43 protein-coding genes and 1 pseudogene (1 of these 44 running past the window's edge) are annotated in these 53,890 nt (G+C 69.0%); 34 read left to right on the top strand and 10 right to left on the bottom strand.

What is annotated here, in order from left to right; translation table 11 throughout:
• From BCD48_RS42035 to BCD48_RS42005, 7 genes are all read left to right on the top strand, one after another.
• Nucleotides 1–597 (top strand): ABC transporter ATP-binding protein (locus tag BCD48_RS42035; protein WP_116271836.1); only part of this gene is annotated, 597 nt, incomplete at its 5' end.
• 6 nt (nt 598–603) lie between these two features.
• Nucleotides 604–3,471, top strand: a complete 2,868-nt coding sequence (locus BCD48_RS42030) for a branched-chain amino acid ABC transporter permease/ATP-binding protein (RefSeq protein WP_071053977.1) — start codon at nt 604–606, stop codon at nt 3,469–3,471.
• 77 nt (nt 3,472–3,548) lie between these two features.
• On the top strand, nt 3,549–4,868 hold the full coding sequence (locus BCD48_RS42025; protein ID WP_071053976.1) for an ABC transporter substrate-binding protein: 1,320 nt from the start codon (nt 3,549–3,551) through the stop codon (nt 4,866–4,868).
• 109 nt (nt 4,869–4,977) lie between these two features.
• The gene (locus BCD48_RS42020; protein ID WP_083420028.1) at nt 4,978–6,096 is read left to right on the top strand and encodes a Gfo/Idh/MocA family protein; all 1,119 of its coding nucleotides are present in this window, start codon (nt 4,978–4,980) and stop codon (nt 6,094–6,096) included.
• The gene (locus tag BCD48_RS42015) at nt 6,093–8,483 is read left to right on the top strand and encodes a glycoside hydrolase family 3 N-terminal domain-containing protein (RefSeq protein WP_071053975.1); all 2,391 of its coding nucleotides are present in this window, start codon (nt 6,093–6,095) and stop codon (nt 8,481–8,483) included. The genes BCD48_RS42020 and BCD48_RS42015 overlap by 4 nt, the downstream gene beginning before the upstream one ends.
• A 352-nt stretch (nt 8,484–8,835) precedes the next feature.
• Nucleotides 8,836–10,080, top strand: coding sequence for a glycoside hydrolase family 1 protein (locus BCD48_RS42010; RefSeq protein WP_071053974.1), 1,245 nt, complete (start codon nt 8,836–8,838; stop codon nt 10,078–10,080).
• Between the two features lie 121 nt (nt 10,081–10,201).
• Nucleotides 10,202–11,419, top strand: a complete 1,218-nt coding sequence (locus tag BCD48_RS42005; protein ID WP_071053973.1) for an ABC transporter substrate-binding protein — start codon at nt 10,202–10,204, stop codon at nt 11,417–11,419.
• Nucleotides 11,420–11,453: 34 nt separating this feature from the next.
• Here BCD48_RS42005 and BCD48_RS42000 read toward each other — a convergent pair whose 3' ends face one another.
• Together BCD48_RS42000 and BCD48_RS41995 are read right to left on the bottom strand one after the other, a co-directional pair.
• Complete coding sequence (locus BCD48_RS42000; protein ID WP_071053972.1) at nt 11,454–12,137, bottom strand: SDR family NAD(P)-dependent oxidoreductase; 684 nt, start codon at nt 12,135–12,137, stop codon at nt 11,454–11,456.
• A gap of 42 nt (nt 12,138–12,179) precedes the next feature.
• On the bottom strand, nt 12,180–13,895 hold the full coding sequence (locus tag BCD48_RS41995; RefSeq protein WP_071053971.1) for an IlvD/Edd family dehydratase: 1,716 nt from the start codon (nt 13,893–13,895) through the stop codon (nt 12,180–12,182).
• A 138-nt stretch (nt 13,896–14,033) separates the two neighbouring features.
• Here BCD48_RS41995 and BCD48_RS41990 point away from each other — a divergent pair, with 138 nt between their 5' ends.
• From BCD48_RS41990 to BCD48_RS41970, 5 genes are read left to right on the top strand one after another with little or no spacing between them, the layout of a single operon-like run.
• On the top strand, nt 14,034–14,846 hold the full coding sequence (locus tag BCD48_RS41990; protein ID WP_083420027.1) for an IclR family transcriptional regulator: 813 nt from the start codon (nt 14,034–14,036) through the stop codon (nt 14,844–14,846).
• A complete protein-coding gene (locus BCD48_RS41985) occupies nt 14,843–15,751 on the top strand; it encodes an SMP-30/gluconolactonase/LRE family protein (RefSeq protein WP_071053970.1) in 909 nt (302 codons plus the stop codon). The genes BCD48_RS41990 and BCD48_RS41985 overlap by 4 nt, the downstream gene beginning before the upstream one ends.
• Nucleotides 15,752–15,783: 32 nt before the next feature.
• Nucleotides 15,784–16,635, top strand: a complete 852-nt coding sequence (locus BCD48_RS41980) for a fumarylacetoacetate hydrolase family protein (protein ID WP_241842398.1) — start codon at nt 15,784–15,786, stop codon at nt 16,633–16,635.
• A gap of 9 nt (nt 16,636–16,644) precedes the next feature.
• Nucleotides 16,645–17,658 carry a zinc-dependent alcohol dehydrogenase gene (locus tag BCD48_RS41975; protein ID WP_071053968.1) on the top strand — a complete coding sequence of 338 codons (1,014 nt, stop codon included), beginning with the start codon at nt 16,645–16,647 and terminating at the stop codon, nt 17,656–17,658.
• A gap of 42 nt (nt 17,659–17,700) precedes the next feature.
• A complete protein-coding gene (locus tag BCD48_RS41970; RefSeq protein WP_071053967.1) occupies nt 17,701–20,568 on the top strand; it encodes an FAD-binding and (Fe-S)-binding domain-containing protein in 2,868 nt (955 codons plus the stop codon).
• On the opposite strand, the gene BCD48_RS41965 is transcribed toward BCD48_RS41970, so the two are convergent.
• Nucleotides 20,523–21,224, bottom strand: a complete 702-nt coding sequence (locus BCD48_RS41965) for a TetR family transcriptional regulator (protein WP_071053993.1) — start codon at nt 21,222–21,224, stop codon at nt 20,523–20,525. The genes BCD48_RS41970 and BCD48_RS41965 overlap by 46 nt on opposite strands.
• A gap of 334 nt (nt 21,225–21,558) precedes the next feature.
• Here BCD48_RS41965 and BCD48_RS41960 point away from each other — a divergent pair, with 334 nt between their 5' ends.
• From BCD48_RS41960 to BCD48_RS41920, 9 genes are all read left to right on the top strand, one after another.
• Nucleotides 21,559–22,833: a cytochrome P450 gene (locus BCD48_RS41960; protein WP_071053966.1), complete on the top strand. Its 1,275-nt coding sequence runs from the start codon at nt 21,559–21,561 to the stop codon at nt 22,831–22,833.
• Between the two features lie 88 nt (nt 22,834–22,921).
• Nucleotides 22,922–23,650 (top strand): SDR family NAD(P)-dependent oxidoreductase, encoded by a 729-nt coding sequence (locus tag BCD48_RS41955; RefSeq protein WP_241842396.1) that lies wholly within the window; start codon nt 22,922–22,924, stop codon nt 23,648–23,650.
• Entirely contained in the window at nt 23,647–24,438 is a 792-nt protein-coding gene (locus BCD48_RS41950) for an SDR family NAD(P)-dependent oxidoreductase (protein WP_083420026.1), read from the top strand. Before BCD48_RS41955 ends, BCD48_RS41950 begins: the two co-directional genes overlap by 4 nt.
• Before the next feature lies 1 nt (nt 24,439).
• Nucleotides 24,440–25,042 (top strand): carboxymuconolactone decarboxylase family protein, encoded by a 603-nt coding sequence (locus BCD48_RS41945; RefSeq protein ID WP_071053964.1) that lies wholly within the window; start codon nt 24,440–24,442, stop codon nt 25,040–25,042.
• Nucleotides 25,039–25,872 (top strand): TauD/TfdA dioxygenase family protein, encoded by an 834-nt coding sequence (locus BCD48_RS41940; protein ID WP_071053963.1) that lies wholly within the window; start codon nt 25,039–25,041, stop codon nt 25,870–25,872. The genes BCD48_RS41945 and BCD48_RS41940 overlap by 4 nt, the downstream gene beginning before the upstream one ends.
• Before the next feature lie 125 nt (nt 25,873–25,997).
• Nucleotides 25,998–26,981, top strand: coding sequence for a TIGR03564 family F420-dependent LLM class oxidoreductase (locus BCD48_RS41935; protein ID WP_071053962.1), 984 nt, complete (start codon nt 25,998–26,000; stop codon nt 26,979–26,981).
• A complete protein-coding gene (locus BCD48_RS41930; RefSeq protein ID WP_071053961.1) occupies nt 26,978–27,172 on the top strand; it encodes a ferredoxin in 195 nt (64 codons plus the stop codon). Before BCD48_RS41935 ends, BCD48_RS41930 begins: the two co-directional genes overlap by 4 nt.
• A gap of 272 nt (nt 27,173–27,444) precedes the next feature.
• On the top strand, nt 27,445–28,530 hold the full coding sequence (locus BCD48_RS41925; protein ID WP_071053960.1) for an NAD(P)H-dependent amine dehydrogenase family protein: 1,086 nt from the start codon (nt 27,445–27,447) through the stop codon (nt 28,528–28,530).
• A 471-nt stretch (nt 28,531–29,001) separates the two neighbouring features.
• On the top strand, nt 29,002–30,345 hold the full coding sequence (locus tag BCD48_RS41920) for an ABC transporter substrate-binding protein (protein ID WP_071053959.1): 1,344 nt from the start codon (nt 29,002–29,004) through the stop codon (nt 30,343–30,345).
• Nucleotides 30,346–30,666: 321 nt separating this feature from the next.
• Here BCD48_RS41920 and BCD48_RS41915 read toward each other — a convergent pair whose 3' ends face one another.
• Entirely contained in the window at nt 30,667–31,224 is a 558-nt protein-coding gene (locus tag BCD48_RS41915) for a nuclear transport factor 2 family protein (protein ID WP_071053958.1), read from the bottom strand.
• A gap of 400 nt (nt 31,225–31,624) precedes the next feature.
• Here BCD48_RS41915 and BCD48_RS41910 point away from each other — a divergent pair, with 400 nt between their 5' ends.
• Nucleotides 31,625–32,620, top strand: coding sequence for a LacI family DNA-binding transcriptional regulator (locus BCD48_RS41910; protein ID WP_071053991.1), 996 nt, complete (start codon nt 31,625–31,627; stop codon nt 32,618–32,620).
• Between the two features lie 449 nt (nt 32,621–33,069).
• The gene (locus BCD48_RS41905; RefSeq protein ID WP_071053957.1) at nt 33,070–37,977 is read left to right on the top strand and encodes a diguanylate cyclase domain-containing protein; all 4,908 of its coding nucleotides are present in this window, start codon (nt 33,070–33,072) and stop codon (nt 37,975–37,977) included.
• 661 nt (nt 37,978–38,638) lie between these two features.
• Here the strand turns inward: BCD48_RS41905 and BCD48_RS51800 are convergent.
• On the bottom strand, nt 38,639–38,848 hold the full coding sequence (locus BCD48_RS51800) for a hypothetical protein (protein ID WP_157910633.1): 210 nt from the start codon (nt 38,846–38,848) through the stop codon (nt 38,639–38,641).
• A gap of 244 nt (nt 38,849–39,092) precedes the next feature.
• Between BCD48_RS51800 and BCD48_RS41895 the strand changes: the two genes are divergently transcribed.
• Together BCD48_RS41895 and BCD48_RS41890 are read left to right on the top strand one after the other, a co-directional pair.
• Nucleotides 39,093–39,941: an alpha/beta fold hydrolase gene (locus tag BCD48_RS41895; protein ID WP_198543617.1), complete on the top strand. Its 849-nt coding sequence runs from the start codon at nt 39,093–39,095 to the stop codon at nt 39,939–39,941.
• 299 nt (nt 39,942–40,240) lie between these two features.
• The gene (locus tag BCD48_RS41890) at nt 40,241–41,245 is read left to right on the top strand and encodes an NADP-dependent oxidoreductase (RefSeq protein ID WP_071053955.1); all 1,005 of its coding nucleotides are present in this window, start codon (nt 40,241–40,243) and stop codon (nt 41,243–41,245) included.
• Nucleotides 41,246–41,914: 669 nt separating this feature from the next.
• Here the strand turns inward: BCD48_RS41890 and BCD48_RS51795 are convergent.
• Complete coding sequence (locus tag BCD48_RS51795; protein WP_157910632.1) at nt 41,915–42,052, bottom strand: hypothetical protein; 138 nt, start codon at nt 42,050–42,052, stop codon at nt 41,915–41,917.
• 191 nt (nt 42,053–42,243) lie between these two features.
• On the opposite strand from BCD48_RS51795, the gene BCD48_RS41885 reads away from it, so the two are divergent.
• From BCD48_RS41885 to BCD48_RS57090, 4 genes and pseudogenes are all read left to right on the top strand, one after another.
• Entirely contained in the window at nt 42,244–42,951 is a 708-nt protein-coding gene (locus tag BCD48_RS41885) for an SDR family oxidoreductase (protein WP_071053954.1), read from the top strand.
• A gap of 61 nt (nt 42,952–43,012) precedes the next feature.
• Nucleotides 43,013–43,614 (top strand): annotated as a pseudogene (locus BCD48_RS41880) (superoxide dismutase).
• 406 nt (nt 43,615–44,020) lie between these two features.
• Entirely contained in the window at nt 44,021–44,425 is a 405-nt protein-coding gene (locus BCD48_RS41875) for a nuclear transport factor 2 family protein (RefSeq protein WP_241842397.1), read from the top strand.
• Between the two features lie 348 nt (nt 44,426–44,773).
• Nucleotides 44,774–46,525 carry a nuclear transport factor 2 family protein gene (locus BCD48_RS57090; RefSeq protein WP_198543616.1) on the top strand — a complete coding sequence of 584 codons (1,752 nt, stop codon included), beginning with the start codon at nt 44,774–44,776 and terminating at the stop codon, nt 46,523–46,525.
• 73 nt (nt 46,526–46,598) lie between these two features.
• Here BCD48_RS57090 and BCD48_RS41865 read toward each other — a convergent pair whose 3' ends face one another.
• Nucleotides 46,599–47,450, bottom strand: coding sequence for a site-specific integrase (locus BCD48_RS41865; RefSeq protein WP_241842395.1), 852 nt, complete (start codon nt 47,448–47,450; stop codon nt 46,599–46,601).
• A gap of 85 nt (nt 47,451–47,535) precedes the next feature.
• Between BCD48_RS41865 and BCD48_RS41860 the strand changes: the two genes are divergently transcribed.
• Both BCD48_RS41860 and BCD48_RS57085 read left to right on the top strand, forming a co-directional pair.
• Nucleotides 47,536–47,958, top strand: coding sequence for an NUDIX domain-containing protein (locus BCD48_RS41860; RefSeq protein ID WP_349308088.1), 423 nt, complete (start codon nt 47,536–47,538; stop codon nt 47,956–47,958).
• A gap of 51 nt (nt 47,959–48,009) precedes the next feature.
• Nucleotides 48,010–48,399, top strand: a complete 390-nt coding sequence (locus BCD48_RS57085) for a hypothetical protein (RefSeq protein ID WP_083420022.1) — start codon at nt 48,010–48,012, stop codon at nt 48,397–48,399.
• Between the two features lie 65 nt (nt 48,400–48,464).
• Here the strand turns inward: BCD48_RS57085 and BCD48_RS41850 are convergent, their stop codons facing one another.
• The 3 genes from BCD48_RS41850 to BCD48_RS41845 all read right to left on the bottom strand — a co-directional run bounded on the left by BCD48_RS41850 (nt 48,465) and on the right by BCD48_RS41845 (nt 50,548).
• Nucleotides 48,465–49,037, bottom strand: coding sequence for a TetR/AcrR family transcriptional regulator (locus tag BCD48_RS41850; protein WP_071053950.1), 573 nt, complete (start codon nt 49,035–49,037; stop codon nt 48,465–48,467).
• A 370-nt stretch (nt 49,038–49,407) separates the two neighbouring features.
• Complete coding sequence (locus BCD48_RS55230) at nt 49,408–49,530, bottom strand: hypothetical protein (protein WP_274536634.1); 123 nt, start codon at nt 49,528–49,530, stop codon at nt 49,408–49,410.
• A gap of 67 nt (nt 49,531–49,597) precedes the next feature.
• The gene (locus BCD48_RS41845) at nt 49,598–50,548 is read right to left on the bottom strand and encodes a GlxA family transcriptional regulator (RefSeq protein WP_071053949.1); all 951 of its coding nucleotides are present in this window, start codon (nt 50,546–50,548) and stop codon (nt 49,598–49,600) included.
• Between the two features lie 69 nt (nt 50,549–50,617).
• Here BCD48_RS41845 and BCD48_RS57080 point away from each other — a divergent pair, with 69 nt between their 5' ends.
• The 3 genes from BCD48_RS57080 to BCD48_RS41835 all read left to right on the top strand — a co-directional run.
• Entirely contained in the window at nt 50,618–50,785 is a 168-nt protein-coding gene (locus BCD48_RS57080) for a hypothetical protein (RefSeq protein WP_241842393.1), read from the top strand.
• The gene (locus BCD48_RS57075; RefSeq protein WP_241842392.1) at nt 50,779–52,359 is read left to right on the top strand and encodes a nuclear transport factor 2 family protein; all 1,581 of its coding nucleotides are present in this window, start codon (nt 50,779–50,781) and stop codon (nt 52,357–52,359) included. The genes BCD48_RS57080 and BCD48_RS57075 overlap by 7 nt, the downstream gene beginning before the upstream one ends.
• A gap of 656 nt (nt 52,360–53,015) precedes the next feature.
• A protein-coding gene (locus BCD48_RS41835) for a nuclear transport factor 2 family protein (RefSeq protein WP_198543614.1) crosses the window boundary here: on the top strand, nt 53,016–53,890 show its 5' portion. 85 nt of this gene lie beyond the right edge of the window; 875 of the gene's 960 nt are visible here — the first part of the coding sequence; it begins with the start codon at nt 53,016–53,018; its stop codon lies beyond the right edge, outside the window.

The raw sequence follows: 53,890 nt of genomic DNA, 5'->3' as shown, positions 1-53,890 counted from the left end.
ACGATCCTGAAGGTCATCTGCGGGCTCGGCACGCCGTCGCGGGGTGTGGTGCGGCTCAACGGCCGGACGATCACCTATGTCGCGCCGGAGCAGCGCGGGAAGTACGGCGTGCACCTGCTCCCGGGTGGCAAGGGCGTGTTCCCGGACATGAGCATCCGGGAGAACCTGGAGATGGCGGCGTTCCGGATCCGCCGCGACCGGGTCGACCGCGACCGCCGGTTCGCCTACGTCCTGGACCTGTTCCCGGACCTGGCGGGCCGGCAGTCGCAGCTCGCCGGGTCGTTGTCCGGTGGGCAGCAGCAGATGCTGGCGCTGGCGATGGTGCTGCTGCACGACCCCGAGGTGCTGCTGATCGACGAGTTGTCTCTTGGGCTGGCGCCGGCGGTGGTGCAGGACCTGCTGGCGATCGTGGAGCGGCTCAAGGCGGACGGGCTGACGATCGTCGTCGTCGAGCAGTCGCTGAACATCGCCCTCGCGGTCGCTGACCGGGCGGTGTTCCTGGAGAAGGGGCAGGTCCGGTTCACCGGGCCGGCCCGCGCGCTGGTCGAACGTGACGACCTGGCCCGCGCGGTGTTCCTCGGCCGGGAAGGTGGCTGACTCGTCATGCAGATGCCCACTACCCAGCTGCTGTTCGATGGCGGTGTCAGCGGCCTGGTCATCGGCCTGCTCGCGATCGGCATCGTGCTGGTCCACCGGTCGACCCGGGTCATCAACTTCGCCGTCGCGAACATGGGCCTCGTCGGCTCGGTCCTGTTCGCGCTGCTCGTGGTGCGGTGGAACGTGCCGTACTGGATCGCCCTGGTCATCGCGCTCGTCGTCGGCACGCTGTTCGGCGCGCTCGTCGATCTCGCCGTGGTCCGCCGGCTTTTCCGGGCGCCGCGAGTGATCCTGCTGGTCGCGACGATTGGTGTCGCGCAGCTGGCGCTCACCATCGTCACGGGCCTTCCCGACCTGGACGACTACGCGAGTGAGTCGTATCCGGTGCCGTGGGGTGGGGCATGGTCGCCGGTCGACGGCCTGCGGATCACCGGAGCGCAGCTGAGCGTCCTGGTCACGGTTCCCCTCGTCGCGCTCCTGCTCGGCCTGTTCCTGAGCCGCACCGTGCTCGGCCGCACCGTGCGGGCGTCGGCCAGCAACCCAGAGCTGGCGAGGCTGCAGGGCATCAGCCCGAAGCTCGTCTCTACCGCCATGTGGGCGTTGGCCGGGCTGATCGGAACGATCTGCCTGATCCTGATCTCGGCGCAGAACAAGTCCCTCACCCAGATCACCACCCTCGGCCCGACCACGCTGGTGCGGGCGTTGGCCGCGGCGGTGCTCGCTCGGATGGCGTCCATGCGCGTCGCGCTGCTCGCGGGCGTCGTGCTTGGGCTGCTGCAGTCGTTCATCCAGTTCAACTGGCTCACCCAGCCGGGCCTGACCGACTTCGTCATCTTCCTGCTGGTGTTGGCGGCGGTGTTCCTCGTCAGCCGCGGCCGCGACACCGAGACCTCGTCGTTCTCGTTCGCGCCGAAGGCCGCGCCGATCCCCGAACGACTGCGCGACCTGTGGTGGGTCCGCCAGCTGGAGCGCGCCCCGCTGCTCGCGCTCGGCGCGCTCGCGATCGTCCTGCCGCTGCTCGTTCCCCAAGCGTCGCGGCAGCTGCTCTACACGGTCATCCTCGGCTACGCGATCTGCGCCGCGTCGGTCACCATCCTCACCGGCTGGGCCGGGCAGCTCTCATTGGGCCAGATGGCGTTCGCCGGCCTCGGCGCACTCACCGCCGCCGCGCTCAACCGCGGCCTGCAGTTCTCGGTCGCAGGCAGCACCGTGGCGTTGAGCGCGCTGCCGTTCCCCGCCGCGGTGGCGCTGGCCAGTGTGTTCACGGGTGTGATTGCCGCCGTTGTAGGGGCGGGGGCGCTACGTGTACGGGGGCTGCTGCTCGCGGTCAGCACCTTCGCGTTCGGGATCGCCGCCGAGCAGTACTTCTACCGCCGCGAGATCTTCCAGGACGAGGGCGCCCACACGGCCTCCTTCACCCGCGACACCGCCTTCGGCATCGATATCACCAGCCAGCGGGCCTACTACTACCTGGTCCTGGTCGTGCTGGCCGTCGTGCTGGCTGTCATCGCCCGGCTGCGCCGCTCCGGGATCGGCCGCACCACCGTCGGGGTCAGGGACAACGCGGCGACCGCCGCGGCCTACACCGTCGGGGCGACCCGGGTGAAGCTGCGCGCGTTCGTGCTCGCGGGCGGGATCGCCGGCCTGGGGGGAAGCCTGCTCGCCGGCGCGGTCCAGAACGTGCCGTACTCCGACCGGTACTTCCTGTCCGCCGACTCGCTCACCCTCGTCTCCATCGTCGTCATCGGCGGCCTCGGCTCGATCTACGGCCCGGTCCTCGGCGCGCTCTGGGTCATCGGCCTGCCGGCGATCTTCCCCGGCAACGACCTCGTCCCACTGCTCACCTCCAGCCTCGGCCTGCTCATCCTGCTGCTCTACTTCCCCGGCGGCCTCGTCCAGATCGGCTACGCCGCCCGCGACGCCCTCCTGCGCCTCGCCGACCGGCGGCTCGACCCCGCGCCGGCGGGCAAGCCCGAGGTCGCCCCCGCCAAGGCGCTCACCCGGGCCGTCCCCCGCGAGCCGCTCCCGGCGGATCAGCCGATGCTGCGGACGAACGACGTGCGGGTGCGTTTCGGCGGCCTGACCGCGGTCGACGGTGTATCGATCCAGGTCGCGCCCGGTGAGATCGTGGGGCTGATCGGCACCAACGGCGCCGGGAAGTCGACGCTGATGAACGCCATCGGCGGCTTCGCCCCCGCCACCGGCACCGTCGAGCTCCTGGGTCGTGACGTCACCGCCACCGGTCCGACCGCCCGGGCCCGGGCCGGGCTCGGGCGCACCTTCCAGGCCGCGACGCTCTTCCCCGAGCTCACCGTCCGCCAGACCGTGCAGATCGCGTGCGAGGCCCGCGGCCGCACCGGACTGCTGTCCACCGCCCTCTACCTGCCGCACACCTTCACCCGCGAACGTGCCCAGCGCTCGGCGGCCGACGACCTGATCGGTTTCCTCGGCCTCGGTCGCTACGCCGACGCGTTCATCGCCGACCTGTCCACCGGCACGCGGCGCATCGTCGAGCTCGCCGGCCTGCTCGCCCTCGACGCCCGGCTGCTCTGTCTCGACGAGCCTACGGCGGGAGTCGCCCAGCGAGAGACGGAGGCGTTCGGCCCGCTCATCCAGGAGATCCGCCGCGAGCTCGACGCCGCCATGCTCGTCATCGAGCACGACATGCCACTGATCATGGGCATCTCCGACCGCGTCTACTGCCTCGAAACCGGCCGCGTCATCGCCGAAGGCACCCCGAGCGTCGTCCGCGACGACCCGAAGGTCATCGCCAGCTACCTCGGCACCGACGAACGCGCCATCAGCCGTAGCGGCAGCGCGCCCGCCGCCGCGCAGGACGCACCCGTCGCCACCAGCACGACAGCCCCCGCATAGCCCCGACGCGCTACCCAGGCGCCGGTGTGCCTACATCTGTCCGTTTGAACCCCGCCACCTTCCTGGAGACCTCTCAGATGACCTCACATCGCCGCACTGTTAGATACAGTGCGTTACTCCTCGCAGGAGCCGTCGCGCTCGCCGTCACCGCCTGCAGCGTCAAGTCGAACGACGACGCCAAACCATCGGCGGGCGCCACCACCGCCGACGCGTTTCCGGTCCCGCCGGCGCCGGCGACGGCGCGCGGCGTCACCGCCGACAGCATCAAGATTGGCTTCGTCTATCCGGACCTGTCCAAGGTCAAGCAGTTCCTCGACGTCGACCACGGCGACTACCAGGCCGTGTTCACCGCCCTCGTCGACAAGGTCAACAAAGATGGCGGCATCGACGGCCGCAAGATTGTTCCGGTGTTCGGCGCGGTAAACGTCATCTCGCCCACCGGAGCGCAGGAGACCTGCGTCAAACTGACCGAGGACGAGAAAGTCTTCGCCGTGCTCGGCAGCCTCAACGCCGAAGACGTGAACTGCTACGTCCGGACCCACAAGACGTTGGTCGTCGGCGGCGACCTCACCGCCGAGCGCTACGCCAAGGCCCAGGCACCCTGGATCTCCGACCTCCGTGGTGGCGACGAGCTTGGCCAGGGTCTGCAGCTGTTCATCGACAAGGGCGACCTGACCGGCAAGAAGCTCGCCATCGTCGCCTACCGCGACGACCAGCCGACCCTCGACAAGGTCGTCCTGCCCACCCTGCGCGCCAAGAACATCCCCGTCACCGAGACCGGCGTCCTCGACGCCGACCTCACAGACCCGGCCGCGGTGTCCTCGCAGCTGAACGTCTTCATCCAGAAGTTCCAGTCCGCGGGCGTGAACACCGTGCTCCTCGTCGGCGGCTCCCAGGCGCGGTTCCCCGCCGAGCTCCACAAGACCAGCTACCGCCCCCGCCTGCTCTTCGCGAGCGTCAACACCGCCGGCTCCTACGTCTTCGGCAACCGCGATACCGACCTGAGCGAGCTGCGCGACTCGCTGACGCTCGGACAGGCCGCCAACTACACCGACCCGGCCGTCAACACGTGCCTGCCCACGATCGAGGCCGCGATGCCCGAACTCAAGGGCAAGATCATCGACCCGGCGTTCACGCCTCCCAAGCAGCCGGCGTGGGGCACGTCCGTATCGGTCGCCTGCCGCTACCTGGCCCTGTTCCAGGCCATCGCCAAGAAGGCGGGCAAGGACCTCACCTACAAGTCCTTCCAGGACGCCGCATTCTCCCTCGGCACCTTCCACGTCCCGACGTTCACCGACGCCGCGACGTACAGCCGCCAGACGCCGAACGGCAACATCCCACCGCGAATCTTCTCGTGGGACCCGGCGAAGAAGGCGTTCCTACTCGCCACCGGCTGACCCGTCCGCCCACGCCCACGCCGACGCGGCCCGGCCGGCCAGAACGGCCGGGCCGCATCGGATCACCAGGCCAGGCCGAGGCCATCGGTCCGGCACCAAAGGATGTCCCATGTCGTTTCGGTGGGGAATCGCGGGCACCGGTGCCATCGCGCGCGGGTTCGCCGACGCGCTCGGCCGGCTGCCCGACGCCGAGCTCGTCGCCGTCGGCTCACGCAGGCAACCGACAGCCGACGAGTTCGGCGAGCGGTTCGGCGTGCCCCGCGCTCGCCGTCACGGCTCCTATGAGGAACTCGCCGCCGACGACGGTGTCGATCTTGTGTACGTCGCCACCCCGACGTCCCATCACCATCCGCACACGTTGCTCTTCCTACAAGCGGGACGTGGCGTGCTGTGCGAGAAGCCGTTCGCCCTCGACGCGGCGCAGGCGGCCGAGATGGTGGCGACGGCCCGTGCGGAGGGCCGGTTCCTGATGGAGGCGATGTGGAGTCGTTTCCTGCCGGCCTACGTCAGCATCCGGGAGCTGGTCGCGGCGGGCGCCCTCGGGACCGTGCTGGCGGTCGACGGCGACTTCGGTTTCCGGCTGCCGACGACGCCGGGAGAGCGGCTGTTCGATCCTGCCCAGGGCGGTGGCGCGCTGCTCGATCTCGGCGTGTACCCGGTCTCGCTGGCGAGCATGCTGCTCGGCGAGCCGGACCAGGTGAGCGCTGTCGGCCAGCTCGGCGAGACCGGCGTCGACGAGCACGTCGCCGTCCTGATGGGCTACCGGTCCGGCGCGGTGGCGCTCGCGAAGGCCTCCCTGCGCGCGAGTCTCGGCTGCACCGGCCGAATCTCCGGCACCACCGGCAGCATCGAGCTGCCCGCCTTCATGCACTGCCCCGACGAGCTCATCGTCCGCGGCCCAGCCGGCACCGAGCACCTGCACCTGCCGGCCGCCCTTGACTCCGCAGGCATTGGCGAGGCGGACACGGGCTCGGTCGAACCGCACGACCGGGCCGGCGGCGGTCTGCACCACCAGATCCGCCACGTCCACGAACGGCTGAGTGCCGGACACCTGGATAGCGATGTCATGCCGCTGGCGGAGTCCGTGTCGGTCATGCGGACGCTCGACGCCGTACGCGCCCAGATCGGCCTGCGCTACCCGACCCCCGAGCTCGCATTCCCGCGACCGGCCGGCGAGAACTCGCCCGCGCCGGGCGACGTCCAAAAGGAAGAGGCGACGCAACCATGACCGCCGGCACGTGGACGCCCGAGAAGGTCTCGGATCTCGTCTCCCAGCTCACGCTGGAACAGAAGGTCGCCCAGCTCACCGGGTTCGCCGTCACCGACCTCATCGCGCAGCGGCCCGGCGCCAGCCTGGACGCGGCGAGCCCTGAACTCGACCTCAGCCGGCTGCCGGCGCTGCGGCCACACGGCGTCGGCCAGCTCTCCCTGGCCTGGTTCCTCGGCCATGACACGGAAAGCCTGCGATCCGACCTCGAGCACGTCCAGGCCGCGATCCGGGAGGTCGCGCCGTTCGGCATCGGCGCACTGGTGCATTTCGAGGGCATCAACGGCTTCCTGCATGCGTCCGGGCCGCAGTTCCCGACCTCGTGGGCACAGGCGGCTACCTGGGAGCCGTCGCTCGTGAGGCGGGCGGCCACCGTGACCGCCGCCCACATGCGGGCGACCGGGGTCCACCTGCTGTTCTCCCCGGTCATGGACCTGGCCCGGGATCCGCGGTGGGGCCGGGTACACGAGACCTACGGGGAGGACCCTGAACTGGCCGCGCAGTTCTCCGTCGCCTTTGTACGTGGCATCCAGGGCGCGGAGGGCGAGTCAGGGCTGCTCGCCACCGGCAAGCACTTCGTCGGCTACGGCGCCTCCGAAGGCGGCCTCAACCAGGCCGTCACCCAGCTGGGGCGCCGCGCGCTGGTGGACGAGTACGCCGAGCCGTTCCGCCGCGCGATCGCCGAAGCCGACCTCGCGACCGTGATGAACTCCTACAACGAGATCGACGGCGTTCCGTGCGTCGCGGATCGCTGGCTGCTCACCGAGCTGCTGCGCGACCAGCTCGGCTTCACCGGAGTCGTCGTCAGTGACTACGACTCCGTGACCCTGCAGACCCGGTTCTTCCACACCGCGGACTCGCCGGCGCAGGCCGCCGTCCAGGCGGTCAGTGCCGGTATCGACGTCGAGCTTCCCGGCGACACGAACTACTCCTTCCTGGTCGAGGAGGTCCGCAGTGGCCGGCTCGACGAGCGGGTCATCGACACCGCCGTCACCCGTGTCCTCGCCGCCAAGGCACGCGCCGGACTCATCCCGGGGATGACGGCGCCTGGCGCTGCCTCCGCGCCCACGACCCAGGATCGGGGCGAGGCGGCGACGGTACGCCGAGCCGTCGCCGAGCGGGGCCTGGTTCTGCTCGACAACGACGGCATCCTGCCGCTGACACCACGCGATGCCGGCCGGATCGTGGTCGTCGGTCCCGCGGCCGACGAACTGCGCATCCACTTCGGCGCCTACACCTCGGTCTCGAACGCCGAGGTGCCGCTGGGAATGATCGCGGTGATGACCGGGCAGATCCCCGGCGTCGATCCGGCGACGTTCGTCTTCACCGACATCTTCCAAACCCGGATGCCGGGCATCGACGAACGGTTCGAGGCCGAGGTACGGCGGCTCCACCCCGACATGCCCACAGTCCTCGACGCACTACGACGGATCGATCCAACCACCGAGCACGTCCCGTTTGGTCGGTTCGACGCGGACGCCGAGCACCCGCTGGACCGGACCGCGGTGGAAGAGGCGGTGGCAGGTGCCGACCTGGTCATCGCCGTGGTCGGCGAGCGGACCGGCTGGGTCGGCAACAACACCGCCGGCGAGGGCCAGTCGACCGCCGAGCCCGCCCTACCGGGCGACCAGGCCGAGCTCATCGCGCTGCTCGCGGCGACCGGGAAGCCGCTGGTGACCGTCGTCGTCTCCGGGCGGCCGCTGCTGCTCGACGCCGTCGCGCGGGCGTCGAACGCGGTGCTGCTCGCGCCGCTGCTCGGCGAGGAGGCCAGCGAGGCGATCGCCGACGCGGTCTTCGGCCTGGTCAACCCGAGCGGCAAGCTGCCGAGCACGTTCCCCCGCCACCTCGGCCAGCTGCCGATCTACCACGGCCACCACCACGGCAGCGGCTACGACCACCCCACCGGCACCCGGCACGGCTACAACGACCTGGCCGACCCCAGCCCGCTCTACGCCTTCGGCCACGGCCTGTCCTACAGCACCTTCGATGTCACCCTCGACGACTCCGCCGGACCGGCGATCGAGGCGACCGGCGGACTCATCCGCGCCCGGCTCGCCGTGACGAACACCAGCACCGTCGACGGCGAGACGGTCGTGCAGCTCTACGCCCGCGACGAGGCCGCCACCGTCGTCCGCCCCGTCCGCCAGCTGATCGGCTTCGCCCGCCTCGCGCTCGCGGCGGGCCAGCGTACGACGGCCACTCTCGAAGCCCCGGTCGAGCGGCTCTTCTACACGAACCTCGACGGCACACGGGGCATCGAAGCCGGTGAGGTGACCGTGCTGGCTGGCTTCGGCAGCGACGACATCCGCTGCGCCAGCACGATCACCCTGACCGCGGCCACCGCCTGACCATCGCCTGCCGGCCACGGCGCGACTACCGGGGCCGCGGAAGCAGCCACCACCGCTTCCGGCGCCCTGCCGAAGGATTGAGATCCCGTGTCCCCCTCATGGACCGCCAGGTTCATTGCCGCGCCGGCTCGCCCCACCGGACAGGGTCCGGCCCCGGCGCCGCATCTGCGGCGGGAGTTCACCGTCGGCCCCGGCCTGCGGTCAGCCACCCTTCATGTCACCGCGTTGGGGCTGGTCGAGGCACATCTGAACGGAAGCCGGGTCGGTGGGAGTCCCCGCACTCCGAAAGCCCGGTGCTTCGGCCTGGCGCAACACCGCACCGTCTCCTACCTGGAAACCCGGAGGTCCCACGATGGTTAACCAGTTCCCCGACGGCTTTCTCTGGGGTGCCGCGACCGCCGCCCACCAGGTCGAGGGCGGAAACGTCAACGCCGACCTCTGGGCCAGCGAATGGGCGCCCGGATCGCATTTCGCCGAGCCGTCCGGCGACGCCTGCGACCACTACCACCGCTACCCCGAGGACATCGGCCTGCTCGCCGGGCTCGGGCTGAACGCCTACCGGTTCGGGGTCGAGTGGGCACGGATCGAACCCGAGGAAGGCTTCTTCTCCCGGGCCGAGCTCGACCACTACCGGCGCATGGTCGGCACCTGCCTGGAGCACGGCGTGACACCCGTCGTGACCTACAACCACTTCACGACACCCCGCTGGTTCGCGGCGGCCGGCGGTTGGAACGGCACCGCCGCCGTGGACCGGTTCGCCCGGTACGCCGCGCGGGTCACCGAGCACATCGGCGACCTGGTGCCCTGGGTCTGCACCTTCAACGAGCCGAACGTGATCTCGTTGATGGTCCACCTCGGCCTGGTCCCGGCCGCCGCCCGTGAGGACGGCCTCGGCCTCCTGGATGCCGCCGACACCCAGCCAGCCCAGTCAGGTCAGTCGGGCAGCGAGTCGGGATCGGGCGGGAGCTGGCCCGTCCCCAGCGTCGAGGTGATGGCCGCCGCGCACCGTAAGGCCGTCGAGGCGATCAAGTCCGGGCCGGGCAACTCCGCCGTCGGGTGGACCCTGGCCCTCATCGACCTTCAGCCCGCCGAGGGCGGTGAACAGCGCTGGGCCGCCACGTGCCAGGCAGCCGAGCTCGACTGGCTCGACGTCTCCCGCGACGACGACTTCGTCGGCGTCCAGACCTACACCCGGGAACGCATCGGACCCGACGGCGTCCTGCCGGTGCCGGACGGAACCGCGACCACGCAGACCGGCTGGGAGATCTACCCCCAGGCCCTCGGGCACACGGTCCGGCTCGCGGCCGAGCACGCCCGGGTACCCGTCCTGGTCACCGAGAACGGCATGGCCACCGCCGACGACGACGCCCGCACCGCCTACACCACCGCCGCCCTCGAGGGACTGGCCGGCTGCGTCGCCGACGGCGTCGACGTCCGCGGCTACCTCCACTGGTCGCTACTCGACAACTTCGAGTGGACGTCCGGCTTCGCCATGACGTTCGGGCTGATCGCCGTCGACCGAACCACCTTCGCCCGCACGGTGAAGCCCTCCGCCCGCCGGCTCGGTGAGATCGCCCGCGCGGGTCGCCTGCCCTAGGCGAAGGACACCATCGGGCCGGATGCGACAGCCAGGGCGGACGCGCGGGTGCGGCCGCCGGCCGGACGCCGCCGGGTTCTTGAAGACGCCGAACACGACTAAACCAATACAGGGGATGTATATGCATTTATCCACGCCACGGGCGCCTTTCGGGATGGCCATCACGATCCTCGTCGTTGCCGCGGCGACCGGGTGCTCCTCATCGAGCGCGGGGAGCGGAGCGGGCGCGGCCTGTGACTCGCCCGGAGTCACCCCAGACCGGGTGACGCTCGGGTTCGTCTATCCCGCCTCGGGTTCGTCCAGCTCGGCGCTGTCCTCGGCCCGGGCCGGCCTTGACGCCAGGATCGGCCTCGCGAACGACGAGGGCGGTGTGCACGGCCGCCGGATCGCCTACCAGTGGCGAGATGACGAGGGCTCCGCGACGGTCGCCGAGACCGCGACCGAGGAACTCGTCCAGGACCAGCACGTCTTCGGCCTGGTGACCGCCAGTGCCGCGCTCGGCGACTCGATGGACTTCCTGACGAAGCAGGGAGTGCCGGTCGCCGGGGTCGCCATCGAGCCGTCCTGGGCCGGGCGCGAGAACATGTTCTCCTTCGCCTACTCGGCCGCGCCCGAGGTCGTCGGCCACTACATCCGGGCCGCTCGCGGGACTAGGGTCGCCATCGTCACCGGGGACGAGTCGGCGGTGACCTCCGACACCACGGCGGCATACGCGCGGGGCCTGGAGGCGGCCGGAGCGAGCGCGGTCCAGGTGTTCTCCTATGTGGCCGGCAGCGGGAGCCCTGAGCAGGTGGCCAGCAAGATCGTGAATTTCGGCGCCGACGCTCTGCTGGGCATCACCGCGCTGGACGACTTCGCCAAGATCGTGCAGGCGACGCGCACGGCGGGCGTCCACCTCGCGGTCAGCGTCGCGCTCACCGGCTACGACCACAGCCTGTTGACCTCCATCGGTCCGGCGCTCGCCGGCGTGTCGATACCGGTGTTGTTCCGCCCGTTCGAAGCGGATGGTCCGGCGATCAGGCGCTACCAGGACGCGATGAGCCGCTACGCGCCGGAATCCAGGAACACCGACCAGCAGATCGCGATGTTCACCTACATCAGCGCCGACCTGTTCCTACGCGGACTCGACTTGGCGGGACCCTGCCCCACCCGTGAGGACCTCATCAAGACCCTGCGCGGCGTCTCCGCCTACGACGCGGGTGGTCTCATCGCACCCATCGACTTACGCGACTACACGGGCAAACCGCTCTCGTGCTACGCCTTCGTCCAGGTCACCCCCAATGGTGCGGCCTTCCAGACGGCCCGAGAACGCGTCTGCGCCGACGGCAGCACTGGCTGAATGATGGAGAGTGTCTGATCGCCGGCTCTGTGCATCAGTAGGTCGCTCTTCCGCCGCTGATGTCGTAGACGGCGCCGGTGGAGAAGCTGACCTTGTCCGAGGCGAGCCAGGCGACGAGCTCGGCGACCTCGCCGGCCTGGCCGAGGCGCCCCATCGGGATGAGGCTGGTGATGTGGGCCAGGGCCTCGGGCCCAGTGGTGGCGTTCATCGGCGTCTCGATGACGGCCGGAGTGATGACGTTGGCGAGCACGCCCGTGGTCGCGAGTTCCTTGCCGAGGGACTTGGTCAGGGCGATGACCGCGGCCTTCGATGCGGAGTAGGGGGACATGTTCGGGTTGCCGTCCTTACCGGCCATGCTGGCGAAGTTCACGACCCGTCCCCAGCCGCGCTCGCGCATGCCGGGCACGAAGGCCTGGCAGGTGTTGAAGGTGCCGCGGACGTTGACGGCGAACGTCTGTTCCCAGCCGTCGAGCGGGATCTCCCAGAGCGGGGCGGTCGGCCCGACGATCCCGGCGGAGTTGACGAGGATGTCGATCGGGCCGACCTGTTCGGCGGCGGCGCGTACGGCGGCGGCGTCAGTGACGTCCACCGTGAGGTCGGCGCCGCCAGCGATGTCGAGGGTGATGACGGTGACGCCGTCGGCTTCGAGGCGGGCCGCCGTGGCTTTGCCGAGGCCGCTGACACCGCCCGTGATGACGGCAGTGCGGGTCCGGGTCATGGCTGCTCCCAGGAGGACGAGGACGACCGGAGAGGTCGAGGGTCAGTGGGACTCGCGGGAGACCTGGTCGCCGCTGGATCCGACGAGGAAGTCGAGATCGGCGCCGGTGTCGGCCTGGCGGACGGTGTCGACATAGAGGCGTTCCCAACCTCGCCGGGGGCAGGCGTAGGCGCGGACGGCCGCTGGCGCGGGTTCGCGCGCGGCGAGTTCCTCGGCCGGGACGTCTATGTCGAGCCGGCGGGTCTCGACGTCGAGGATGATCATGTCGCCGGTCCGTATCAGAGAAAGCGGCCCGCCCGCTGCGGCCTCGGGCGCCACGTGGAGTACGACCGTGCCGTAGGCGGTGCCGCTCATCCGGCCGTCGCAGATGCGGACCATGTCCCGCACCCCTCGGGCCAGCAGCTTGGCGGGCAGCGGCAGGTTCGCCACCTCTGGCATGCCGGGATACCCCTTGGGTCCGCACCCGCGCAGGACGAGCACGGAGTCGGGGGTCACGTCGAGGTCGGGGTCGTCCAGGCGGGAGTGCAGGTCCTCGATCGAGTCGAAGACGACCGCGGGGCCGCGGTGGCGGAGCAGGTGCCGCGAGGCGGCGGCGGGCTTGATGATGGCACCGTCGGGAGCGAGGTTGCCGTGCAGCACGGCGATGCCGGCGTTTTCCCGCAGCGGCGCCGCCCTGCTGCGAATGACGTCGTGGTCGTGGATCCGGGCGTCGCTGAGGTGCTCCACCAGCGGGCGTCCGGTGACGGTCAAGGCGTCGGGGTCGAGCAGATCGCGGATCTCGTTCAGCACGGCGTGTAGCCCGCCGGCCCGGTAGAGGTCGTCCATCAGGAAGCGGCCGGCGGGAAGCAGGTCCACCAGGAGCGGGACGCCGGATCCGGTGCGGTCGAAGTCGTCCTGGGTGAGATCGACCCCTAGCCGGCCGGCGATCGCGAGCAGGTGCACGACCGCGTTGGTAGAGCCGCCGAGCGCGGCGAGGGCGACGATGGCGTTGAGGAACGAGCCTCGGCTGAGGATGCCGCTCGGGCGCCGCTGCGCGTCGGCCATCTCGACCGCGAGCGCGCCGGTCCGGTGGGCGGCCTCGAGTAGCCGGCTGTCGGGGGCGGGCGTTCCAGCCACGCTGGGCAGCGTCATGCCGAGGACCTCGGCGAGCAGTCCCATCGTCGAGGCGGTGCCCATGGTGTTGCAGTGGCCCTTGCTGCGGATCATCGATGATTCCGAGCGCAGGAACTCGGCCTGGGTCGTGGTTCCGGCACGGACCTCCTCGCTGAGCTTCCAGACGTCCGTTCCGCAGCCGAGCGGCGCGCCGCGGAACGTCCCGGTCAGCATCGGGCCGCCGGGGACGACCACCGCCGGGAGGTCCACCGAGGCCGCGGCCATCAGGAGCGCGGGGATGGTCTTGTCGCAGCCGCCCAGCAGGACGACTCCGTCGATCGGATTGGCCCGGAGCATCTCCTCGGTGGCCATCGCCGCCATGTTGCGCCACAGCATCGCCGTGGGGCGGACCTGTGTCTCGCCGAGCGAGACGACAGGGAGTTCGAGCGGGATGCCGCCGGCCTCGTAGATCCCGTCGGAGACACTGCGCGCCACCTCTCCGAGATGGGCGTTGCAGGGGGTCAGGTCGGAAGCGGTGTTGGCGATCGCGATGTGCGGCCGGCCGTCGAAGGCGTGGCTCGGCAGCCCGCGCCGCATCCAGGCGCGGTGGATGTAGGAGTTGCGGCCCGTGCCCGCGTACCACTGTGCGCTGCGGCGCGTCACCATCGATCGTCTCGTTCCATCATACGGAACCTCGATCTATCTCTTGGAACTGGCCTCGACGGTAGCCGCTGGCGGGCCGCCCGGGAAGGGCTGTGGGTCGCTTACTTCCGTTTCCCGGAACATAGGTCTAAACTCCGGAATGTGGCTGAGACGATCACTAGCCTCGCGGCGGCGCCCGAGGGCAATCCCGAAGCGACCGCAGAGGCGAGGCTCGTCGGTTCCGATCGCGTCCTGGCCGTCCTGGCCGAACTTGCTCGGCACCCCGACGGCATCGGGCTCGACGACATGGCGCGTGCGATCGCGAGTCCCAAGTCGACCGCGCACCGCGCGCTGGCCGCACTTCGGCGGGCCGGGTTCGCCTCGCAGGACGGGCGCGGCCGCTACGTCCTGGGCGACGAGTTCCTGCGGATGGCCTTCGCCCACCACGAGGCCCGCCCCGACCACGTTCGCGTCCTCCCCGTCCTGCAGGCACTCTGCGACCGCTATGGGGAGACGGTCCACTATGCGGTGCTGGACGGCACTTCGGTCGTCTACCGCTCGAAGCTCGACCCACCGGCCGGGGCGGTACGGCTGACGTCCGTCGTCGGGGGGCGTAACCCCGCCCATTGCACCGCGGTGGGCAAGGCGCTGCTCGCCGACTCCTTGCGCGACGAGAACGCGGTCCGTGCCTGGATCGGGAACCGGCAGCTGGAGAAGCCCACCGAGCGTAGCCTGACGACGGCGGCGGACCTGCACGCTGAGTTCGTCCGCATTCGCGAGCAGGGATACAGCGTCGACGACCGCGAGAACGAGCCGGGGGTCAACTGCCTGGCTGTGCTGGCTTACCTGACCTCGCCGACGAAGCCGAGCGGTGCCGTCAGCGTCAGCGGCCTTGCCTACCGCACGCCGCTGAAGACCCTCGTCGACGATCTGCCGGCCATCCGTGCGGTGATCGCCGGACCGGACCTCCCGTGACGCACCGCCACGTCGCGCTGCCCGCGTCGGCCGAGACGTACCAGCTCGGCGAGGGCCCGGTGTGGGACGCGGCACGAGAACGCCTGCTCTGGGTCGACATCGTCGCGGGCACGGTGCTGGCGGGCCGGCTCGATCCTGCCGCCGGCACGGTCGAGGTCACCGGCCGGCACACGTTCGACGAGACGGTGGGTGCCGTCGCCGTGGCGGCGGCCGGCGATCTCGTGGTCGCCGAGCGCGCGGTCGTCACCAGGCTGGATGTCACGGGTGAGCGGACCGAGCTCGCCCGGGTCCTGCCCGCCGGTGTGGGGAGCAGGCTCAATGACGGGGCGGTCGATCCCGCCGGCAGGTTCCTCGTCGGGAGCCTCGCCCAGGACGCACGGCGGGGCGGGGAGGTCCTGGTGCGCCTCGACGACGACCGGTGCGTCGTCCTCGACCGGGACCTGTACCTCTCGAACGGGCTTGCGTGGAGCCCCGGCGGCGACCGCTTCTACAGCATCGACACCGATCCGGGGACCGTGTGGGTGCGTGATTACGACCCGGCCACCGGCGCGGTGGGTCGCCGCCAGGAGAGCTTCACCGTCGCCGACGGCTCGCCCGACGGCATGTGCGTCGACGCGTCCGGCAACCTCTGGATCGCGGTCTGGGGGCGCGGCCGGGTCGAGTGCCGGACCCCGGCGGGACGGGTTCTTGCCACGGTCGAGGTCGCGGCTCCCCACACCTCCAGCGTGGCATTCGCCGGGCCGGACCTCGACCTGCTCGTGATCACCACCGCCAGGCAGGACCTGACCCGCGAGGACCTGGCCGAGCACCCCGATTCAGGGCGCCTGTTCACCGCCCGCGTCGGCGCCCGCGGCCTCGCCCTGCCCTACTGGGTTCCGCCGGCCGTTCCCGCCGCTTCTTCCTGACCTTCGCCCGATCGGAGACGTTGTTGTACCTCATGCGTATCGGTGCCCCCGGCGCCGAGAAGCCCGTAGTACGCGTCGACGATGCGCACTATGTCGACGTTTCCGACCTCACCTCCGACTTCGACGAGACCTTCTTCGCCGCCGGCGGCACCGCCCTGCTGGCCGACGCGGTGGCCGCACGGGTAGCCGCCGGCGTGCTCTCGGCCTTCGCCGGCGAGCGCATCGGCGCCCCGATCGCGCGTCCCCATCAGATCCTCTGCATCGGGCTGAACTACAGCGACCACGCCGCCGAGACCGGGCAGGCGATCCCGACCGAACCGATCCTGTTCACCAAGTCGCCCAACACCCTGATCGGCCCGAACGACGACGTCCGTATCCCGCGAGGGGCCACCAAACCGGACTGGGAAGTCGAACTCGGGATCGTGATCGGGAAGCGGACCCGCTACCTGGACCGCGTCGCGGACGCGGCTGACGCCATCGCCGGCTACCTGGTCGTCAACGACGTGAGCGAACGCGCCTTCCAGTTCGAGCGCGGCGGCCAGTGGGCCAAGGGCAAGTCCGCCGAGACGTTCAACCCGGCCGGCCCCTGGCTCGTCACGCCGGACGAGATCGCCGACGTGGTCGACCTCGGGATGTGGCTCGACGTCAACGGCGAGCGGCGACAGACCGGCTCGACGAAGACCATGATTTTCGACCCGTTCTTCATCGTGCACCACCTCAGCCAGTTCATGGTCTTGGAGCCCGGCGATCTGATCAACACTGGCACCCCGCCCGGCGTCGGCATGGGATTCACCCCGCCGATCTGGCTGCGGCCCGGGGACGTGATGGAGCTGGGCATCGACGGCCTCGGCAGGCAGCGCCAACACGTCCTCGGCCCGCGGTAGCCAGGTCTCGTGCGCGCGCTGGTCATCACGGGTCCGGCAAAGGCCGAGGTCCAGGAGGTCGATCCACCTGCCCCGGCGGCCGGCCAGGTGGTGGTCGACGTCGAACGGGTCGGAATCTGCGGCACGGACGTGGAGCTGTTCACCGGGGACATGAGCTACCTGCGGACGGGGAAGGCGTGGTACCCGCTGCGACCAGGGCACGAGTGGTGCGGCGTCGTCGCCGCGGTCGGCGAGGGCGTCGACTCGGGATGGCTGGGCCGGCGGGTCACCGGCGACACGATGCTCGGCTGCGGCCGATGCCATCGGTGCCGCGGAGGCCGGCACCACGTGTGCGCGGACCGGGTCGAGATCGGCGTATCCGGGGGTTTCCCGGGTGCCCTCGCCGAACAGCTCGCCGTGCCGGTCACTTCCCTGCATGCCCTCCCCGACTCGATGGATCCGGTCCTGGGGGCGTTCGTGGAGCCCGGCGGCAACGCCCTGCGTTCGGTGCGCGGCGCGGATCTCCGGCCGGGGGACCGGGTGCTGATCCTCGGCGCTGGCACCATCGGCCTGCTCGTCGCCCTCTTCGCGCGCGCGACGGGTGCCGAGCCCCACCTGCTGGACCGTGAGGAGGCCAGACTGGGGCTGGCTCGTGACCTGGGGTCCGAGGGTACGTGGACCCGGGCCACACTCCCGTCGCTTCCGTGGGACGCCGTCGTCGACGCGTCCAACGACCCCGCGCTCCCCGGGTTCGCCCTCGACCTCGTCGAGCCCGGCAGGCGCGTCGTCTACATCGGACTCGCCGGCAGCCCCAGCCTGATCGACACCCGCGACCTCGCCCTCGGCGACGTCACCGCCGTCGGTGTGCTCGGCGGCTCGGCCGGTCTGGTCGGCACGATCGCCGCCTACGCCGACGGGTCGGTCGACCCCCGGCCGCTCGTCGCGGCCACCGTCGGCCTCGACGAGATCGTCGATGTCCTCGCCGGTACCCGGCCGCCCGGCTCCGGCCCCGGCCCGAAAATCCACGTCGATCCACGCCGGTAGGCCGACCTCACCGGCAGACTGCCTCAATAGAAGCGGAATGACATGGGCATCCCAGCTTCCCCACCGACGCGGCTGGCTCCCGCACCCCCCGCGGTTCTGGCCGCGCTGGAGGCCGTGGCACCGGGCATCGCCAGGACCAGGGCAACCGACCGGCTCGGCGCCGCCCACGACGCGTCCCATTATCTCCTGACCCCGCGAGCGGTTCTGGTCCCCGAGAGCGCCGAGCAGGTCGCCGCGCTGATGCGGGTGAGCGCCGCGCACGCGATGCCGCTGACCTTCCGCTCCGGCGGGACGAGCCTGAGTGGCCAGGGCGTCAGCGAGCACCTGCTCGTCGACACCCGCCGGCACTTCCGGACGATCGAGGTCCTCGACGAGGGGGCTCGGGTACGAGCGCAGCCCGGCGCGGTGCTACGGCAGGTCAACGCCCGGCTCGCACCGTACGGCCGCAAACTCGGCCCGGACCCGGCGAGCGAATCCGCCTGCACGATCGGTGGCGTCGTCGCCAACAACTCCAGCGGGATGACGTGCGGCACGCGCGCCAACACCTACGAGACGCTCGAGTCGATGACGGTGATCCTCCCCAGCGGGACGGTCGTCGACACTGCCGCCCCCGACGCGGACACGCGACTGCGGACACTGCAGCCAGAGCTAGCCGAAGGCCTGGAGCGACTGCGCGACCGAGTGCGGGGCGACGCGGAATCGGTGCGCCGGATCACGGCGCAGTTCGCGCTGAAGAACACGATGGGATACGGCCTCAACAGCTTCCTCGACCACGACACACCGGCGCAGCTGCTCGCCCACCTCGTCATCGGCAGCGAGGGGACCCTCGGATTCGTCGCGGAGGTCGTCTTCCGTACGGTGCCCGTGCACCCGGCCGCGGCTACCGGTCTGGCCGTTTTCCCCACCCTGCGGGCCGCCATGGCGGCGATGCCACACCTCGTCGCGGCCGAACCGGCGGTGGTGGAACTCCTCGACGACGAGTCGCTTCGCGTGGCGCAGACGGACCCGCGGGCCGACGACACCCTGCGCACCTTGTCGGTCGACCATCACGCCGCGCTGCTCGTGGAGTGGCAGGAGACCGATACCGAGCGGCTGGCCGGCCGCGAACACGAGGCGCAGCGCATCTTCGCCGGTCTCGACCTCGCCCTACCCGCCCGGCTGAGCCGGCACGGACGCGCCCGAGCCGCCCTGTGGCAGATCCGCAAGGGCCTCTACGCCGCCGTCGCCGGCGCCCGACCCAGCGGCACGACCGCCCTGCTCGAAGACGTCGCGGTCCCCGTCCACGCGCTCGCGGAACTCGGCGACGACCTGCGCGAGCTGTTCGCCCGGCACGGCTACGAGCGCAGCGTCATCTTCGGCCACGCCAAGGACGGCAACCTGCACTTCATGCTCAACGAGCGCTTCGGCCCCGCCAGCGACCCGCGGCGCTACGCCGAGTTCACCGAGGACATGGTCGAGGCCGTCCTCGGCCTCGACGGCACTCTGAAGTCCGAGCACGGCACGGGAAGGGTGATGGCCCCGTTCGTCAGGCGGCAGTACGGCGACGAGCTGTTCGCGGTCATGCGCGAGGTGAAGCGGCTGTGCGACCCGGGTAACACCCTCAATCCCGGCGTACTGCTCACCGACGACCCGCGGGCACACCTGCAAGACCTCAAGGTGGCCGAAGCGGTCGAGGCCGAGGTCGACCGCTGCGTGGAGTGTGGATACTGCGAGCCGGTCTGCCCCAGCCGGGACCTCACCACCACCCCGCGCCAGCGCATCGCCTTACGTCGGGAGCAGGCGGCGGCCGAGGCGGCGGGCGACCACGCCCTGGCTCGCACGCTCGCGGCGGAATACGACTACGACGCCGTCGACACCTGCGCCGTCGACGGCATGTGCGCGACCGCATGCCCAGTGCTCATCAATACCGGCGACCTGACCAAACGGCTTCGAGTGGAACGTCACGGCCGGGTGGCGCGGGCGGGCTGGAAGGCCGCGGCGAGCCACTGGGGCGGCGTGATCCGCACCGCGGACGCGGCACTCGACGCCGCCGCGACCGCACCCGCCGGGCTCGTGGAGCGGGCCACTCGGATCGCCCGCGCGATCGGCGACCCCGACGTCGTCCCACAGTGGGGCCGGGACCTGCCGGGAGGCGGGACGACCCGCCGGCCGGTGGAGGTCGCCGACGCGGACGCGGTGTACGTGCCGTCATGCCTCAACACGCTCTTCGCCGGCGCGGACGGCGGGACCGGGGTGATGGAATCGGTGCGCCGCCTCGCCCAGCGGGCAGGTATCCGGCTCCGGGTGCCTGCCGACATCGGCAACCTCTGCTGCGGGACGCCGTGGTCCTCCAAAGGACTGCCCGAAGGCTACGCGGTGATGCGGCGGCGCGTGGAGCGGGAGCTCCTGGTCGCGACCGAGGACGGCCGGCTGCCGGTGATCAGCGACGCGGCTTCCTGCAGCGAGGGCTTCGAACGCCTGGTGGCGGGCAACCCGACGATCCGCGTGGTCGACGCGGTGAGCTTCGTGGCGGACCACCTCCTCCCGCGACTTCCCGCCGGCCGTCGCCTGTCCTCTCTCGCGCTGCACCCGACCTGCTCGTCGACCCGCCTCGGACTCGACGACGCACTCGCCCGCGTGGCCGAGGCGGTAGCGGACGAGGTCATCGTGCCGGCGGACTGGCAGTGCTGCGCCTTCGCCGGCGACCGAGGCCTGCTGCATCCGGAACTCACCGCCGCCGCGACCCGCCAGGAAGCCGCGGCCGTCCGGACGGGCGGCCAGGCCGCCCACGCCTCGGTGAACCGGACATGTGAGATCGGGATGACCCGGGCGACCGGCAAGACCTACCGCCACCTGCTCGAGCTCCTGGACCAGGTGACCTCGGGTCACGGATCTTCTTCCGCCTCCAGAGGGTCGAAGCGACGGAGGTAGTCGTCGACAATCTCGGTCAACTCGGCATGGCCTGTCGCCACTCCCAGCGCTCGCTCCATGGCGATGATGCGGGCGAGACCATCGATGAGCACGCTGACCGCGGCGGGCGAGATCGACCCAAGACCGGAACCTCTTTCTTTCTGGACCCGGGCAATAGCCTGCTTCTCTACCTCCCGGAATTTTTCCGCATAGGCGGCGATTTCAAGCCTGATCGTTTTCCGATCTTGAGCGAGAACGATGAACTGCATCAGGAGCTTCACGCCGCGAGGATCCGAGTTTATCTTCCACATGGATCTCAGTGGATGGCGTGAGGAGAGGGCCCGCTTCTGCCGGCGCAGGTTGGCCTCGGCTCCTTGCCGGAATACGGCCAGGAAGAGGTCGTCCATGTTCTGGAAGTAGTAGTGGACGAGGCCGGGGTTGACGCCGACCTTCGCGGCGACCCGTCGTGCGGTTACCGCGGCGTGTCCATCGTCGAGCATCAGTTGAGCGGTCGCCTCGACAAGGGCGGCCCGCGTCTTCGAGTCCGTCGCACCCCTGCGTCGGGGGGAGAGGGAGCCGCCGGGCCTGGCGCCGGTGGGCGAGGACTTCGGGACGTCGGGCTTGGGCGTGTCCGTGTCCGACACCTCCGCAGTCGGCCGAGCCGGAGAGGTCGTCATCGGCACAGCGTATCGACGGGTGAGCGGCCGCGCGGACGTCGTGAGGACCGCCGCGCCCGGCCGGTGAGGATATCGGCGACTGTCGGAGGCCCCGTGGTGGGTCAGGGCGTCGATCGACGGTTGCCGCGGGCCACCAGCAGGGTATCCCGCCGAGGCCGCAGACCCGGTGGTGGATCCACGGCCTTGACGGACTGGCCGAGCGCGGTGTCGATCGGGTTGACCCTCCGCGAGGATGGATGCTAGACAAGCGTCCAGCATGATTGGACGCCCGACCAGCACGATCTAGCTGGTTGGTGACGCTCTGTCACGACGTCAAGGTGAGCGGAGTCACGCGATGGTGGACGTGGAGTCGGTGAACTTCTTCACCGAGTCGACATTGGTGAACGATCCCTATCCATATTTCGATGAGCTGCGTGGCCGGTGCCCGGTGCATCCGGTGGCACAGCCCGGCGTGGTCTCTGTGACCGGCTACGCGGAGGCCGTCGAGGTGTACCGCGACGGCGAGGCGTTCTCCTCGTGCAATGCGGTGAGCGGACCGTTCCCAGGGCTTCCGGTGCAGCCCGAAGGCGATGACATCGGCGCGCTCATCGAGCAGTACCGCGACCAGCTGCCGATGAGCGACTTCCTGGTGAATCTTGACGGAGATTCTCACACCATGCAGCGGGCGTTGTTGCGCAGGCTGCTGACTCCCAACCGCCTCAGGGACAACGAGGAGGCGATGTGGCGGCTGGCGGACCGTCAGATCGACGAGTTCATCGACGACGGCGAGTTCGAGGTCGGCGCGCACTACGCCAACTCGTTCTCGCTGATGGTCGTCGCGGATCTTCTAGGCGTTCCTGAGCGGGACCGCGAAGACTTCCGCAGGCAGTTGGGCGCGCTGAAGCCGGCACCGGATGTGGGCATGCCCGCCCAGGTCACGTCGCACGATCCGTTGGAGTTCCTGCACCAGCGTTTCACCGAGTACATCCAGGAGCGCCGCCGGGAGCCCCGCTCGGACGTGCTGTCCGAACTGGCGTTCGCGACCTACCCGGACGGATCCACGCCGGAACTCGACGTGGTCGTGCGTCTCTCGACGTTTCTGTTCGCGGCGGGTGGGGACACGACCGCGCGGCTGATCGCGTCCGCGATGCGGATTCTCGCCGAGAATCCGGAGTACCAGGATCTGCTGCGGGGCGACCGGCGCCGGATCGCGGACTTCGTGGAGGAGACGCTTCGCCTGGAAAGTCCGACGAAGAGCGACTTTCGCCTGACCCGGGTGACGACGAGGGTCGGGGGCGTGGAGATCCCAGCGGGAACGACGGTGATGATGCACCCCGGGGCCGCCAACCGTGATCCCCGCAAGTTCGACGAACCTGATCGGTTCCGCCTCGACCGGAGCAACGTGCGTGAGCACATCGCGTTCGGACGTGGCGCACACTCCTGCCCGGGTGGTCCGCTCGCCCGAGCCGAGGCGAGGGTCAGTATCGAACGTTTTCTTGATCGGATGACCGACATCCGGATTTCGGAGTCCGCTCACGGGCCGGCCGGTGCCCGTCACTACGAGTACGAGCCGACATTCATCCTGCGAGGCCTGACCAAGCTCCGTCTGTCCTTCACACCGATCGGCTAACGCCAAGGCGTGCGTGCCCGCCAGGCGTGGACCTGTCGTGAAACTTCTCCGGAAAGGTGTGTGACAGATCGTGGCGAGTCGTGTGGTTGTGGTGACCGGCGGCGCATCGGGGATCGGACTGGGGATCAGCGAGCGTCTTGCCGCTCGTGGAGACCGGGTTGCCCTGCTGGACATTCAAGGTGACGCCGCCCGGAAGGCCGCCGACGGCCTGAAGACGAAGGGCGGCCAGGCAGTGGGCCTGGAGGTCGATGTCCGGGACCGAGCCGCGGTCGACGCGGCGATGGATACGGTCCGCCAGACGTTCGGGCCGATCGCGATAGCCGTAACCAGCGCTGGGGCCGAGGCAGACGGCGCGTTCACGGACATCACGGCGCAGACGTGGGAACGCATCCTGGCGATCAACCTGACGGGCACCTTTCACTGCCTGCAATCGGTGGTGCCCGACATGCTGGCCGCCGGATGGGGACGGATCGTGACGATCTCGTCGTCGAGCGCACAGTCCGGCGCCGCGAACCGCGCGCACTATGTCGCCTCCAAGGGCGGCGTCATCGCGCTGACCAAGGCACTGGCGATCGAGCTGGCCCCGCACGGGATCACCGTGAACACGATCCCGCCGTCGATCATCGACACCCCCATGGCCCACGCCGCGCAGGCAGCCGGCTACTTCCCGGGTGTGGACGCGATCGCCGCGGTGACGCCGGTGCGCCGCGCTGGTGTCCCGGCCGACATCGCGGCGGCGTGTGAGTTCCTCTGCTCGCAGGACGCGGGCTTCATCACCGGCCAGCAGATCGGCGTGAATGGCGGCTGGTACCTGTGAGCCGGCCGCTGCCGCCGTCCACGCCGCGGCCCGCCTGGTCGCAGTCGCGTACCGCGATCGTGACCGGTGGTGGTTCCGGGATCGGGCTCGCCATCGCCCGAAGACTGGCGGCCGAGGGCGCCGCGGTCGCTGTCCTCGACCGTGACGCCTCCGCGGCCAGGGCCGCGGCGGACAGCATTGCCGCAGAGGGCGGACACGCCCTCGGGCTGACGGCCGACATCGCTGAGCGCGCCTCGGTCGACGACGCGGTGGAACAGGTCCGCCGGCGACTGGGCCGGCCGACGATTCTGGTCACCAGCGCCGGACTCGACGGGTTCGACCGGTTTCTCACCATCACGCCCAGCACGTGGGACCGCATCCTGGCGGTCAACCTCACCGGCACCTTCCACTGCTGCCAGGCCGTCGTTCCCGACATGGTCGAGCAGAAATGGGGCCGGATCGTCACCATCTCCTCATCCAGCGCCCAGACCGGAAACCCGCTGATGACCCACTACTCGGCGGCCAAGGCGGGCGTTGTCGGGTTCACCAAGGCCCTGGCTCTCGAACTCGGACCCGAGGGAATCACGGTCAATACCATCCCGCCTGGCTTTGTCGACACTCCCATGCTGCGCAGGTCCGAAACCCGTGGCTTTCTCGGCAAGGGCGTCGGTCAGCACGAGTCGACGACACCCGTCCGGCGGGTCGGCTTGCCCGAGGACATCGCCGCGGCATGTGCCTACCTGGTGCGCGAGGAAGCCGGCTACATCACCGGGCAGGTCATCGCAGTCAACGGCGGAAGGACAACCTGACGTGGCACGCATCGAACCGCTCGCGATCAAACAGTGGCCGGCGCGCATGCGTCAGGCGCTGGCGGCGATGGATCCACCCGAGCCACGGCACGCCCGTCCGGTCCTCGAGAACCGACCAAAGTCGATGAACACGCTCGGGGCGCTCGCGCATCACCCGGCGCTCGCCCAGGCGTTCTTCACCTTCAACGGCCACATCATCATGGCGACCACGCTGTCCGAACGACAGCGAGAGCTGCTGGTCCTGCGAGTCTCGACACTGCGCCAGTGCCCCTACGAATGGGCCCAGCACGTCTACATGGGCCGCGACGCCGGGCTGACCGACGAGGAGATCGGCCGGATCGCGTGGGGACCGGACGCGCCCTTCTGGACACCGCTGGAGGCGGCGCTGCTGCGCGCGGCCGACGAGCTGATCGCCGACGGCGCGATCAGCGGCCCGACCTGGGCGGTACTCGCCGACGCACTCGACAGCCAGCAGCTCCTCGACGTGATCTTCACTGTCGGTGCCTACGAAACGATCGCCTGGATGATGCGCTCTCTCGACCTCGACCTCGACGACGAGCTCCACCACCTGCACGCCGCCCCCGCCACCGAGAGGAATCCATGAGCATCGCCGTCACCCCGGTCTCACCCGCGGTCGGTGCCGAGGTCGTCGGACTGTCCGGCCACCAGCTCGTCGACCGGCAGGTCGCCGCGGACAGCCTCGCCGCGCTGGACACCTACGGAGTCCTCGTCTACCGCGACGCGAACATCAGCGACGACGACCTTGTCGCCTTCAGCCGCCTGCTCGGCGACGTCGTCGTCGCCCCCATGGGTGGGCTGGCCTCCTACCCCGAAATCTCCCCGATCAGCCTCGACCCGGCCAAGAGCGACCTGGCGAACTACCGGCGCAGCACGTTCTTCTGGCACATCGACGGAGTCAACGACGACGTGCCACAGAAGGCCAGCCTTCTCACCGCCCGGCAGGTCGCCGACGAGGGCGGTGAGACCGAGTTCGCCAACACCTACGCCGCCTACGACGCACTACCCGACGAGGAGAAGGAACATCTGGCGACGCTGCGCGTCGTGCACAGCTTCGCCGCCTCCCAGCTCCTGGCCCACCCCCATCCCTCCGACAAGGAACGCGCTGTCTGGAACCGGGTACCGTCCCGCGAGCACCCCTTGATCTGGACACGTCGCAGCGGACGCAAGTCACTGCTCATCGGAGCCACAACAGATCACGTCGTCGGGCTCCCCGCGCACGAAAGCCGCGCTCTGCTCAACAAACTCCTCGCCTGGTCGACCCACGAGCGCTTCGTGCTGCGTCATGACTGGCGCCGAGGCGACCTGGTCATCTGGGACAACACGGGCATGCTCCACCGAGCCCTGCCCTACCAGCCGACCGCACCCCGGCTCATGCACCGCACCACCCTGGCAGGCATCGAAGCCATCGCCTGACCCAGGCGACACGGCTCCCGAGCCGTCCATCCCATAGCCCGCGGCTGCCACCAGCCCGCAGACAGCCTCACCCGGCAGACAGCTTCACCCGACAGCTTCACCCGGCACACATGGAGGTGCTTACCGTGCGCATCGGCCTCACCGGGGGCGCATCCACGCCCGACAAGATCATCGAGCAGGCGCGTCGCGCCGAAGCCGACGGCTTCACCTCGCTGTGGTACGCCAGCGTCGTCACCGGCGACCCCCTCGTCGCGATGGCGCTGGCCGGACGCGAGACCACCAGGATCGAACTCGGCACCGCCGTCCTGCAGACCTACCCCTGCCACCCGCTCCTGCAGGCCAACCGCGCCGCGTCCGTCGCCGCCGCCATGGGTCGACCTGGGTTCACCCTCGGCATCGGGCCCTCTCACGAAGCCCTCATCCGCGACGTGTACAGGATGTCCTACGACCATCCCGGGCGCAGCACCGAGGAATACCTGACCATTCTCACCAGCCTGCTCCGCGGACACGACGTCGACTTCAAGGGCGAGGACTGGTCCACCCGCTCCGCCGGCAGGATGGTCCCGCTATCGCACCCTGTCCCGGTCCTGCTCGCGGCGATGGCCCCGCGGCTGCTACGCGTTGCCGGTGAACACGCGGACGGCACCGTGTTGTGGATGGCACCCGCCCGCGCGATCGAGACACACGTCGCCCCTCGGGTCCGCGCCGCCGCGACCGCCGCCGGACGGCCCGCGCCACGCGTCGTCGCCGGCCTCCCCGTCGCCCTCCACGACGACCTCACCGAAGCCCGCGCGGCCGCCGCCGCCCACGCAGCCACCTACGGCGGAATGCCGAACTACCAGCGCATCCTCGCCATCGGCGGTGCCAACGACCCGGCCGACGCCGCCATCGTCGGCACCGAGACATCTGTACGCCACCAACTCCAGTCCCTCCTCGACGCCGGCGCCACCGACATCTGGGCCGCTGTCTTCGGAATTGGCGACACACCAGCAGCCAGAGCCGCGTCAGCCCGCCGTACCGTCGCCCTGCTCCGCGAACTCCTTGACCCCACCGACCCAAACCCGCACGCCACCACCAGCGAACTGGCGAAGCAGCGGAGCACGCGATGAACGTGACTGTCAACCAAGTCAGATGCGAACAGAACGCCCTTTGCGTTAGCATCGCACCCACCGTCTTCGAACTGAGCCCCGACGACCACCTGACGGTGCTCGACGACAACCCCGACGACGATTTGGCACCCGACATCCGTGCGGCCGCCGCGGCCTGCCCACGACAGGCCATCCTCCTCACGGGCGCCTAGCGCGGCCTCCCACACGCGCGCCACGCGCCAGCCAATCCGGCGCAGGAACGCGGACACCCACGCGTGTTTCGACGAGATCGATCACACCGCGTTGATGGACCGGATAAGAAAACGGATCAAGGACAAGCGCGTGTTGGCCCTGGCCAAGGCCGGAGGGTGCAGAATTTCTCGGCTTGGCCCGAAGGAAACGAAGTGGCCGCCGCCCAGGGCCTTCCCGCCCGTTCGTTGGCCGCTGCGTCGGCCGCCGTGTCCGCGATGATCGGAGATAACTGATGACCACTTCGTCCCACCCCGTTCGCGTCATCCAGTGGGCGACCGGGAAGATCGGCCAGATCTCGATTCGTCACTTCGCCTCGAACCAGATGTTCGAGCTGAAGGGCGTGTACACGACCTCCGCCGACAAGGACGGCGTCGATGCCGGCGTCCTCGCCGGGATCGGCCCGATCGGCGTCGCCGCCACGACAGACAAAGCGGCGATTCTCGCGCTGGAGGCCGACTGCGTGAACTATCTGCCGCTGGCGGTCGACGTCGACGACCTGGAGTCGCTGCTGCGGTCGGGGAAGAACGTCGTGACCGCGGTGGGCCTGACCTTCCCGCAGCCGGACGACGAACGGACCATCCGGCTGCGGACCGCCTGCGAGGCCGGGGGAACCACGCTGCATGGCGGCGGCATCCACCCGGGCTTCATCGGCGACATCTTCCCGCTCGTCAGCTCCCGGCTGATGAGCCGGATCGACCAGCTGGTCGTGACCGAGGTGTGCGACTTCAGCGACCATCCCGGCGCTGCCATGATCTTCGGTCTGTTCGGATTCGGGCTTGAGCCCGACGAGGCCCGCGGGCACGCCCAGGCGGTCATGGGGGAGATCGACGCGCCCTACCAGGAGTCCATGGCCCTGCTCGCGGCCGCACTGGGCCTCCAGGTCGAGAGGTACACCCACGAACTGGTCATGGCCGTGAGCGACCGGGATCTCACCGTCGCGGCAGGGGAGATCAAGGCCGGGACGGTGGCCGGGATGCGCCGGCGGTGGGAGGCGATCGTCGACGGCCATCCCGCCCTCGTCTTCCTGTCGAACTGGAAGATGGCCGACGACCTCACGCCCGACATCTGTGACGGCACGAACCGCTACATCGTCGATTTCGTCGGCGAGCCGTCCACGCGGATCACCCTCGAGCATCTGGAACCCAGCGCGACCGGCGACCCCGGCTACCCGGGCCGGATCTGGACGGGCATGTCGGTCGTCAACCTGATCCACGACGTCGTGGCCGCGCCGCCCGGCATTCGGACCCACCTTGACCTGCCCCTCGGCCGGCCGCGCGGCCTCTTCCACAAGGGCGAGACTTGGCATCCTTCGGCTTGAGCCGGGTCGTACTCGAACCATGAAAGGCGTCGCCTTGACCACTTGATTCCGCCCACTGACGCCGATCCTGAACCTTGTGGCGCAAGCGACCTGGCAGCTCGCGGAGTCTCGGACCTCGGCGCGGTAGTCGGCTTAGCCGGAGCTCAGAGTGCGCGCGCCAGTTCGAGGCGTCTTCACCGACAATCACGGCACCCCAGCGCTGTCAAGGCGCACTTTTAAGCCTTCCCCTCGGCGGTGACGCACGTTGCCGCTTGACTGGATGATCATTTCTTGATGGGGTGCGCGGCATGTCCGATGTGCTGAGCCATTGCCGACGCTCGAGCCCGCAGCGCGTTCGGCGATGGCGCGACCCGTGGCCTGGATTCCGCTCCGAATCTTGAAATTGTTTTCCTCACACAAGCCGTCGGCCACTCGTCGTAAGCGGTTCGGCGTTCCTTCGTAATCTCCAACATCCGGCGACAAGGTGGAAGCATGTTAAACATCTGGAGACCGGCCCCCCAGCGGGCATCTGTCCCATCGCCAGGAACCGGTGCAGCCTCGCAGCCGCGCACCCGCCCGGCCGGGTTACAGCTCGTTGGCGTCGCCCTTTTGGCTACGAGTCTGGCCTTCGTCTCAGCATGTGGCGGCGGCTCCGACGACCAGGGTGGCTCCACCCCCGCGGCCAGCGGCTCCGCGGGGTCCGAGGACCTACTCGGCCCGATCGCCAAGGCCACCGGCGCCCCGGTCAAGATCGGTGTGATCACGGATGGGGCCAGTCCGATCGCGGACCATCGAAACGACAATAGAGTGGCCGAAGCCACGGCCAAGTGGCTCAACGAGCACAAGTCCGGCATCGGCGGCCACCCTATCGAGTTGACGATCTGCGAGACCCTGGGTGATCCGTCCAAGGCCACGGACTGCGGCAACGAGCTGGTCGGTGACGGCGTCGCCGCCGCCCTCATCGGCACGTCCGCCGTCATCGAGAGCGCTTGGAAGCCACTGAACGACGCGCATATCCCCGTCATGCTCTACGGCTCGGACCATCCCGAGGTGCTCGGCAGCCCGACGACCTTCTCGCTGGCCAGCCCGACCTTCTCCGTGATTGACATGCCGATTCAGGTCGCCAAGGACGAGGGTAACAAGAAGGTCACCGCCATCGTCATCGACGTGCCCGCCGCGCTCCACTCCGCCCAGGAGGTCGCGCCGCCCCTGTTCCAGAAGGCCGGCATCGGCTACGAGCTCCTCCGGATCGCTCCGGGTACCGCTGACATGACACCCCAGATGCAGCAGATCGCCGGTAACGGCTCCGACCAGGTTTTCATCATCGGGAACGACTCGTTCTGCATCAGCGCCATGAACGGCCTCAAGGCCGTCGGCTTCACCGGCACCATCAGCGCCATCTCCCAGTGCATCACCGACGCCACCCGTAAGGCGGTCCCCGGCAGCACGCTCAAGGGTATGGTCATAAGCGCCACGGCGCCGGTCGGCCCGGACAGCCCGTCGATGGAGCTTTACACCAAGGTCGCCGAGACCTACGGCAAGGGCATCGACCTCAGCTTCCAGGACAGCATGATCATGTTCATGATCATGTCCGGCTTCCAGGCGGGGACGCAGGGCATCACGGGCGACATCACTCCCGCGACCATTACCTCGACGATCAAGGCGATGAAGGAGACGGAGCTGCCGGGCGGCGGCGGGATCAAATACCGCTGCAACGGCAAGGCCATCCCGGCGGAGCCCGCTGTCTGCGTCCTCGGCGGCCTGTCAACGACCCTGGACAGCAAGGGCCAGCCGGCTAAGTACAAGGTCCTCGGCAACACGCCGATCGCGGGCTGACGGGCTGCGGGATGAGCCTGCCTCGCAGCTAGCGCAGGATGCGCGATGAAACTGGCACGGGTGGCGCCGAGTCCACAGGCCCCCACATCGCCGACAAGTTCGGCGTCACCCGGCCAACCATTTCCTACGTCGCTCGGGTCGCCGCTGCGTTCGCCTGACGCTCAGGCCGCGTCCGCGGCCTGAGCGTCTCGGTCGCCGGCCGTGAGGACAAGGTCCAGCGAGCTGCAGGCGAGACGGCGGGCCGGACGGAGTGCGAACACCTGCCTGCCGGCTTGCCCGGCTCCGCAGGGGTGTCGGTAAGGCTTCGCCGGCTGCTGGGGGTCACCAGCGGGTCACGGGTTCGGTGTCCAGCTTCAGGGGCCGCGCGTAGGACAGGTCGCTGGTGTCCCAGGTTCCCTTCAGGAAGCCCTTGAAGGCGCCGGAGTTCAGGAAGGAGGCGTCGGTGGTGAAGGACCATTCGATCGTGCAGCGCCGCAGGGTGATCTTCCACGTGCCGTCGCGTCGTTCGAGCCGGTCCAGGTAGCGGCCGCCCATGAAGGCGAGGGTCTTGCCGTCGCGGCCCACCATCGTGCCGATGACGTAGCTTTCTGCGTGCGCCTCGTCGCCGTCGATGTCGCAGGTGTGGGTCGTGATGTTGTGCAGGTGGTCGGCGAACACCGTCGAGTGCCGTCCGTTGGCCCATGCGGCGTATTCGGGGCCGGGGATCACGTCCGGGCCGTGCTCGTCGATCCCGTCGCAGGCGTAGACGCTCGTCATCAGCTCGGCGTCGTGCCGGTCGTGGCCGCGGGACTGCTTGTTGACGCAGTCGAGGATCTCGATCCGGTCCTTCACATAGCGGATCTCGCGACGCAGTTCCTCGAGCTCGCTGTCGGTACTCATGCTGCTCCCTTGTCATCCGGGTTCGGAGTTGGGGTGTCTCGGGTGTGAGTGGGCGCGCCGCGTGGGACGTCGCAGAATGGCTGGTCGCGGTGGAGGGCCGGCCTGGTGGGCGTGTCGAGAGGGCGCTCGCCGACGAGGAACCGAGCCGCGCTCCTCCTCTGAGTCCTCCTGGCCCTTCGGGGCGGCCCGCCGGCTGACACGTCACGCTCGCTGACCCGCGCACGCCCCAGCGGCCAACAGCCGCCGGAACTCACGTCCCAGCGGCCAAGGGCCGCTCGGGTCAGGCTGGCGCGCCCGCAGTTACGTTCATTTCCGTTCCAGACCATGTGAATTCGTCGGCAGGGGTCGCTAGCGCGAGCAAGTTGGCGATACGCTGCTGAGCGTGTCGAAGGTCGAGACGATGGCCGCTGCGGCGGGACGGCGTGTTACGGCCGCCGACGTCGCGCGGGCGGCGGGGGTGTCGCCCGCCACGGTGGGCTTCGTCCTCAATAACACCCGTGGGCAGACGATCTCGGAGAGCACCCGTGCGCGTGTGCTGGAGGCGGCGTCGCGTTTGGCGTATCGGCCGAACAGCGCGGCCCAGGCACTCGTCAGTGGCCGCAGCAGGATCATCCTGCTCGTCCTGCCGGACTGGCCGTTGGAGTTCCTCCTCCGGAACTGGCTCGACGAGGCGTCCCGCGTGCTGGACGAGTCCGGCTACTCGCTGGTCACCTACGCCCGCCGTCCCAACGGGGCGACCCGCCCGCTGTGGGAGTCATTGAACCCGGACATCGTCTTCGGGCTCGTCCCGTTCAGCGACGACGACTTCGTCTCGATGCGCGGCTGCGGGATCCGGCGGATCTATCCCGACCCTGCCCGCTGGGACAACACCGAACTCAGGATGGCCGTCCGTACCGGACCCGAGCTGCAGGTGGCGCACCTGCACGAGCGCGGGTTCACGAAGCTGGTATACGCCGCGCTCGAGGAACCGAGACCATACTCTCTCGTCGAGGCACGCCACCGTGCCGCCTGCGACCACGCGGATTCGCTCGGACTGCCGCCGCCGGATCTTCGACTCATCAACTACCGTGATGGATCCGCCGAGCGCGTCGTGCGTGACTGGCACGCCGCCGGGGTCACCGGCGTCGTGGCGTTCAACGACGACGTCGCCGCGACCGTGGTCGGTGCCGCACTGCGGGCGGGAATGCGGGTGCCTGCGGATCTCGCGGTGATCGGCCACGACGACAGCCTCATCGCGGCGACGTTCGCCCCTGCCTTGTCGACCATCGGGTTCGACACCACCGCCCTCGGCCGTGGGTTCGCCTACTTCGCCCTCCACGAAGTTGAGGGCCATCCGCTGCAGCGATGGCAGGCGCCCGAGAACGCCGCCGAACTCGTACACCGCGAAACCACCTGACCGCTCACCCGCTCAGCCGGAGGCACGAGCGGGTGAGCCAAGAATCCACGCCAGCCCGTACCTCTCTAGTACGGCAGCCGTAGTTTTGTGATCAGTTGATCTGGGTGGGCTGCCGGTGGGTGGCCCGGTCGGCATGGACGCGCGTCGTTCCGGGACGTGTCAGGGATGACCCGCGCGAAGCGCTGATGCGGGCCCTAGCGGTCCCTCTGTTGCGCCACGAGCTGGCTGTTCTGCGTCGCCAGGTCGTTCGACGACGGTTAACCTGGGCGGATCGGGCGATGTTCGCTGCGGCCTGTCGCATCCAGCCAAGCCCGCCGATCGTTACTCCAAGTTTTGTTGCGGCCCCCAACGGGTAGCGCGCGGTAGGCCGTGGCCACGTGTGCTTGCGTCGCTGCGATCAGGGCACACTGACCGCGCGAGTTGTCTGTGGCGCCGTGGGGGGCAGGCACGTGGGATCGCAGCGCACGGGACCGAGCCGGGATCCGCCGGCGGTGTTGCGGGTGGAGCTGCTCCATGAGAGCGAGCGGACCCGGGTGAGCCGTCTGGTGTTCCCGGCTCGGACTGTGATCCGTAAGGAGCCGCTCGGGTCAGGTGCGCAGCGGCGGTTGCACCATGAGGTTGAGATCCTGGAAGGGCTGTCCGGTATCAAGGGGATTGTGGGGTTGGCGGCCGGCGCGCAGCCCTGTCCGGGTTCTATCCTGCTGGTCGACGTGGGTGGCACGGCGCTGTCCGAGTGGCGCACTCCCTGCTGTCCGGGCGAGCTGCTGGACTTGGCCGTGTCGTTGGCGCGCACTGTGGCGGAAATGCACCGCCGTGGCGTGATGCATCGGGATATCAGCCCCGCGAACATACTGGTGGGTGAGGATCGAAGAACGGCGTTTCTGGCTGATTTCGCGGTCGCGACAACGTTTGTGGAAGTTCAGCCGGAGTTCGTTCATCCCAGCGAGGTTGTCGGGACGATTCCGTACCTGGCACCTGAGCAGACCGGCCGGACCGGTCGCCCGGTGGATCAGCGAGCTGACCTGTACGCGCTCGGGGCGACGCTCTACGAGCTCGCGACCGGCGCGCCGCCGTTCGGCGCCGGCGACCCGTTGAAGGTCATTCATGATCATCTCGCGCGGGTGCCGGTGGCACCATCGGTGCTGAACCCGGCGGTGCCCACAGGGTTGTCGGCGATCATCACGCACCTGTTGGCGAAGGAGCCAGATGATCGCTACCAGAGCGCGGACGGACTATTGAGTGATCTTGCCGTCGTGCGTCGTGGCGGCGTGGTGACGCATCCGGGTGACCACGATCTTCCGTCGCGGGCTTTGGCGCCGTCCCGGCTGTCCGGGCGGGACGAGGAGATCGGCGAGCTGGGCGCCGTGTTCGTCGAGGCAATGGCGGGCCAGCGCCGGGGGATCCTGGTCAGCGGAGCGCCAGGGGTCGGCAAGACGTGGCTGGTCAACGAGTTGCGGCCGATCGTGGCCAGCAGTGACGGCTGGTTCGTGGCCGGCAAATTCGACCAGTATCGCCGCGACCAGGAGTACGACGGAGTTCGGCAGGCGCTGCGGGCGCTGAGCCGGCTGCTACTGGCCGAGCCGGAGGACGACCTGGCCGAGGTGCGTGACCAGATGCTGGGGGCCTTGGGCGCGAACTCCGGGCTGCTTGCCGCGGTCGCGCCGGAGATGGCCACCCTGTTGAAGGTTCCCCCGGAGCCGGGGGACCCGCTGACCGCTCAGGTGCGGACCCAACACGCCGCGGCCGCGGTCCTACGCGCGGTCGCCTGCCGGAAGCGGCCGGTGGTGTTCTTCGTCGACGACCTGCAGTGGGCGGGTCGGACACCGCTGGGCGTCCTCGACCTGATCTTCGACGGCGAGGAACAGGTCGAGGGACTGCTGCTGGTCGGGGCCTACCGGGAGAGCGAGGTGGACGCCGCTCATCCGCTGACGCCGATGCTCGCCCGCTGGCATCGCCGCCCGACCGGGCCACGCCACCTGCGGTTGGGCAACCTGGCGCCGGCAGGCCAGGCCGCCATGATGGCCGACCTGCTGCGCCTGCCCCCACGGCTCGCCACGGAGCTGGCACGGCTGATCGCGCCTTCCACCGGAGGTAATCCGTATGACACGGTCGAGCTGCTCACCATGCTGCGTCACGAGGACGCGCTGACGGTCCGAGACGGTCGCTGGCGGTGGGACCGGGACACGCTGCGTGCCCGGCTGGACCGCGTGGACATGTCCGATCTGCTGGCCGCCCGGGTGGCCCAGGTGCCGCCGGATACGACGGATGTTCTGACGACGATGGCATGTCTGGCTGGTCGTGTTGAGCTGGACGTTCTGGCGGCCGCGGCGGGGCTTGCGGAGAACGAGGTCGAGCGGCGGCTTGCCCCCGCGTTCGCTGACGGCCTGCTGGTGCTGGAGTCCGACGGCCGGGCGACCATCCGGTTTCACCACGATCGGGCGCAGGAGTCCGTCCTGCGTCGTGTCAGCTCGCAGGAACAGCGCGACGTGCGGTTGCGAGTGGCCCGTCGTCTGGCCAGCCGACCTGCGTTCTTCGCGGTGGCGGCGCAGCAGTACCTGTCCGTGGTGGACGCCGTGCACGTTCCGGCGGAGCGGCGGCTCATGGTCCGACTCTTCCGGCGTGCCGCCGACGAGGCGAAGCTCCTGAGCAACTATCCGCTGGTCGAGAGGTTCCTGGCCGCGGCGGTGACGCTCATCGACCCGGTCGACACCGACCAGCTGATCGCCGTCCACATTGACTGGCACGCCGCCCTGTACAGCCTTGGCCGTCTCGACGAAGGGGACGAGGTCTACCAGACCATCAGCGAGCTGTGTACCCACGCCTCGCAACGCGCGGCTGCCACCGTGGTGCAGCTGCGCAGCCTCACCAACCGTGGCTGCGCCGGCGAGGCGATGCGGCTCGGTCTTCGCGAGCTGCGACAACTCGGCCTCGCCGTCCCGGACCGCGACCACCTGGAAGCGGATATCGCCCGCAGGCTCGACATGCTCTACCGGTGGATCGACCAGACCAGTGATTCCGACGACCTGGGACGACCGGACATCACCGACCGCTCGCGACTCGGCGCTATCAAGGTTGTCGACGGGCTCATGCCTGCGGCGTACTTCGCCGACCGGGCGATGATGGCCTGGCTTACCGCGACGGCGCTTCAGCTGTGGGCACGATACGGCCCGGATCCCACCCTGGCCGGCCCTGCGGGCCTCGCCACGTTTGTGACCATCGCCCGCGGCCACGACTACCGCACCGGGTACCGCATCCTCCGCCGGATCCTCGCTGTCTGTCAGGCACGCGGCTACGGCGCTGCCCTGCACCGAGTGCGGTACCTGTACCTGCTCAGTACCGGCCACTGGTTCGATCCGCTCGAGGAGAACGTGTCCGCCGCGTATCGCACGCTGGAGGATCTGATCGAGGCCGGTGACCTGCAGTACGCGTGTTGGACCCACGCCCTGCTGGGATGGAACCTGCTGGACTGCGCACCGTCGCTCGACGCCTTTGCCGCCGAGGTCGACGAGGCGATGGCGTTCGCCACGCGCACCGGCAACCTCTACACGGAAGAGTCGTTCCGGATGTGGCGGCAGCTGGTACGAGTGCTGCGCGGAGCGGCCTGTTACTCGGCGGCCGACGAGGCGGCCCAGGTGAGTTCGCTGACCGCCAACCAGGCCGCGATCGCCAACCTGCACCTGACCCGAGCACTGGCCGCGGCCATCCTCGATCATCCGGCTGATCTGGTCCGGCACGCCGAAGCGCTGATGCCGTGGCTGCCGAGCATCGAGGCGACCTACCAGGTAGCCCAGGCGCGTCTGCTGCGGGCCCTGGCGCTGGCGGAGCAGGTTCGCACGGCTGACCTGGCCCAGCGCGACGCCCACCTCGCCGAACTCGACGAGTCCATCGAGTGGCTGGCCGCGCGCACCGCGGACGCACCGGCCAACTTCCTGCACCTCCTACGCCTGGCGGAAGCGGAACGTGCCTGGGCCACCGGCGCGTTCCACGAAGCAATACACACCTTCGACCTGGCACAGCGAGAAGCCGCCACCAGGGCACGCCCCTGGCACCGCGCACTGATCCTGGAACGGGCCGCCCGGTTCTACCTCGCCCACGGCATCCAGGAAACCGGCCACCTTCTGCTCGCCGCCGCCCGCGATCACTACCTCGCCTGGGGCGCGACCGCCAAAGTCAGCCAGCTCGACTGGGCCCGCCCGGCCGTCCACGCCGAACCCACCGACACGCAGCCGGCCAGCCCGCTGCCGGAGCAGCCCGCCGCCTACCGCGCCACGGTCACCACCGGCACCCTCGACCTCGGCGGCATCGTCACCGCCTCCCAGGCACTCAGCTCCGAGACCGGCATCGAGGGCCTACGAAGAAGACTCGTGGACACCCTGTCCACCATGACCGGCGCCACCACCGTCCACCTCCTGCTCCACGACCCGCACGACCACAGCTGGTCCCTGCCCAGCAGCAACGGCGCCACGATCTCGCTCCGGCAGGCCAGCCACCACCGCCTCGTGCCGTCCTCGGTCATCCGCTACGCCGAACGCACCCGCGAACCCCTCAATAGCCCCGACGCCACCCGCGACGACCGGTTCCGCGCCGACCCCTACTTCCTCGACCAGGACCGATGCTCACTGCTGGCCGTACCCATCACCATCCGTGGCGACCTACGGGCCATGCTGCTGCTGGAAAACCAGATGATCCGCAACGCGTTCACCACCGAACGCCTCGAGGCGGTCACGCTCGTCGCCGGACAGCTCGCGGTCTCCCTCGACAACGTCCTCGTCTACACCTCACTCGAACGCAAGGTCGCCGAACGAACCCGGCAACTCGCCGCCGCCAACCAGAGGCTCGAACAACTCTCCACCATCGACCCCCTCACCGGACTCGCCAACCGACGGCGCCTCGACGAGATCCTCGACACCGCATGGCACCAGGCCCGAGGCCAAGCCACACCCCTCGCCCTCGCCATGATCGACATCGACCACTTCAAGCCCTACAACGACCACTACGGACACACCTCCGGCGACCACTGCCTCCAACACGTCGCCACCTGCCTCGCCGACAACATCCGCCCCACCGACACAGCCACCCGCTACGGCGGCGAAGAATTCCTCATCGTCATGCCACACACCAACCTCGACACCGCCACCACACTCACCCAGAACCTCCGCGCCGCCGTCACGAACCTCGCCGAACCACACCCCCTGGACACCTACGTCACCATCAGCATCGGCGTCGCAGCCACCACCCCCACCCTCACCACCAGCCAGGCGACCCTCATCGACCTCGCCGACAGCCAGCTCTACCAAGCCAAAAACCACGGACGTAACCGGGTGGAAGCAGCACAGCTACCCTCCACACCGCAATAGCAGCGGAAGACTGGTGGTGCCACCGGACGGCATCCAGGCCAGGCGGGGGCCGCCGGGCCTATTCCGTCCCGGATCAGGGGACTGTTCCGTGACGGCTCTGTTCCAATTTCGGCTCCGTTCCACTTCCGCTATTGACCGAGTGTGAGCGGCTACAAAAGCGAGGCAGCGGAGGGCCAATCCTTGCAAATGCCGGCACACTGGGATCGAGCCCACGCAGGGGCGGCCGCAGCGGCGACGACCCTGGAAGTTCGCATCATTGGACAAAACTGGCACGTGCTGGGGCGCGGCGTGGACGCCACTCGCTGGGTGACAGCGTCGTCGCTCTGCGCGGCAAAGTGGTGGCCTATGGCAGTCCTCGAAGCTGAGTCCCGGATGCTCACACGTCCTCGCGGTAGCGCTCGACGCTGACGGCCTTCGTGTCGGCCGGGTCACCTCATCTCGGTCGGCCCGACACTTGCGATCAGTGATATGATTACGATCATACTTCAATCGTCCGCACGGGATGGTCGTGGGTTGGGCCGCGGGAACCCGGGCCTCTCGGCCTGCGGCCGTCGAGCCGCGGACTGCCGCCGCGGTCTGGGAGACATGGGAAGGGAACTATGGCGATCTACACTGCTGACACGCTTGTGAACCGCGCTGTCGCGGTGCGTGTCGGCGGTCTTCACGTGCCGGCGAACTCCTCGGTGGGTGTCCTGAGGCTTACCCACCGGCCGAGGGCGTCCATGAACGCGATCGCACCGTTCCTGACGCGGGTCGACCTGCGCACGGCCGGCTCGCCGCTGTCGCCCGCCTTCTGGCCGTCGACTGGGACCGGCTCAGGTGCGAGTTGCGGGCGATCAGCCAGCCGGTCCCGTATGCCAACGGGATCCACGACGTGGTGATCCCCGCCGTCGCCTCCTACAGGGCGGTCGAGCAGGTCCCCGACTCCACATTCGCCGCCTACCGCGACGCTGGCCATGCCTCCTGTTCCAGCACATTGACGAGTTCGTCGCCCAGGTCGACCTCTTCCCCGCGGAGGTTTTTCCGTTCTCTCCTGGGGCGGCGAGTGGGTGTGGCGCCCCACGTTCGCAGAACATGACAAAAGGGACATGCTCATGAATAATAATGGACAAAGGGTGCGGTACGACGTGGTGACGTCGTTCAAGAACGCGCAGACCCGGACCGTCTCCGCCGGTGGCGTGGGTTTCGCCTACCGCGAGCTCGGCCCGGAGACCGGCGTCCCGGTGGTCTTTCTGACCCACCTGGCCGCGGTCCTCGACAACTGGGACCCTCGGGTCGTCGACGGCATCGCCACGAGACACCGGGTCATCACGTTCGACAACCGGGGCGTCGGCGCGTCCACCGGCTCGACGCCGAACACCATCCAGGCGATGGCCGAGGATGCCGTCATGTTCATCCGGGCGCTGGGTCTGGACAAGGTCGACCTGCTCGGCTTCTCCATGGGCGGTATGATCGCCCAGGTTATCGCTCGGGACGAGCCGCAGCTCGTCCGCAAGATGATCATTGCGGGCACGGGGCCCGCCGGCGGCGAGGGCATCAAGAACGTCACCAGACTGTCGCATCTGGACACCGTCCGGGGACTGCTCACGTTGCAGGACCCGAAGCAGTTCCTTTTCTTCACCAGGACTCCCGACGGGCGTCGGGCAGGCAAGGAGTTCCTGGCCCGCCTGAAGGAACGCACCGAGAACCGGGACAAGGCAATCTCCCTCAGGTCCTACGGCGCGCAGCTCAAGGCCATCCACCGGTGGGGACTGGAGCAGCCGTCCGACCTCTCCGTCATTCACCAGCCCGTGCTCGTCGCGAACGGCGAGAGCGACAGGATGGTGCCGACGAAGAACTCGGCCGACCTGGCTCGCCGCCTACCAGACAGCGAGCTGGTGATCTACCCCGACGCCGGCCACGGCGGCATCTTCCAGTTCCACGGGCAGTTCGTCGAAAAGGCCCTCGAATTCCTCCAGCGGTAGTCGAGGGAGGTGGTTTCCCGCCCGCCGCTACGGCGATGCTGGCCAAGATTCTGGCGGTGCCGCCCGCCGGACCGTGCGCCCGCCGCAACCTGTGGGCACCGGATCGTCCAGCCCGGCCTTGGCCAGACCGTCGACCCAGACGCCTTGCTCCAGCACTGCGCGCGCAGCCTCGGCGGCTACAAGCGACCATTGCGATCCACGTGATGGAGTCGCTCCCACGCAACGCCGTCGGCAAGGTGGCCAAGTCCACACTCCGCGCACTCCCCACCAACAGTGCGCCACCCCCAAGGAAGGTTGAGATGAAGGCGTTCGTCGTCGAGTCCTACGGCAAAGGCGGCCTCAGAGCCGTGGACGTAGCGAGACCGACCGCGGGTGACCACGACGTGCTCGTCCAGGTCGTCGCGGCCAGCGTTAACCCGCTCGACAAGATGGTCCGTGACGGCGAGTTCAAGCAGCTCCTGAAGTACAAGACACCCTTCGCGCTCGGCCACGATGTCGCGGGAGTCGTGACGGAAACAGGTGCCTCCGTCCGCGAGTTCAAGGTCGGCGACGAGGTCTACGCCCGACCGCGCGACCTGCGCATCGGCACGTTCGCGGAGTTCATCGCGATCGACGAAGGCGACGTGGCCTTGAAGCCCACAGCACTGTCATTCGAGGAGGCCGCCGCAGTTCCGCTGGTTGCCCTCGCGGCATGGCAGGCCCTGGTCGACCTCGCCGGGATGGAGCCGGGGCACAAGGTTCTCATCCACGCCGGCGGAGGAGGCTTGGGATCGACGGTTGTCCAGGTCGCCAAACACCTCGGTGCGTATGTGGCGACAACCGCCCACACCAAGGACATCGAAAAGGTTCGCGACCTCGGTGCCGACGAGGTCATCGACTACACCAAGCAGGACTTCGCCGAGATTCTCGCCGGCTACGACGTCGTACTGGATTCGCTCGGCGGTACCAACCTGGAGAAGTCGCTGACCGTACTCAAGCGCGGCGGACTCGCAATCAGCGTGGTGGGGCCGCCCGATCCCGGCTTCGCTTCGCAGATCGGCCAGCCCCTCCTCAAACCGGTTATGGCAATCATGAGCCGCAAGATCGCCAAGCAGGCCAAGAAGCTCGGCGTGCATTACTCGTTCTTCTTTATGCGCGCCGACGGAGCTCAGCTCGCGAAGCTGGCGCCCCTGTACGACGGCGGAACGCTCCGCCCCGTCCTTGATCGGACGTTCGCCTTCGATCAGACGCTGGACGCCATGGCCTACGTTGAGCAAGGCCGAGCCAGTGGAAAGATCGTCGTCACCCACAGGACCAACGCGTGACCGACGTCGGCCCTGCCTCGGCTGCGCGCCGGCAGTTGCGTAGTGGGGCTCAAGCACCTGATCCCACCGGCCAAGCGTGCGCCACTGCGGATCCTCGGAGAACGCCGGCTGGGCACGGAACAACACACCGCCGTAGACGAGGCTGGCTCCCCCCGCGCCCGACTGCGTCGAGCTAAAGACGTGGCGAAAGAGGAGGTTCGCCTGATGCCGTGCAAACCCAAACTCGGCGCCCACACGAAGCGACGCCGATCAGACGCTGATGTGGCTGCATCCGTCGCTCATCGTCTTCGTGGTCTGTTACGGACTGGACTGGGTGGCGACCGTGCCACCGACGGTCGCGCTGTGTCGCGTTCATTTCGGCCTCGAACGGTCGGGCGTTGTGTTCGGATGGGTTTTTGCGAGCCACATGGTTGGCGCAGGCGTCGCCGCGTCGTACGCTGACTGGGTCCGGCAGGTGCATGGCGACTACTTGGTGGCTTGGATCACGGCCGGCGGGCTCTGCTTCCTCGCCGCAATCCGGTGCCTGACGATCCCTCGTGTCAACGCGGTAACATCAGGTTCCCCAGCCGGCCAGCAGTCCTCAAACCACCCCGCACGCCAAGCCCTTTCTGGGTTGGTGTGCGGGGAACCGCGAGTGTCAGGACTGACCAGTTCAGCGTTGCACGAGGTTCATCCGGGAGGTGAGGCCGGGTGGACGCAGGAGCGCAGCAGCCAGCTCTTCATCGGCTCGGCCCTGTGGGTGGCCCAGTTGTCCAGGACCAGGCGCAGGTCGTAGCCGGCATGCACCGAGGCGTCCGCCATTTCCAAGAGGCGCAGGAACGCTCCCCGACGAACAGCTTGATATTCTATGATGAACCCGGAAATTGAGATTCAGGACGCTAGTCGATCTCTGCCAACGCTTCCGGTCCCGGGCCTGCCGCCTGCCCAAGAAGGATTTCCCGTTTCGTGGTCTGTCGCATCCGCGACAACCGGAGCACTAGCTGTGTAAGGAGAAATGCGTGACCAGACTTGACGACCGGGTTGTTCTCGTCACCGGAGCCAACCGCGGCCTGGGACGTGAGTTCGTCGCCCAGCTGACCGAGCGTGGAGTCGCGAAGATATTCGCGGGGGCGCGAGACCCGAGATCGATAGACAGCCGTGACCCGCGAGTCGTGGCGCTACAACTTGACGTCACTGATCCCGAGTCGATCCGTCGGGCCGCCGGTGTGGCATCGGACGTGAGCATCGTGGTCAACAACGCAGGAATCAGCACGCCCACCTCAGTTCTCGAGCCTGATACCACCAAACTGCGGCGAGAGCTGGAGGTCAACTTCCTGGGGCCGCTGGCGGTGACCTCTGCGTTCATCGACGGTGTGGTCGAGAGGTCCGGCGCGGTAGTGAACGTGGCGTCGGTGCTGGCGTGGCTCGCCGTCGGACAGAGCTACAGCGCCTCGAAGGCCGCGCTGTGGAGCGCAACCGAGGCAATGCGTCTGGAGCTTCGCCCACGCGGTGTACAGGTGCTCGGCGTGCACATGGGTTACGTCGACACTGACATGACTTCAGGCGTCGACGCCCCGAAGGCCTCCCCTCGAGACGTCGTCTCCCAGGTGCTCGACGGTCTGGAGAGCGGGGCCGACGAAGTGCTGGCAGATGACCTCGCTCGCGCTGTGCGATCCCAGCTCCACCTGGCGTTCGACAGTCGGTACGCGCCGTTCCTTGCGTCCTAGCCTAGAGCCTGTTGGCCGCCCTTCTGGAGCTCGTCGAAACGGCAGACCGCGAGGCCGCATCGTGGCGATCTACAACCTGCCGGATCTTCCCTACGACTACGCCGACCTGGAACCGGCGATCTCGGGGGAGATCCTGGAACTGCACCACGACAAGCACCACGCGACCTACGTCGCCGGAGCCAACACCACCCTGGACAAGCTCACCGAAGCACGGGAGAAGGGCGACTTCGCCGCGATCGTCGGGCTGGAGAAGACCTTGGCGTTCAACGTCTCCGGACACATCCTGCACTCGATCTACACGCAGAACCTGTCCCAGACGGCGGCGACAAGCCCGACGGCGCGCTCGCCGACGCCATCGACGCGTCTTTCGGGTCCTTCGACGGCTTCAAGGCGCAGCTCACCGCGGCAACCACCACGGTCCAGGGGTCCGGCTGGGGCGTGCTCGCCTACGACCAGCTCTCCGGCCGTCTCCTCGTCGAGCAGGTCTACGACCACCAGAGCAACGTCGGCATCGGCAACACCGCGCTGCTCGTCTTCGACGCCTGGGAGCAGGCCTGGTACCTACAGTACAAGAACGTCAAGGCCGACTACGTCACCGCCCTGTGGGACATCGTCAACTGGGCCGACGTGGCCACCCGCTACACCGCGGCCAAGCCCGCCTGACATGCACGGAAAGGCGCCCGTCTGATGTCCGGCCCCGCGAGGGGCGAGGCGTCAGACGGGCGCGCCGTGAGCCACCAGCGAGGGATCGAGCCCAGCCGCGACAAGGTCTCCGAATGTGGTGATCACTGAACCAGGCGCGACAGAACCTGCGTTGCGCGGGTCGTCTCGGTAGGCCTCAGCATGCAGCTGGTCGATTCGGACGGTGCACCGCCGGTTCCGGAGTCGGCCGAAAGCCGCTGGTGCGGAAGGGGATGGCAGCCAGTACTGGCAGGTTGCCGCCGAGGCGCGCGGGGCGACGAAGGGGCCGCGTCGGGCGGATCGGATGGCGCGGGGGCAGGATCTGCTGCATCGGGCTCGGGCTGAGGATGTGCTGCATTGGCAGGAGCACGAGCGGCCGATCTCTGCGGTGCGGACCGAGGCGCCGGGTCCGGCGTGGCTCACCGCGTACAACAAGAAGCTGGTCACCGCGTTCGTCGACCGGCTCCTGGTGACGAAGGACCTGTCCGCCATCGACGCGTACGTGGGCCCCGAGTATGACCAGCACAATCCGAACATCCCCGACGGCGTGGCAGGTGTGAAGACCGGGCTGGGCGCCTACTTCACACAGTTCCCGCAGCTGCAGATCATCCCGAAGCGGATCGTCGCCGAGGGTGACTTGGTGGCCGTTCACAGCAACTACGTCGACACGCCGGGCACGCGTGGCCAGGCCGTCGTGGACCTCTTCCGGGTGCGGGACGGAAGGATCGTCGAGCACTGGGACGCCGTGCAGGAGGTGCCGGAGAGTTCCGCCAACGGCAACACCATGTTCTGACGACGACGTGCTCAGGGTTCCGGCGACAGACACCGGAACCCTGAGCACTGCTTTTCACGCGTCGGCTCCCTCCAGAAGGCCGATGGTTCAAATGATCAGGTGCGACCGAAGGTCAGGACGTGGCCGGGCAAGGCGGGGGTCGACCGGTCGGGCTCGGAGTGCCGGCCCCACCGGTTCTGCATCACGCCATGAAAGGCATCGCCCGGTGAAGTAGACCGGCAGTTGCCGAACGCGGCGAGCCTGGGTGTGGCCGACACCGAATCGACGACTTACGTAGTGGCAGAATCCCGTTGAAAATTGGCATTCATGCCATGGTGCTTGGGGGTCGCGGACAGCGACGGTGGACGCATGACGAATCCCAGTACCGCCACGATGCGCGCCATCCGACAGGACGTCCACGGTTCCCCCGAGGTGCTCAAGGAGGTCGAACTGCCCCGGCCCGAGCCCGGGGTGAGTGAGATCCTGATCGCCGTCCGTGCGGCCGGCGTCAATCCGACCGACTGGTGGAACCGCGCCCAGGCCATGACCGTCGACCGCCTGCCCCTCGTTCTTGGTTGGGACGTCTCCGGAGTCGTCGCGGCCGTCGGCAGCGGCGTCACCCTGTTCAAGCCGGGTGACGAGGTCTTCGGCATGCTGCCCTACCCCCACGGGGTCGGCTCCCACGCCGAGTACGTGACCGCCCCCGCCCGCGCCTTCGTCCACAAGCCCGCCGGTATCGACCACGTCCAGGCCGGCGCCCTGCCGCTCGCGGCCCTGACCGCCTACCAGGCGCTCGTCGACACCGCCGATGTCCAGCCCGGGCAGCGGGTCCTCATCCACGCGGCGGCCGGCGGCGTCGGCCATCTTGCCGTCCAGATCGCCAAGTCCCGTGGCGCGTACGTCATCGGCACCGCCAGTGCCGCCAAGCACGGCTTCCTGCGTTCCCTGGGAGTGGACGAGACCATCGATTACCACACGGTCGACATCGCCGAGGCCGTCAAGGACGTCGACGTGGTCCTCGACTCGGTCTCGCTGGACGGCGCCGCCCGCGCCCGCTCCCTCGCGGTGCTGCGCCCGGGAGGCACCCTCGTCTCGATCCTTCCGGTGCCCGTCGGCCCCGACGAGCTGGCGGACATCGCCGAGCGGGGCATCCGCTTCGAGATCCTCCTCGTCGAGGCCGACCGCGTCGGCATGCAAGCCATCGCCGACCTGGTCGAAGCCGGCGCCCTGCGCGCGCACGTCGAGGCCACCTTCCCGCTCGCCGAGGCCGCCAGGGCCCACGCCCTGGGCGAGACCGGCCGCACCACCGGCAAGATCGTGCTGACCGTGGAGGGGACGGTGAAGACGCAGATCGCCGCCCAAGTCCTCAGGACCGTGTTCGACGGGGGCGACACGGCCGTCGTCGAGCGCCACGTGCGGCCGGACTACATCCAGCACAACCCGCTGGCCCCTGACGGCCCCGAGGCCATGAAGGCGTTCGGCGCCGGCATGCGAGCGCAGTTCCCGGACGCCACGTTCGACGTCCTGCGGGTCCTGTCGGAGGGCGACCTGGTGCTCCTGCACTCCAGTGGCGTCCTGGTCCCCGGTACCCCCGGGATGGCCGTCTTCGACATCTTCCGCTTCCAGGAAGGGAAGATTGCCGAGCACTGGGACATCCTCCAGGAGGTGCCGGCGACCACGGCCAACGGCAACGACATGTTCTCCACCCTCTCCCGGCCGCAGGTCGAGGTGCCAGGGGAGCGGTGGTTCACCGCCTACAACAAGAAGCTGGTCACCGCGTTCGTCGACCAGCTCCTGGTCGGCAAGGACCTGGCCGCCATCGACACCTACGTGGGCCCCGAATACCACCAGCACAGCCCGAACTTCCCCGACGGCGTGGCTGGCGTGAAGGCCGGAGCGGGTGCGTACTTCGAGCAGCTCCCGCAGCTGACGATCACCCCGAAGCGGATCATCGCCGAGGGTGACCTGGTGGCCGTCCACAGCCACTACGTCGAGACCCCGGGCGAGCGCGGCCGGGCGGTCATCGACCTCTTCCGGGTCAGGGACGGAAAGATCGTCGAGCACTGGGATGCCGTGCAGGACGTGCCGGAGACCGCCGCCAACGACAACACGATGTTCTGACGGCCTCAGGGGTCGTAGCGGTTGCGCTACGACCCCTGGTCAGCGCCTGCAACTGATCTTCACCTCCAGTTCCTCAGTACACATCGGCGCCCCGACCGGCCCGTCCCCACAGGTTCGCGAACACATAGTCCGACTCCAACTCCCCGTACTCGGCGAACAGATAGTCCACGTAGAGATCGCACAGGGAACGGCGGACCGGGATCTCCTTGGACTCGCGGTTCTTCCCCCGCGCCCGGTTCACGTTGTCCTCCCGCGGCAGCAGGACTATCGACCGCCGATCGGTGTCGATGTCCTCGTGGCGCAGCACCAGCGCCTGCCCGATCCGACAGCCGGTCTCGAACATCAGCGCCATCAGGAACCGGTCCCGCAGCCGCACGCAGCCGTCCAGAACAGCCTGCACCTGTCCGTCGGTCAACGTTGCCGGACGACGTTTGACCGTCTTCAGTTTCGTCGGGCGAACCGCCGAGGTGCCCGGAGCGATACCAGCCAGGAAGCTGCGATCCTCACCGCCGACCCGGCGGCGCACCACTACCAGCTGGGCGGCGACCTTGACGCCGCGCCGGGCCAGAAACTCGTAGAACATATAAACGCTGTCGAGCGCCCGGTTGACCGTCGTCGCCTCCCGGACCGGGAACACCGAATCTGCGGCCACCAGTCTGCCCGCGTCGACCGGCCGCCGCAGCCAGCCGGCGAACTGGTCAACGTGCTCCGCGGACACGGCCGACAGCTCGACGTGGACAGCCGCCAGAAACCGCAGCCACAGCACCAGATCGTGCGCGCGGGCCCGGATCGTGTTCGGGGAGTACTCCCGGTCCGTGCACATCGCCAGGAAGTCATCCACCGGCTCGACCACGTGGCCGTCATCGCCGACGACCGTGTATGTCTCCCGCCGGGCACCGCACCCGACCACTCGCCGAACCCGCACCCACCGGTCTCCCATCGCTCCCCGTCGTGAACAGTGGTCAGCAACGTACTGTTAGCTACGGAGCAGAAGGGGCGCGGAGTCGCGCGTGGCGGGCGTGTCTGACAGTGCCCCGTCAGGTCCAGATAGTCGCCGACGGCTGGTTCAACCTCCCTTCGGCAAACTCGAAGCTGGGGAGGATGCCGCTGCCGCGCTGTGCCGTGAGGCCCGCGAGGAGGTCGGCCTTCGCCTGGACCCGGCGTCGCTCACCCTCGTTTCGACGGTGCATTTCCGGAACGAGCACGGGGAGGGAAGACTGGGCTTGTTCTTTCTGCCGCAGCGCTGGGATGGCGAGCCGGTCAACGCCGAACCGCACAAGTGTTCCCGCATCGCATGGTTCCCGATGGGGGCGCTTCCCGATAACACCTACCCGTACACGCGGCTCGGCGTTGAGTTGTACGCAACGAGCCGGAACTTCGCTGTCCACGGATGGAACATCACCGGCAGTCAGTCGGGGCCGGCCGACGGCTGACGGACGGACGTCGAGGCGATGAGCTGGGGGAGTGTGCGGCGCGGTGGGCGGATGCCTGACCGCACGGCGCGCGAGACTGCCATCGTGATAGCGCCTCCGTGGTACGACGCCGCTCTCGTCGCGCTCGACCTCGAAGGTGGCGGAGCGCAGGATCGCGAACACGAAGCGATCCTCGAACTCGCCGCCGTACCCCTGCGCGGCGGCGACCATGGCAGTTACGATCATAATCTAATGTTCCTTCGAAGGACCTCTCCGTCATCCACCAGCCCGTGCTCGCGCCAGCGGCGAGAGCGACCGGATGGTGCCGACGACGAACTCGGTCGACTTGGCCCGGTGCCTGCCGGCCAGCGACCTGGTGATGTACCCCGACGCCGGCACAGTGGCATCTTCCAGTTTCACGGGCAGTTCGTCGCCAAGGCCCTCGCATTCCTCCAGCGGTAGCACCGCAAGGGAATCGGCCCCGTCGCGGTCGAGGGGGCCGTGCCGTGGAACGCCTCAGGTGCTGCTCAGCGAAGGAATACGAGGGCGTTCTCGATGCCGTGCTCGAGGACCTCGTCGGCGAAGCTCTGGTCGGACAAGGCCCGGGACAGCTGCAGCGTCCCCACCGCCATTGTGTACAGCCCGAGCGCTTTCCCGCGCGCGGACTGCGGATCCTCGGGAGCCAGGCGGACGGCGATCTCGTCCACGATGGCCCGCGCACCGTCGGTGTAGGCGTCCTTGGTCGCGGCCGGGCAGCGCCCGATCTCGTCGAGCAGGGCCGCGGAGGGGCATCCGGCGCCGGGGTTGTCGCGATGCTGCGGCGACAGGTACTCACGCAGAAACTCCTCCAGCCCCGCCCGGCCGGGCGCCAGTGCGCCGAACCCCTCGACCTGGGTACCCAACTGGTCGGCCACGACGTTGGCGACCAGGTCGTCCTTGGACGAGAAATGGGCGTAAAACGCGCCGTTGGTCAACCCCGCGTCCGCCATCAACGTGGCCACGCCGGAGCCGTCGATGCCGTCGGTCTTGAACCGATGGCCGGCCGTGTCGAGGATCCGCTGCCGCGTCGCCTGCTTGTGCTCCTTGTCGTAACGCGCCACCGGGACTCCTCCATCTACTCTTCACAGCCATGCCCGTATCCAGCATACGCCGATGGCATGATGTACGTAATATAATGGTGGGCGCGGCGTGGCGCACAAGGAGATCAACCCCAGCAGCATTCTGCTGTCGGGCTGCCACGTCGTCCGTCGCTGATCGGTTCGGGTCGGCGACAACATTCGCCGAGGAGCGGAAGGGAGTTGTGCACGAGAATCTGCCCGCGGGCACGTTGGTGTGCGGCTCCAGGTGCCGTTTCGCCGCAGACCCACCGACCCTGTTCGATGGGATCGCCTGCTGCGCGGACCCGACCAGGCGCGCGTACACCGACGGCGTGCTGGCTCTCATCGACGACGTCGCCGCCCGGGTGGCACCTCACGATCCGCGGTCGGCGTGCGTGCAGACGCTCAGCGCTACGCCCTTCTGGTCGCGACGTTGCAACTGTCCCGCGCCCTGGCCGATCGCCAACTCGCTGACGGGGTCCTCGATCAGGGCCACCCAGAGCGTCCTCACGCTGTCGGCGCCGAAGGCCGGCGTAGGGCACCAGACCGTTCGGTCGCCGGTGCTATACCAGGGCACCTCGGAAGGTGCGCCGGTAGGCCAGTGGTGAGACGCCGATGGCGGCGTGCAGGTGTTCGCGTAGCGAGGTGCCGCCGGTGAAGCCGACGCGTCCGGCGATGTCGTCGACCGCGAGATCGGTGGATTCCAGGAGGTGCCGTGCCCGGTCGATGCGTTGCTGGATGAGCCAGCGTCCGGGGCTCATGCCGACTTCCTCGTTGAAGCGGCGGGCGAAGGTGCGCAGGCTCATGTGGGAGTGCTCGGCGAGGTCGCTCAGGGTCAGCGGCAGGTGCAGGTGCTGCAGCGCCCAGTGCCGGGCGGCGGACGTTCCGTTCGCCGCGGCGTCGGGGACCGGACGCTCGATGTACTGCGCCTGCCCGCCGTCGCGCCACGGCGGGACGACGCACATGCGGGCCACGTGGTTGGCGACCTCGCTGCCATGGTCCTTGCGCACCAGATGCAGGCAGACATCGATGCCGGAGGCGGCGCCGGCCGAGGTGAGCACGTCGCCCTCGTCGACGAACAGCACGTTCGGGTCGAGTTCCACCTGCGGGTACCAGTCACGGAAGACGTCCGTGGCAATCCAGTGTGTGGTGGCTCGCCGTCCGTCGAGTAGTCCCGCGGCGGCGAGCACGAAGGCGCCGGTGCAGATCGACACGATCCGCGTGCCGGGGGACACGTACGCGAGGGCCTGGGCCACGTCGGCCGGTGTCTGACGGTTGAAGTCGGTGGTGCCGAAGGGCGGGATGATGACGGTGTCGGCGGTGCGCAAGGCCTCCGGGCCGTGTTCGACGGTGATCGAGAAGTCGGCGTTGGTGCGGACCGGGCGGCCGTCGGTGGTGCAGGTCAGGACCTCGTAGCGGCCGTCGGCGGCGCCGAAGACCCGTTGCGGGATGCCCAGGTCGAAGGGGTACACCCCGTGGGTGGCGAGGACGACGACTCGGTGCGCGTTGGCCATGGCGGGATCCCGTCGAAAGGTGGCAATCATGCCATTGTAGGGGACGGTGGCGGCGATCAGGCTGGACGCATGACGAACACCGAGACCATGCGGGCCATCAGCCAGGACACCTACGGAACCCCCGAAGTGCTGCAGGAGGTCCACGTTCCCAAACCGGTGCCGGGGATGAGTGAGATCCTCGTCGCCGTCCACGCGGCCGGGGTCAACCCGACTGGTGGAACCGCGCCCAGGTGCTGACCATCGCCCGGATGCCGCTCGTGCTGGGCTGGCACGTGTCCGGCGTTGTCGAGGCGGTCGGCATGGGGGTCACCCTGTTCAAGCCCGGTGACGAGGTCTTCGGGATGCTGCCCTACCCGGGCGGGGTCGGTGCGCACGCCGAGTATGTGACCGCACCCGCCCGCGTGTTCGCGCACAAGCCCGCCGGTATCGACCACGTCCAGGTCGGGGCTTTGCCGCTGGCCGCGCTCACCGCGTACCAGGCTTTGGTCGACACCGCCGGCGTCCGTACCGGGCAGCGGGTGCTGATCCACGCGGCGGCCGGCGGCGTGGGTCACCTCGCCGTGCAGATCGCCAAGTCCCGCGGCGCGTACGTGATCGGCACCGCCAGCGCCGCCAAACGCGACTTCCTGCGGTCGCTGGGTGTGGACGAGGTGATCGACTATCACAGCGTCGACTTCGCCGAGGCCGTCAGCGACATCGACGTGGTCCTCGACTCGATCTCGCGTGACGCTGCCGCCCGCGCCCGCTCGCTGGCCGTGCTGCGTCCGGGTGGCACCCTGGTCTCGATCCTGCCGGTGCCCGTCGACGCCGCCGAGTTGGCGGCGATCGCGGAGCGGGGTATCCGCTACGAGTCGTTGATCGTCGAGGCCGACCAGGCCGGCATGCAGGCCATCGCCGCTCTCGCCGAGACCGGTGCGCTGCGCGCCCATATCGAGGCCACCTTCCCCCTCGCCGAGGCGGCCAAGGCGCACGCCCTCGGCGAGACCGGCCGCACCACCGGCAAGATCGTGCTGACCGTACGGGAGGGCGGAAAGGCGCAGATCGCCGGCCAGGCCCTGCAGGACGTGTTCGAGCGCGGCGACACGGCCATCGTCGACCGACTTGTGCGGCCCGACTACATCCAGCACAACCCCCTGGCGCCCGACGGCCCCGACGCCCTCAAGTTCTTCAGCTCCACCATGCGCCAGCAGTTCCCGGCCGCCACCTTCACCCCCCGACGGGCCATCTCCGACGGCGACCTGGTGCTGCTGCACTCGCGCAGCGTCCTCGTGCCGGGCACCCCGGGTATGGCCGTATTCGACATCTTCCGTTTCCAGGACGGGAAGATCGCCGAGCACTGGGACATCCTGCAGGAGGTACCCGCGACCACCGCGAACGGCAATGACATGTTCGCCACCCTCAGCCGGCCGCGGACCGAGGCGTCGGGTCAGCGGTGGTTCACCGCTTACCACAAGAAGCTGGTCACCGCGTTCCTCGACGAGCTCCTGGTCCGCAAGGACCTGGCCGCGATCGACACGTACGTCGGCGCCGAGTACCACGAACACAGCCCGACCATCCCCGACGGCGTGGCCGGTCTGAAGGCCGGGCTGGGCGCGTACTTCGAGCAGTTCCCGCAGCTGAGCGTGGTCCCGAAGCGGGTCATCGCCGAGGGGGATCTGGTCGCCGTGCACAGCCACTACATCGACACGCCGGGCGAGCGCGGCCGGGCGGCCCTCGACCTCTTCCGGGTACGGGACGGCAAGATCGTCGAGCACTGGGACGCCTCGCAGGGCATGCCGGAGAGCGCCGCCAACGACAACACGATGTTCTGACGCTGGCCGGGGGCCGCCGCGAATCGTGTACGGCACCTTGAGCCGGCCATACGGGTGAAGCAGGTCCTCGACTCTTCCCGCCCACAGTGACCTTCCATCAACACGCCCGTGTCGTGCACCCGACCGGTATCCCAGCCCGCTGCAGACGCTGCGTGCGCTGCAGCGAGCCGGTAGGGCCCGCTCCGGGTGCTTCGCCCCGTCACGGTGTCGCGAACCCTGGCGGCCGTCTTCTCCGTCCAGGGCGCGCTGCTCGTGGCATCCCGCCACCCCGCAGCCCTCTCACTACCTGGTCAGGCGGCGCTGAGTTCACCCGTCACTTCGTTCATGGTGATGAAGGGCTCCTTGCGGCGTGGGCGGGCGCGTGCTGTGGGGCGGAGGCCATTCCCCGGCCGTGGCGGTGCGCCGGTTCATCATTTAGCGGCCGTCCGCGGCTCCGAAGACCCGGCTGGGGATGCCCGGTTCGAAGGGGTGCACCCGGCCGATGGCCAGAACGACGACTCGGTGAAGGTGCGCCATGGCGTGATCCCGTCGAAAGTTGGCATTCGTGCCATTGTGGTGCGCGGCGGCGGCAGCCACGCTCGACACATGACGAACACCGTCACCAGGCGGCCCACCGATCAGCACACCTTCGATCCCCGAGTCCGGAGAAGAGCCCCGTGAACACCACCGCATCCGCCCGCCGCCGTACCTTCGCCGCCGCACTCATGGGCGTCGCTCTCGCCGGTGCCGCTGCCGTGCCCGCCGCTGCTTCCGCCGCCCACCCCAAAGCTCCCGGCCACGATCGAGCGGCGGAGGCCCTCGGCGTCCGATACGGCGGGAGCGCCCGGCTCGGCTACCAGAAGGCGGTCGCCGTCCAGCTTCTCAAGGGTGTCTTCGAGCGGGGCGACACATCCGTCGTCGACCGTTTCGTACGGCCGGACTACATCCAGCACAACCCGCTGGCCCCCGACGGCTCCGAGGCTCTCAAGTACTTCGGTGCCATCCAGCGCCAGCAGTACCCGGACCTCGCGTACGACATCAAGCGGGTCATCTCCGAGGGCGACCTGGTGCTCGTGCACTCCAACATCGTCCTGGCCCCTGGCACCCGCGGGGTTGCCGCGTTCGACATCTTCCGTTTCCAGGGTGGGAAGATCGCCGAGCACTGGGATGTGCTGCAGGCGGTGCCGGCGACCACGGCCAACGGCAACGACATGTTCTCCACGGTCAGTCGGCCGCGGACCGAGGCGCCGGGTCCGGCGTGGCTCACCGCGTACAACAAGAAGCTGGTCACCGCGTTCGTCGACCGGCTCCTGGTGACGAAGGACCTGTCCGCCATCGACGCGTACGTGGGCCCCGAGTATGACCAGCACAATCCGAACATCCCCGACGGCGTGGCAGGTGTGAAGACCGGGCTGGGCGCCTACTTCACACAGTTCCCGCAGCTGCAGATCATCCCGAAGCGGATCGTCGCCGAGGGTGACTTGGTGGCCGTTCACAGCAACTACGTCGACACGCCGGGCACGCGTGGCCAGGCCGTCGTGGACCTCTTCCG

The sequence above is a fragment of the Pseudofrankia coriaricola genome (assembly GCF_001854805.1).
Lineage (GTDB): Bacteria > Actinomycetota > Actinomycetes > Frankiales > Frankiaceae > Pseudofrankia.
The sequence above is the reverse complement of the archived record's forward strand: the minus strand, read 5'-3'. Positions and strand labels throughout refer to the sequence as shown.

Excerpts from the sequence above, each read along its gene's own strand:
- BCD48_RS42030 (WP_071053977.1), top strand. The coding sequence starts at position 604 with ATGCAGATGCCCACTACCCAGCTGCTGTTCGATGGCGGTGTCAGCGGC.
- BCD48_RS42025 (WP_071053976.1), top strand. The coding sequence starts at position 3,549 with ATGACCTCACATCGCCGCACTGTTAGATACAGTGCGTTACTCCTCGCA.
- BCD48_RS42020 (WP_083420028.1), top strand. The coding sequence starts at position 4,978 with ATGTCGTTTCGGTGGGGAATCGCGGGCACCGGTGCCATCGCGCGCGGG.
- BCD48_RS42015 (WP_071053975.1), top strand. The coding sequence starts at position 6,093 with ATGACCGCCGGCACGTGGACGCCCGAGAAGGTCTCGGATCTCGTCTCC.
- BCD48_RS42010 (WP_071053974.1), top strand. The coding sequence starts at position 8,836 with ATGGTTAACCAGTTCCCCGACGGCTTTCTCTGGGGTGCCGCGACCGCC.
- BCD48_RS42005 (WP_071053973.1), top strand. The coding sequence starts at position 10,202 with ATGCATTTATCCACGCCACGGGCGCCTTTCGGGATGGCCATCACGATC.
- BCD48_RS42000 (WP_071053972.1), bottom strand. The coding sequence starts at position 12,137 with ATGACCCGGACCCGCACTGCCGTCATCACGGGCGGTGTCAGCGGCCTC.
- BCD48_RS41995 (WP_071053971.1), bottom strand. The coding sequence starts at position 13,895 with ATGGTGACGCGCCGCAGCGCACAGTGGTACGCGGGCACGGGCCGCAAC.
- BCD48_RS41980 (WP_241842398.1), top strand. The coding sequence starts at position 15,784 with ATGCGTATCGGTGCCCCCGGCGCCGAGAAGCCCGTAGTACGCGTCGAC.
- BCD48_RS41970 (WP_071053967.1), top strand. The coding sequence starts at position 17,701 with ATGGGCATCCCAGCTTCCCCACCGACGCGGCTGGCTCCCGCACCCCCC.
- BCD48_RS41965 (WP_071053993.1), bottom strand. The coding sequence starts at position 21,224 with ATGACGACCTCTCCGGCTCGGCCGACTGCGGAGGTGTCGGACACGGAC.
- BCD48_RS41960 (WP_071053966.1), top strand. The coding sequence starts at position 21,559 with ATGGTGGACGTGGAGTCGGTGAACTTCTTCACCGAGTCGACATTGGTG.
- BCD48_RS41940 (WP_071053963.1), top strand. The coding sequence starts at position 25,039 with ATGAGCATCGCCGTCACCCCGGTCTCACCCGCGGTCGGTGCCGAGGTC.
- BCD48_RS41930 (WP_071053961.1), top strand. The coding sequence starts at position 26,978 with ATGAACGTGACTGTCAACCAAGTCAGATGCGAACAGAACGCCCTTTGC.
- BCD48_RS41925 (WP_071053960.1), top strand. The coding sequence starts at position 27,445 with ATGACCACTTCGTCCCACCCCGTTCGCGTCATCCAGTGGGCGACCGGG.
- BCD48_RS41920 (WP_071053959.1), top strand. The coding sequence starts at position 29,002 with ATGTTAAACATCTGGAGACCGGCCCCCCAGCGGGCATCTGTCCCATCG.
- BCD48_RS41915 (WP_071053958.1), bottom strand. The coding sequence starts at position 31,224 with ATGAGTACCGACAGCGAGCTCGAGGAACTGCGTCGCGAGATCCGCTAT.
- BCD48_RS41910 (WP_071053991.1), top strand. The coding sequence starts at position 31,625 with ATGGCCGCTGCGGCGGGACGGCGTGTTACGGCCGCCGACGTCGCGCGG.
- BCD48_RS41890 (WP_071053955.1), top strand. The coding sequence starts at position 40,241 with ATGAAGGCGTTCGTCGTCGAGTCCTACGGCAAAGGCGGCCTCAGAGCC.
- BCD48_RS57090 (WP_198543616.1), top strand. The coding sequence starts at position 44,774 with ATGACGAATCCCAGTACCGCCACGATGCGCGCCATCCGACAGGACGTC.
- BCD48_RS57085 (WP_083420022.1), top strand. The coding sequence starts at position 48,010 with ATGCCTGACCGCACGGCGCGCGAGACTGCCATCGTGATAGCGCCTCCG.
- BCD48_RS41845 (WP_071053949.1), bottom strand. The coding sequence starts at position 50,548 with ATGGCCAACGCGCACCGAGTCGTCGTCCTCGCCACCCACGGGGTGTAC.
- BCD48_RS57080 (WP_241842393.1), top strand. The coding sequence starts at position 50,618 with ATGACGAACACCGAGACCATGCGGGCCATCAGCCAGGACACCTACGGA.